Genomic DNA, 54,284 nt, shown 5'->3' with positions numbered 1-54,284 from the left:
GAGATTTGAGGAGAAATCCCATTTAACGCCTGCTTCCACGTTCGTGTATGTGTTCGGGTCGAGAGCGTTATTGCTGCCGTTGATATTGGCGAACTGCTCGCCACTACGGGGCAGGAAACTCTCGGAATAGCTGCCGTACAGAGAGACGTTTTCCATCGGCTTATAGACGACGCCGAAACGCGGAGAGATTTCCTCGTCGGTACGCGAACGGCTTTCGTCTGCAACGACGTTGTAGACGTCGATGTCGAAGCTGTCGAAACGAGCACCGATAATGATGTCTAGTTTCTCGGAGATCTCGATCTCATCTTGAAGATAGACCGAGAATACGGATACGTCTGCTTCGGTGTCGTCATTGATCGAAACGGTGAAATCATTGCTGGTCGGATCGCCGCTTGCATTGACGCCAACGCCACCGCGGATGTTCAACGGACGCTCAATGATGAAGCTCTCATTGTCGTCTGAAGTTTGGTTGAAGAAGGTGTTGTAGCGATCGTTGTTGTTGACAGTGTCAATGAACTCAGCGCCGGCAACTACAGTGTGGCGCAGGCCACCCATCTGGAATTCACCGATCAGGTCACCCGACAGGATCAGATTCTGACGCTGTGTCGTGTCGAGATAGCCATCCAGAGTGACAACATTCGGAGAACCGGCCTGGTCATAACCTGACGCATAGAGGTTCTGGTACATCTTGTCATAATCGCCGTAGAATGCACTCACGCGGCCCTTGAGCGTGTCGGAGATTCGGTGCTGAAGCGTCGCGCGGAAAATGTGCGCCTGGAGCTCCGTCGTGTTGAGTTCCGGATCACCAAACACGATGTCCTGGAATGCCTCGACAGGCTCGCCATTGGTGCCAGTCGGGATGCCGCGATCAATGAAACGTTCATGGTCGACATACTCATAGGACAGATCCAGAGACGTCGCATCGCTCAGCTCGAAATGAGCAGTCGGATTGAGGCCGATCTGGGTGCCGTCGTAAAAGTCGCGGTGATTGTCGAGGCTCTCATACATCGCATTGAGACGGAATGCAGACGTGTCAGTCGAGGAGATGTTCGTGTCCAGTTCGACACCGAATGCGCCAAACGTATCAATCGAGGCACGATAGCCAGTGAACTGCTCGCCGATGATGCCCTTTTTTGTGACACGATTCAGGATACCGCCTGTGCCACCGCGTCCGAACAGAAGCGCGTTCGGTCCACGCAGGATCTCGACCTGCTCGATGTTATAGAGCGGGCGATAGTACTGGACGTCATCACGCACACCATCAATGAAGAAGTCAGCCGTAGAGCGAACACCGCGGAAGACAACGGAATCTCGGTGACCTTCGCCTTGGGAGTTAGAGACACCCGGGATGTAGTTGATAATGTCGCCGATGCTGTCGAAGCCTTGCCGATGGAATTGGTCGGACGTGACGATCGTCAAGCTCTGCGGAACGTCGATGATCGGTGTTGGCGTACGCAGGGCATTGACCTGGTCGTTGTAGAGATACGTCCCCGTCACAACGATCTGGTCAGAAATTTCACCGTCCTGCTGAGCGAACGAAGCCGGAGCGGCCGCGGCGAGAGCGATGGCGCTGACCGCGAGAAGGTTGGTTACACGAAGTTTCATTGATGAGATCCCACTCAATATGTTTCGGCGCCGGTATACGCTCTTAGGAATGATTTTCAAATGCATCTTACCTGCGACAAATTCGCAGTCTAGCCCACTAGAACGGTTTGCGCGGAAACAGCGGCAATTTGGCAACAGGCCCAAAACCCCCGAAGTCATTGAAAAAATAAGCAAAAGAAAAACGGCGACCCACGGGGCCGCCGTTTTTGCATAACGGATTTGCCTCCGCCCTATTTCGGAGGCATGCGGGCGCCGGCGTCCAGACGGACACACTCGGCATTGATGTAGTCGCTGGAGACCATGAAGTTCACCAGGTCCGCATATTCTTCCGGCGTGCCGAAACGCTGCGGGAATTGCAGGTGCGCAGCGAGGTTCACTTTCACTTCCGGCGGCATCTGCTGATAGATCGGTGTTTCAAAGAAGCCCGGCAGGATCGTGTTCACACGAATACCTTCCTTGGCGAGATCGCGGGCCATCGGCAGGGTCATGCCATAGATACCGCCCTTCGAAGCAGAATAGGCGACCTGGCCGATCTGGCCGTCCTGTGCCGCCACCGATGCGGTGTGGATGATGACGCCGCGGCCGGAGCCGTCCAGCGGGTCCAGGCCCATCATGCCTTCAGCCGCCTTGGCTGCACACATGAAGGAACCGATGAGATTGATCGAGATGACGCGGGTGAAGCGGCCCATATCGTGTGCCGATACCTCGCCGGTGGAACCGGAACGGCGCGCGGTCTTTTCCGCTGCACCAATGCCGGCACAATTCACCAAAACACGTTCCTGGCCGTGAGCGGCGCGGGCCTTTTCAAAACCGGCATTGACGCTGTCCTCGTCGGCGACATTGACGTGACAGAACACACCACCGATTTCGCTGGCGACCTGTTCGCCGCGCTCGACGTTCATGTCAAAAATAGCGACTTTCGCGCCCTCGGCCGCCAGGCGGCGTGCCGTACCTTCGCCCAAACCGGAAGCACCGCCGGTCACGATGGCGGCGATGGAAGAGTCAAGTTTCATCGGAATTCATCCCCTCGACGTTGAATTTATCCAAGGGACATAACGCGTCGCCGGCGAAAAGAAAACGCGCGACCTGCGTCCAGGTCGCGCGTGTCGGGAAGAGGACAGACAGACTGGGAAGACTGCCTGTCCGGATGGCCGGTATTGCTCGTGAGCGTGAGCAAAACCAAGTCAGGTCTGTGCATCTCTACGCTTGAGGAAGGCACCGGGATAGGAAAGACCGCCCTCAAAGCGTTTCGACCTGACCATTTAACCACAATTTCATAGCGGGTATATGCGACACGCGGGCGCAGGGGAGAAGTGTCGCAGGCAAAATTTGGTTCGCTTTCCCCGCGCGTAATGTTAGAGGCGCCAAATCACTCGCGGTTTGAGGAGCCCTGACCATGACCTCTCCCACAGCCCTGGCCATTCATGGCGGCGCCGGCGTTCTCGGCGATCATGATTACAAGGATGTGCGTGCCCATCTTTCTGCCCTGGCGCAGCGCGGTCGCAGCATGCTGCATTCCGGCGGCCGGGCAATCGATGTCGTGACTGCCATGGTCGAGGATCTGGAAGCCTCCGGACTTTACGTGGCGGGCAAGGGCTCTTCCCCGAACGCGGCGGGCAGCTATGAGCTGGATGCTGCCATCATGGATGGCGAAAGCCGCGCGGCCGGTTCCGTCGCCACGCTGACCGGCTTTGTCAGCCCGATCCGGGTGGCCCGGGCCGTCATGGAAAAGACACCGCATGTCATGGTCGCCGGCAATGGGGCGGTAAACTTCGCCAGCCTGGGCGCGTTCGAACGCGTCGAGAGCGTGAATGATTATTATGTCCCCGCGGCCGAGCCGGACGATCGTGAGTTTCCCACCGGCACGGTCGGTGCTGTTGCCCTGGACAGCCAGGGACGCCTTGCCGCGGCCACCTCGACGGGCGGAACACTCAACAAGCTTGAAGGCAGGGTCGGCGATTGTCCGATCATCGGGTCGGGCACCTGGGCGGATGACCAGGTCGCCATTTCCTGTACCGGCCAGGGTGAGTTTTTCATGCGACTGGCAGCCGCCAAGGACCTGGCCGCCCGTATCGAGTTCGGCGGCGCCAGTGTCACCGACGCCACCCGCGCCACTGTAGATGCTGTTGGCAAGCTGGGCGGAGAAGGCGGTATCATCGCCGTGGGACGTGACGGCACGGTCGTCGATATTTTCAATTCTCCCGGCATGAAACGCGCGGTCGTCAACACCGCCGGCGAAATTCGTGTCGCGGTCGACTAGGGTTTCTCCATGCGCGGATATTTTGCCGTAGGCGCGGAAGGCATTTCCAAACCGATGAATCTCGGGGCCATCCTGCGCACCGCCCATGCTTTTGGCGCCAGCTTCGCCTTTTCGGTCAATGCCCACCACCGGGTGCGCGAGATCAATGATGCGGACACATCCAAATCCATGGACCACCTGCCCTATTACGGCTGGGACGGGCTGGATGACATGCTGTTGCCGTCCAATTGCCAACTGGTCGGCATTGAATTGACCGATGATGCCGTTGAACTCCCCAGCTTCCGCCATCCCAAATGCGCGGCCTATGTTTTCGGACGCGAGCGGGGATCCCTGACCGCAGAGATGCAGGAACGCTGTGCCCACATCGTGAAAATCCCGACCAAGTTCTGCGTCAATGTCTCGGTGGCCTGCGCCGTGACGCTGTATGATCGCACGGTTTCGATGGGCGGATATCCGGAACGCCCGCTGATGCCCGGCGGTCCGGAACTGAAATCACCGGACAGCTGGAAGAAATTCGGTTCACACCGATAACTTCCCGGCAATCTCCTGACGGTAAATTCCGGTTAACCCTGCCTTGAAACGGCCATTTCGATGCGCTTGTTTCGTGTCTGTTGCGTTTAACCGGAGTGTCGCTGTCCATGCGCCGTCTGCTTGCTGCCGCCCTTCTTTCCCTGACCAGTTTTGCCCCGGCCGCCCTGGCCCAGGCCGATCCGCAATTTCGCGGCGAATATACCGACTGGCGCGTTTTCACACGCCAGACCGATCAGGGCCTGGTCTGCTACGCACTCAGTCGTCCGACCGACAGCGCGCCACGCAATCACGAACACGGCGCGGTCTATTTCATCGTCTCCAGCTGGCAGAACGGCGCGGTGACAGAACAGCCGAATATCCTGGTCGGCTATGATCTGCGCCCCACCAGCCCGCCGGAAGTGCGCATCGGCTCCAGCCGCTATTCCATGTTCACCGACGGCCAGGAAGGCTTCCTCGACCAGCTCGACGACGAACCCCGTGTCATCCGCTCCATGCGGCGCGGCTCGGTCATGCGTGTCCAGGCCACCACGAGCGATGGCGTCTCCGCGGCCTATGAGTTTTCCCTGCGCGGTGTGACGGCAGCCCTGCAGCGCGTGGATGCGCTGTGCTAGATATCATCCCCAAACGAGTGTTCTGAAACCTCACCTTTGCCATAACTTCCGAGCCGCCGGCGGGTTCAAAACCTGTACAGACTTCTTTTCCAACGCGGATGTGAACTCTGAATCTGTGATGGTCGCGAAAAACACAAACCGATCACGGTCTCCTGCATCTGCAAACACGCGTGCAGCATCCATCTTTTTCAACGAAGCGATCATCGACGCGAAGAACGCGTCTCGATATTCACTCCATCCAAACGAGTTCCCGTGTTCATCAAGCTCACTTTCTGATGTCATCTCCCGCATCATTTCTTCGATAGCTGCTAAACTAGTCCGAAGTTCTCCCGGCCGGTCGAGGTTTTCTCCATCCTCCCACTCCACGCACGACCATCGATAGTACGCTCGCCCGCCGAAGGCGCGCATGAAGTTCCCTCGCCGCTCCCAAAGGGAAGCAAATTGCTCCTCGGTCATCGCGGCCGCTCCCATATGATCCAGATCCTCGCTGGCCATCAAAGCAAAAGCGTAGAATTGCTCCCCAGACCGCTCGCGAATAGCGCGAGTGAACACCGCCCCAACATCCGAGCAGACCGCTTCAACGACGCCGCCAAATGCCGGTTCAGGAAAACGGCGGTCTCGATTGTCAATTGGAATCGAATTGAACTTGAACACGCGATTTCCTCGCTGAATTAGCAATCTCGTATCGCACTATGCCAACCGCGCGCCCTCAAGCAAGCTTGGGTGGTGCTACCCCGGCGCCGACACCCAATAAATTATCGATCGTCGCGCCAGGATTAGGAATCCGGCGTATTCTGTGATAGACGCCCCGGCCTGCTGCAGAACCGAAGACGACACTCGATGAACCACGCGCTGAACATTTCCGCCGCCAACCCGAACGCCCCTCGCCTCAATGAGGGTGAGACCGCGCTGCCCACCTCGCTGGCCGGCATGACGCGCGCGCAATTGCGCGAGGCGGCAATCCAGATCGGTGTGGACGAGAAAAAGGCCAAGATGCGCGCGGAGCAGCTTTGGCGCTGGATCTATCATTACGGCGTCCAGTCCTTCGACGATATGACGAATATCTCCAAGGATCTGCGCGCCAAAATGGCGGCCGAGTTCACGCTGACCCGGCCCAGGCTCACCGAGCGCCAGGTCTCTGTCGACGGCACACGCAAATACCTGATCGAACTGTCTCCGGGCGTGGAATGCGAGACGGTCTTCATTCCCGACGTCGCCAAGTCCGGCGCGCTGTGCGTGTCCAGCCAGGTCGGCTGTACGCTCAACTGCACCTTCTGCCACACCGGCACCCAGGCGCTGGTGCGCAATCTGACCGCCGCCGAAATCGCCGCCCAGGTGATGATCGCGCGCGATGACCTTCAGGAATGGCCGACCTCGAACGAGAACCGCAAGATCACCAATATCGTCTTCATGGGCATGGGTGAGCCGCTCTACAACCTCGACAATGTCTCGGATTCCATCGACATCATTTCCGATGGCGAGGGCATGGGCATTGGCCGCCGCCGCACGACCGTGTCGACGTCCGGCGTTGTGCCCAAGATCAAGGAACTGGGCGAGCGCACCGGCACCATGCTGGCGATCTCGCTGCACGCGACCAATGATGATCTGCGCGACGAGCTGGTCCCGCTGAACAAGAAATACCCGCTGGCTGAACTGATGGACGCCATCTGCCAGTATCCGGGCCTCAACAACTCCAAGCGCGTGACCTTTGAATACGTCATGCTCAAGGGTGTGAATGACAGTCTGGCCGAGGCGCGCGAGCTGGTGAAACTGCTCAAGGGCGTGCCCGCCAAGATCAACCTGATCCCGTTCAACCCGTGGCCGGACAGCCCGTATGAATGTTCTGACTGGGACCAGATCGAGGCCTTTGCCGACGTCGTAAATCGCGCCGGTTATGCCAGCCCTATCCGCACCCCGCGCGGCCGCGACATCCTCGCCGCTTGCGGACAATTGCGCTCGGAAAGCCAGAAAGTCCGCGCCAGCGAGCTGCGCAAGCAGCGCCTCGCGGGCGAAGACCAGGGCTGATCGCCCTGCGGGTCATGGACGGGATCGGCGGCTCACGCTAACCCTTCACCATGACCTCTGCCGTTCTCTATCACTGGAAACTCAAGCCCGGCCGTGACGCGGACTTCCGCCTCGCCTGGGAAGAGGGCACGCGCCAGATCCATCAGCTATGTGGATCGCATGGCGCGATCCTGCACCAGGCCGACGACGGGACCTACTGGTCCTATGCCTGCTGGCCGTCGGAACAGGCGCGGCAGATCTGTTTCAACGAGACGGACTGGTTCTCACGAGAGTGTTTCCAGCGCATGCAGGACTGCATCGAGGAGCGCTTCGAGGAAACCCGGCTGGAGCTGACCAATGACCTCCTGCAGGACCGCACGCCAAAAACCGACCCGGTAATCCTGACGACGGCCCGCCTGGTTCTGCGGCCCATGTCGATCCATGACGCCGAAGCACTGCTGCCCGCGCTGACGGACGAAGGCAATATGCGCTTCTGGTCCAGCGCACCGATCACCACGCTGGGCGAGGCGCGCGACTACATCACCTGGAATGTGCACGGCGCGAATATCGAGTGTTTTGCCATCACCGAACAGGCCGACACGGCAAAGGCCCTGGGCTGGATCATCCTCATGGACCGCAAGTCCGGCCAGGCCGAGATCGGTTACATTCTCTGTCCGCAGGCGCAGGGCAAGGGTTATGCCCTGGAAGCTGGCAAAGCACTGGTGCGCCACGCCTTTTCCACGCGAAAAATCCGCCGACTCTACGCCGATATCGACCCGGACAATGCGGGCTCGATCAAGCTGGTAGAGCGTCTGGGTTTCAAGTATGAAGGCCGTCTTCGGGGGGCCTGGAAAACCCATATCGGTGTTCGCGACACACTGATTTACGGCATGCTTTCACAAGACCTGGCTGCGTAGACCGGCAGACCATCCTCACATCGAATTCGCGACATTATTTCGTCGAATCTGCTCTAGACAGGCCGCCAACCGCGCAAGTCAAACAACCGAACTTTCCAGCCCAGCAAGGCTTGGTTAACCTTGTTTCGTTCAAATCGTGCCACCTGAAAACGAGATTCGATTTGACCACCAACACCGGCAACATCTCTGCTTTTGCACCGCTAATACTGATCGGCTTGGCGGTTGTGTGCACGCCGCTGCTGGGCCTCGCCGAACCGCTGCGAGGCGACCAGGTGGCTGCCATTTTCCCACCCGGCTGGTCCGAGCGGGATGTTCTCCTCGCCTCAGCACAGGCCGGACAAAATCTCGTGCGCTTCGGCGCCCTGCCCAATGTCGGCATTGTCGAATTTTCCTCCCAGGCAGACCTTGAGAGCCTACGCGCTGCCGGAGCCTTGCTCCTGCTCGACCCGCAAGTCCTCGGCGGCTGCCTGATCGGTGCCGAAGCCTCGGCACTTCCACCGTCCCAGCTCACTGGAACCGCATCATGACCCGTCTCGATACCCTGCGTGCCCAAGCGCAAAAGGCACTGACCTTCATCTCGATCGGTGTGGCTGTCGCCTACCCACTTATTGCCTTCTTCGTGGCGCCGAGCCGCGTCATTCCCGGGACGTTCCTCCTTGGCCTAGTGGCAGCGATATCCTTCCTGAGCTGGCGCACCGCTTCAAACACAGTCGCATCACGCGCGACAACTGCGGCCGCGATCATGGCCTTCCCGGCCGTGCTCGTTTACATGATGAGCGGTGCCACCTGGCAGCTTGACATGCACATGGTCTTTTTCGCTTGTCTCTCGGCGACGGCCATCATGATTGACTGGCGCGCCATCGTCGCAGCATCTGCGGTTACGGCCGTCCACCACCTCTCCTTGAACTTTGCCCTTCCCTGGGCGGTTTTCCCGGACGGGGCAGATTTCGGCCGAGTTGTCTTCCACGCCGTGGTTGTCGTCGGCCAGGCTGGCGCCCTGATCTGGATGACCTATCAGACCGCGAAGGCTCTCACCGATGCTGATGAAAGCATGAGTGAGGCGACGGAAGCCCAGACCGCAGCTGATGACGCGACCGAAGCTCAGACCAGCCTTCAGGCTGAAGCCGAGAATCGCCGCGCCGCGATCGCCAAGATCGCTGGTGATTTCGAGCAGGCCCTGCGTGTCGTGGTGACCTCCGTTTCCGGTGCGTCCTCCCAGGTCGCCGGCCTCGCGGACCAACTCAATGGCGACGCGCGCGCAACACGTTCCGGCGCGGAAAGCGCATCCACGCAAGCGTCCAACACCAATTCCGACGTCCAGTCCGTAGCGGCTGCCGCACAGGAACTCTCCGCCTCCATCGCCGAGGTGGCACGCATCCTTGAAAACTCGGACGAAGTCTCCGAGCGGGCGGTCACCGAGGCAGAAGGCGCCGGTCGCTCCATCGACGAGCTTCAGTCTGCCGCACGCGAGATCGAGGAGATCATGGAAATGGTCGCCGGAGTCGCTGAACAGACCAATCTGCTCGCACTCAACGCGACTATCGAGGCGGCTCGCGCCGGTGAAGCGGGCAAGGGCTTCGCCGTTGTAGCCTCGGAAGTGAAGGCTCTGGCGGAACAGACCACACGCGCGTCCAACGACATTGCCGGCCGGATCGACGCCATGCGTGGCGCGTCCGGTGGTGCAGCCAGCGCGCTAGGCCGCATTTCCGAAATCATCGACGAGATCCGCTCCGCATCCGGCAGCGTACGTGATGCTTTCTCCCAACAGGACAATGCCACCCGTGAAATCGCCCAGCTTGCCGAACAGGCTGCCAGTGCCACCGCGAATGTCACGCGCGACATGGATGAGGTAAACGAGGCGGCATCCCGAGCCAGTACTGCTGCCGAAGAGTTCGCGGGCGCGTCCTCCGCTCTGAGCGAAAACGCTTCCAAGCTCGATGAGGAACTCGACTCCTTCAAGGCTGCGCTTGACGCCGCCTAGGCCTGGACATCACCAGAATCAAAAAAAGGGGCGGCTCGACGGGCCGCCCCTTTTTCGTGCCCCTATTCCGGCTTGCGGAAAAGATAGACGAACCTGTCCGTATTGCGCCGGATATTTGGCGCGAAGACCGAAATGTCGCGCGGATCTTCCGGGTTGGCGAGCATGTCGCTCTCGGAAACAAACTCGAAGCCGGCCGCCATTACTTCCTGCATGACGACTGCAGATTCGATACGGTGCAGGGTCTGGACCGCATCAAGACCGCTGCCCTCGACCGCATGGTGATCAACAACAAGAAAAACTCCACCCGGTGCCAACGCATTGAAAATCGCCTGGTTCATCGCCGCGCGGTCCGTCCCGTCATATCCAGTGTCATGATAGAAGAGCACCATGAAAACTGCGTCGAGTGGACGGTCAAAACCGGTGCCGAAATCCTCCAGATCATCAGCATGATGCGAGAGGTTGGCGCGACGGCGGGCCATGGCATTCATGGCTTCGTTGGCGTCACCATATTGCTCGGCAACCCAGCTGGGATTAAATGAGTAAACACGCCCCATATCACCGACCGCCGTCGACAGGATGCGGGAATAATAGCCTCCACCCGGGACGATATCCGCGACGCCCCAGCCCCGCTGCACGCCTGCAAAATCCAGAAGCTCCGCCGGATGACGATTAACGTCGAGCACGCGGTCCTCGTCCGGCCTCTGCTCGTCGTCGACCGCCTCCATGATCGTGTCCCAGCGCGTCTGGGGCGCATCGCTGACCACCTGCTGGTCCTCCGCCTGGTCGCTTCCCCCACTGCAGGCTGCCAGCATGAGTGTTGCCGCACTCAACCAATAAACAGGCTTCATTGATTTCCCCATTTGCTCCCTGTCGAATACTTGCAACAGAAATACTTTACGCTTCCAGTCACGAACCCGTGACACCCCCGCGGGTATTTTACCTTTGGTTTGGACTTGAGCGCGATTCTCTTCCCGACCCGATACTGATTCGTACCGGGGGGCCGGGGAGGCCGTACAATGCAAATCATACTTCTGCTCTCGGCGCTTCTGGCGCTCGGAGCGGCTTATCACTACCGTGCGGAGTGCCGGCGCGCTTAAGCGCCGGCCTCCTTTCTTCCCGCTTGCACTTCCGCGAACAGGCGTCATTCTCCTCGCCAGACGAGGAGATCCGCATGTTGCTAAACACATCCACCTGGCCGGAAGTTGAAGCCTATCTGGAACGCTGCAAGGGCATCATCATCCCCATCGGCTCATTCGAACAGCACGGCCCCAATGGCCTGGTGGGAACGGATGCGATCTGTCCCGAAATCATCGCTCATGAAGCCGGCCAGGAATCCGGCTTTCTCGTCGGCCCGACCTTCAATGTCGGCATTGCCCAGCATCACCTGGCCTTTCCGGGTTCGATGACGCTGCGACCCTCGACCATGATCGCGGCCATGAATGACTGGATCGCCTCGCTGGTCCGACACGGCTTTGACCGCATCTATTTCTTCAACGGGCATGGTGGCAACATCACCACGATCAATGCGGCCTTCGCCGAGTACTACGCGAACTATTCGCTCGATGACGCCCCTTGCCCGGTCCGGCTGGCGCAGCAGAACTGGTGGGAATTGCCGGGCGTCATGGCGACCTGCAAGAAGCTCTTCCCGGTCGGCGAAGGGGCGCACGCCACCGCCTCGGAAGTCTCGGTGACGCAATACGCCTATCCCGACGCCATCAAACGGGTAGAGATGGACCCGAAAATCGCACCGAACGGCCGCTTCACCGACGCAGCCGACTACCGGGCAACCTTCCCCGACGGCCGCATCGCCTCTGACCCGTCTCAGGCAACGCCGGAAGCGGGCGCGGAAATCGTCTCGATCGCCAAACAGGCGCTGATTGCCGAGCTCTCCATCTTCTTCGAGACCAAGCTGGAAGCGGCCGCGGAGTAGCAAGCGTGATCCTCTACCTCCTCACTGCCCTCACCCTGACCGTCCAGGACGATGCCTGGGCGCGCCTGCCCGAGCCAGTCACCAACAACGCCGTCGCGGGGGTGGAACTGGACGGTCAGTTGATGGCCTATTCCTTTGCCGGCCTGCACGAAGGCAAGACCTGGCGCGATGTTACAGCGGATGCCTATGCCTGCAATCTCACGGTCCGGACGTGCCGCGAGATCGACGGCCTTCCTGACGGGATTGGCCGCCTCGCATCCGTCGCGGTGACCGTGCGCGGACAGATCTATATTTTCGGCGGCTACACGGTAGCCGAGGATCATTCCGAGCGCTCGACGCCGGAGGTCTGGCGTTTCGACCCGGCCAGCGAGACCTACACCCATATCACCGACATCCCGGTTCCGGTCGATGACACTGTCGCCCTGGTGCACCAGGATCGCTACATCTACCTCGTCAGCGGCTGGCACGACACGGACAATGTCGACCTCGTCCAGGTCTATGACGTCGAGGAAGATCGCTGGTTCGAAGCGACACCTTTTCCTGGCGCACCAGTGTTCGGGCATGCGGGGGCTCTGCTCGGACAGGATTCGCGATTTCAGGCGCAGATGCTGGTTTGCGGCGGCACCGCGGTGTTTCCACCTGAATCCGACGGCGCCCGTCGGTCTTTCCGGGCCATTTCAGACTGCTGGGCCGGCGTCATTGTCGATGCCCCCGAGGTCATTCAGTGGGGCAATGTCGGTGAGCTGCCCGGCGGCTCGTTTTACCGAGGGGCAGCAACAACATTTGAAACGCATTTCGTTTCATTCTGGGCTGGGACAGACAACGCCTTTAACTTCAATGGCATCGGATACAATCAGGCGCCAAGTGAACCACGCGCAGACGCGCAAGGCGGGCTATTCCGGAACGCGTTTGAGGGCTCTTGTCGGGAGTGGACGAACGCAAGCCCAGTCGTATGGCGCGCGCCTCGATGGACAACGATGCCGACGGCCCCAGCGATCATGGACATCCGGGGAATCATCGCCTTTGACCCGCAAAATGCGTTCATCCTCGGTGGCATGATGCAAGGTCAAGTCGTCACGGATGGCGTGACGAAACTGCCGACCCTTGACGATCTTGATACGATTATCATCTCAGGGTGCCACTAACCCCGACACAAAACATTCATTTCACGCGCAAATCGCGAGCCGCTATAGGTCCGCAAGCTGAAAATTCGGAGTGAACCGAAATGAAAATCTGGCTCGTCAGTCCTGTTGTGCTTGCACTCGCCGCGTGTTCGGGCGCAGAGGATTCTGTGCGTCCGACCGAGGTCGAGGATGTTGCAGCGTCCGGTCCCTACACCGCGGAAGCTCCGGCGACGACGGCGGCCTGTTTCCACGAGACGGATCGCGCCGCCCAGCTGCTGGATGGCCAGGCCCTGCTCGAGCGCGGCCCCGCCGCCATCGTGCACATTTCCTATAATCTGGATGGTCGCCAGGCCAATTACGCCTTCAACCTGGTGGAAATGGACCAGGCCCTTGTCGCCCGTACTGAAGCGGCTTCAGCCAGCTTTTTCCGGGCTGCGGGCAATGTGTTCGATATCACCACCGACGCGGTGATCTATGACCGCGAGCGTGACGGATCCTTCTGCACGGTCACCAATGTCGCGGACATCGCCGGGCCGCTTGCCAGCGAGGCGGATGCGATCGCCGAGGCCATCGTTGCGGCCAACTAGGCTAGCGTACGACTATCTCGCCATTGACGACATCAACGGGCACAGCAGTCAATTCATCGCCGGCGGCCGGACCACCTGTGCAGGCTCCGGACTTCACATCGAAACTCGCGCCATGCACGGGGCAGACGATATTCTGTCCCTGGTGAACAAGAACCCGCCCGTTCGGCATGCCCAGCGGAAGGCCCGCATGCGGGCAGAGATTTCGCCAGGCGAAAGCTTCTTCCCCGGAGCGCACAACGAATGTGCCGCCCGGTCCGCCATGCATGACCTGGCCCTTGCCGTCTTCCAGCTCGTCAAGACGTCCGAGAACCGTTCCCGGCGCCGGCGCCGAACTCACAGCGGTACGCCTTCCGGCGGATTGATCACCCAGCGGAAGGGTGCCGCCTCAACGCTCTCGAACACGCCTGCAAGCGCATAGGGGTCATTGGCCAGCCAGGTATCCAGCTCGGCGCGATCCGCCATTTCCACGATCAGCAAAGACCCAGCAGGCTTGTCCGACCCATCCAGCCAGGGGCCTGCGGCTTTCACGCTCTCACCCGCATCACGCAGCCATTGCAAATGGGCTTCACGATTGGCCATGCGCAGATCCAGCGCATTTTCACGGTCACGGGTGTGAACAATGAACAACATCAGGCGGTCTCCAGGGTGAAGGGACGGGCCAGCAGGGCCTCGATAGCCTCCTCGACGCTGACATCGCCCTTGAGAATGGTGTCGACAGCTTCACAGATCGGCATTTCGATACCGTGACGTTTTGCCAGTGCCACAACGGCCGGTGCACTGGCCACACCTTCGGTAACAGCCTTGCGCGATGAGAGAATATCATCGAGATGCACGCCGCGCCCCAGCGCCAGTCCGCAAGACATGTTGCGTGATTGCGGCGAGGAACAGGTCAGCACCAGATCGCCCAGACCACACAGGCCGGACAGGGTCTCGCGCTGCGCTCCGAGCGCCAGGGCGAGACGTGTCATCTCGGCGAACCCGCGAGAGATGAGGGCCGCGTGAGCCGACTTGCCCAGGCCACGTCCCTCGGAAATACCGCAAGCAATCGCCAGCACATTCTTGACCGCGCCACCAATCTCCGCGCCGACAAGGTCATTGGCCAGATAGGGACGGAAACGGGTCGTTCCCAGCGCCTCGACCAGGTCGGCACCGATCGCCTCGTCCGCGCAGGCCAGGGTCACCGCGGTCGGCAGGCCCTTGGCCGTGTCGATGGCGAAACTCGGACCGGACAGTACGGCCGGCACTGCGCCCGGAATGGTCTCGGAGAGCACATCGGTCATCATCGACAGGCTGGATTGCTCGATACCCTTGGCGCAGAGCGCGATCGGGACGCCGGGCTGGGCATAGGGCAGGAAGCTCTCCAGAACGCGGCGCAAATGCTGTGCGGGGGCAACGGCCAGGATGGCGTCGCAGGCGTCCAGCTCCGACATCGCCGTCGTGGCCATGATGGATTTTTCCAGCGCCACATCCGGCAGGTAGATCGTGTTCTCGTGTTTGTTGTTGATCGCGTCGGCAACGTCCTGTTCGAAAGACCAGAGGGTCACTGATCGTCCGGCCGAAGCAGCGGTCTGGGCCAGGGCCGTGCCCCAGGCGCCGGCGCCGATCACACCGATAGACTGATAATTGCTCATGCCTTGGGTCCTTTTCGTCCGGATCCGATCACAGGTGCCAGCTTGGCCGAGCTTTCGTCCAATGGCCAGCGTGCGCGTGCGGGCGCGTTCAGCTCATCCACATCTCCGACAGCGAGATGCTCCAGCCCGGCCAGGGCAATCATGGCTGCATTGTCCGTGCACCAGCGCATCGGCGGCGCCTTGAGTTCAAAGCCGTGATCCGCAGCCGCCTGGTCCAGCGTTGACCGCACCGTCTTGTTGGCCGCCACGCCGCCGGCAACGATAAAAGCGGGAGCCTGCTCGTCCTGAAAACGCTCGCGGAACATGGCCATGGCGCGTGCGGACCGGCTGGCCAGGGATCTTGCGATGGCCTGCTGCACACAGGCCGCAAGGTCAGCCTTGTCCTGCTCGGACGGCGCTTCGAGTCCGTCCCAGATCTGTCGTGCGGCGGTTTTCAAACCGGCAAAGGAGAAGTCACAGCCCGGCTTGCCCTTTAGCGGCGTGGGCAGCGCGAAACGCGTTGCATCACCGGTGGCGGCACTACGCTCCAGAGCGGGTCCGCCGGGAAAACCCAGCCCCATCACCTTGGCTGTCTTGTCGAAGGCTTCACCCGCCGCATCGTCCAGCGTGGACCCGAGACGGCTGTACTTCCCGATCCCCTCGGCGATCAGCAATTGTGTGTGTCCGCCAGAGACCAGCAAGAGCAGGTAGGGAAACGTCACATCTTCCGAGAGACGCGGCGAAAGCGCGTGGCCTTCAAGATGATTGACCGCGATTAACGGCTTGCCGGATCCCAGTGCCAACCCCTTGGCTGTCATCAAGGCCGCCATCACACCACCGATCAGTCCCGGCCCCGCTGTCGCGGCAATGCCGTCAATCTCGTCCAGGGTCAGACCGGCTTCCTTCAGCGCGGCAGCAACCAGACCGTCCATCGCCTCGGCATGGGCCCGCGCGGCAATCTCCGGAACCACGCCGCCATAGGGCGCATGCGCCGCCATCTGACCGAGCACGAGATCGGCCAGAACCTCCGTCTCGCCCGAGGCGGATCGACGCAGGATAGCCGCTGCAGTCTCGTCACAGCTGGATTCCATTCCGAGAACGGTGAGCGCGCGCGCTTGCGCTTCGGGTGAAGTGGGGGATAAGTCCATAATCTGTTCGATAACCTCCTGACCGGAAAGCTGCAACGTGTCTGCACTGTCCTCCCCCCTGCCGATCGCAACCCGCAAATCCCCGCTCGCCCTCGCTCAGGCCCTGGAAGTCCAGGCCTTGCTGGCAGCAGCCCATGGGATCGCAGAGGTCGACAAGGAGGCGGCCTTCCCGATCCTCGGCCTCGTTTCCACTGGCGACAAGATCCAAGATCGCACCCTGCTTGAAGCCGGCGGCAAGGGACTGTTCACCAAGGAAATCGACGAAGCCCAGCTGGAGGGCCGCGCTGCCTTTGCCGTTCACTCGATGAAGGACGTGCCCACGACCCTGCCTGCGGGTCTGGAACTGGGAGCGATCCTGGAACGCGAGGATCCACGCGATGTGCTGATTTCTTCGGGCGGCGAGACCCGGCTGGAAGATCTGCCGGAAGGATGTGTCTTCGGCACCGCCAGCCTGCGACGCCAGTCGCAATTGCTGAACCTGCGCCCGGACATCAAGGTCATTCCCCTGCGCGGCAATGTCGGTACACGCCTTTCCAAACTGGCCGCAGGCGAGGTCCACGCGACCTTCCTGGCCAAGGCCGGCCTCAACCGCCTGGGTCACCAGTTAGAAAACGCCTCTCCGATTGATCCTTCCACAATGCTGCCGGCGGCAGCCCAGGGCGCTGTCGGCGTCACCATCCGCAGCGGTGACGACAATGCCCGCGCCTTGCTGGAACCGCTGCACCACGCACCCACAGCACTCGCCATCACGGCCGAGCGCGGCTTCCTGGCAGAGCTGGACGGCTCCTGTCGCACACCGATTGCCGCCCACGTTAATAAGGTATCAATGGACTTCACCGCGGAAGTTTTGACTCCTGACGGTCAGATGAAGTGGCGTGAGTCGAGATCCGTGGACATGTCGGGATTGTCTTTGTCAGACGCCGATCAGCTTGGTCGGGAATTGGGATCGATCGTAAAATCAGCAGCAGGCGAGCACCTTTCCAGGGTGTTCCTCGCCACATGACGGTGATCGTCACCCGAGGCTGGCCGGGCGCGGAACAGACTGCGACCGGACTGCGAGCCATGGGCATCGATCCGATCATCTGTCCTGTGCTGGACGTGAATTTCCGCGCCACGATTGATGTCGACCTGAGCGGCGTGCAGGCCCTGGCTTTCACCAGCGCCAATGGCGTTCGCGCCTGGGGGCCACGCCGCCCCGAGCGCGACATACCGGTTTTTTGCGTGGGCAACAGCACCGCCCGTGTCGCCCGGGATATCGGCTTTACCAAGGTCTATTCGGCCAATGGCGATGTGAAGAAACTGGGCGCGCTCCTCAAGCGCAAGCTCAAGCCGAAAAAGGGCTCCATCCTGCATGTGCGCGGCATTCATGCCGCTGGCAATCTGGCCGGTGACCTGCGCGAGGCCGGTTTCACCGCTCGCGAGTCCATCGGCTATGGCACTGTACCCGTCGATGCGCTGAGCGAAGAGGCGATCGCCGCCATCGTCTCCGGCTCTCCTGTCCAGGTGCTGGTACATTCCGGTCGTGGCGCCAAGACCTTCCTCGACCTGGCCCGCCGCTTCGGCCTGCACCACTGGCTGGGCACGGTCAGCGTCTATGGCATGTCCCGAAATGCGCTGAAACCGCTGGAAAACGCCGGTTTCGCCGACCTCATCCCGGCTTCCAGTCCCACAGAAGAGGACTTGTTAGAGACCCTGCGACAACCCATGGATCTGGCATCCCTGAGCAACGCGTCCTAGGGTATTCGGGTCTCAACCCGAATCACGGCCCGTCATGTCCGACTCCAGTATCGATCCGGAACCGCTCGACGCAGAGTTCGAGCCCGCTGACAGCTCCGAGGAATTGCCGCCTGATACCCAGGCCGCATCCCGCATGGGCGCCAGCCTCATCACCTTTGCCCTCGCCAGTCTGACCGGTGGTGCGCTGGGCTTTGCCGCGGTGCAGTTCTTCCCGGGCCAGGGCGACAGCACCGATCCCGGGGCCAGCGAACGCGCCACGATGACCCAGTCCATGACCGGACTGGAAACTCGCCTGGCCGCGATGGAAGCAGAAGACCCGGCCGCTGACGCGCGCACCGCTGCGCAGTCGGCTGTCGCTTCGCTGGAAAACCGCATCAGCGAGCTGGAAGCCCGCCCGCAAGCAACGGGCGATGGAAACACGGCCGATCTCTCCGGCATCGAAAGCCGCCTGACCTCACTGGAAGCCCGTCCGGTCCCGACCGGAGATGGCGAAGTCGCTGCCTTCGACCCGTCCGGCCTGATCGCCCGCATCGAGGCCCTGGAAGCCGGACAGGCAGAGCTGGGTCAATCAACACAAACCGCGCTGGACCAGGCGAATCTCGCCAGCCAGACGGCGATCGATCCGTCACTTCTGCAAAACCTGGCCAACCGCATCACAGCGCTGGAAAACGCGCCGGCCGCACAGCCAGCAACTGATCACACGGCACAGATCCAGGCCCTCAACAACCGTATCGCTACCCTGGAAACCGAGCTGGCGGACGCACGCTCAGCAGTCGCCGCCGCCCAGACCACCGCCGACGGCGCCCTGGCCGCCGCGGAACGGGAGCCGGAGGTCGACACAGAGGCCGAACGCATTCTCGCCGCACGCGCGATCGCCCTAACAGCCCTCCGGGATGCCGCAGCCACCGGGGGGGCGTTCGAGGCCGAGCGCGCGGCCATTGCCCGCCTTTGGCGCGGCAATGCCGATTTGGCCGCGCTGGCAAGTTACTCTCGTGCCGGCGCACCGACACTCGATGACCTGCGCACGACCTACCCAGGCCAAGAGATCCGTGCCGCTGCTGGCAGCGGCCAGCGGCTTTGGGGCTTGCTCCAGGTTCAGCGTGTTGATGCAGACAGCGCGGACCGCGATCCGCTGGCGGTGACATCACTAGCCGAGGCCGCTCTCAATGACCGCGAGTTGGCCGATGCTGTCACGCTGACCGAACAACTCGAAGGTGACGCTCTTGAAGCTGCCCGGGAATGGCTGTTGGGTGCACGCGCCCGTCTTGAAACTGATGCCCGTCTTGAAACGGTTCGCCAGAACCTGGCCGAGACCGCCGCGGAACTGGGGACTGATCCGTCATGATACGACTGATACTTGCTGTCGCTGCCGCCATCCTCGCCGCCGCTGCCGGCGCGTTTTTCGCGCTCAATCCGGGCACTGCGACTTTCGAATTCCTAGGTTGGCGTGCCGAGCTGCCCTTTGTGGTCGCCGCTGGCGGACTGATCCTGTTTGCCTTCCTGTTCCTTGTCCTCTGGTGGGGCATCTATCTAGCCTGGACATCGCCTGACAAAATGAAAGCCTTCCTCTCCCGTCGTCGGCGCGAGCAGGGCTATGACGCGCTTGAAAAAGCCCTCATCGCCTCCGCAGCCGGGGATGGCGAAGCCGCCGTGCGTCAGGCCGCGCGCGCTGACGCACTGCTCGAACGTCCGGCCCTGTCGCGCCTCCTGGCCGCGCGTGCCGCTGAGGCTGCCGGCAATCTGGAAGGCGCTGAAGCCCACTACGAAGCCCTGCTGGAAGACAAGCGCACCCAGGTCGTCGCCCATCGCGGCCTGGCCCAGCTGGCGCATGAACGCGGTGACCAGCAGACGACCGAGGAACATGCCAAGGACGCCTTCGCCAAGGCCAAGGGCGCACGCTGGGCCTTCGAGGCCCTGCTGGACAGCCAGATTGCCCAGGGGCGCTGGGAGGCAGCGCTGGACACGCTGAATGAAGGCGAACGCCGCAAGCAATTGCCGCTGGACCAGATCCAGCGCCGGCGCGCCGTCATCATGACTGCTGCCGCCATGAGCCTGGAAGAGGAACAAGCTGACCGCGCGCGCGACCTCGCCGAGGCGGCCACGAAGGCAGCGCCCGGTTTCGCACCGGCCGCAACGCTGGCCTCCCGGCTCCTCGCCCAGAGCCGTCGACACAAGAAGGCCTCTGACGTTCTCGAAACAGCCTGGCAGGCCGCCCCCCACCCGGTCCTGGCCCGCTCCTACAAGGATTTGCGCAAGTCCGACACGCCGACCAAACGCCTGGAACGCCTGAAGGCTCTGGTCGAGCTGGCGCCGGAACACCGCGAAAGCCAGCTGCTGAAGGCCCAGATCGCGCTGGATGAAGGCGAGAGCGCTGTCGCCGAGCGCATTCTCCTGCCGCTGCTGGAAGAGACCACGCCCAGCGCCCGCGTCTGTGCCATGGTCGCCCGGCTTTACCGCCTGCAGGACCGCGACGAGGATGCCCGCCGCTGGATGACCCGTGCCGCCAATGCCTCGGTGGAAGCCGACTGGACGGATATGGACGAGGAAGGCCGCCCCTTCCCCTACACGTCCGACGACTGGAAGCGCATGGTCTATGTCTATGGCGATGAAGCTCGCCTGATCCATCCGCGCCACGAACGTTATGAAGGCGCGGCCGACGCGGTTCCGGAAACCGCGCTGCTGGAAGCTCCGCGCCCGAAACCGGTCACAGGTGGTGTCACACAAGGCACGGGGACGGCGTTCTACGACGCCCCGCGCCAGCCCGATGATCCGGGTGTGGGCGAGGCTGAGAGCGAAGGTCCTGATGATGAGGGCCGTGCCGCATGAGCCGCCTGTTGATTGCGATCACCGGCGGGTCGGCCTCCGGTAAGTCCCGCCTGTCCACCGCGCTGGCTGAACATTTCAACCAGCACGACGCCCAGATCCTGGCCGAGGATGATTATTATATCGACGCTGGCGACATTCCCGGCTTTGACGAACGCGCGTTCAATTTCGACGAACCGGCGGCCAAGGATCACGGCCTGCTGGCCGCACATCTGGGCGCGCTGAAACAGGGCGCGTCTGTCGATATCCCGCAATACGACTTTGCCACCCATCGCCGTCGTCCGCAGAACCAGACCTTTGCACCGGGCCGCATCCTGATCGTCGAAGGCATGCACATCCTGGCGAGCGACCAGCTGCGCAGCCGGTTCGATTTCTCGGTCTATGTCTCCGCAGGCGATGACATTCGCCTGGACCGCCGCATCACCCGTGATGTAGCCGAACGCTCGCGCACCGAGGAGTTCGCACGCTTCCAGTTCGAAACACATGTCCGCCCCATGCACGACCTGCATGTCGAACCGCAAAAACCCCATGCAGACATGGTCATCCGCAATACGGGCGAGCTGAGTTTCGGTGAAATGGTCGACATGGTCTGCGCGCGACTGCCAGCGCTCTGACAGCCTTCCGGATCAGTGGTTGATTTGCCGGGATGAGCGGTGCTGACAGGCCGGTCGATCAGGTATCTAATCGCATCATGCGTGCTCAGACCCAAATGGCGCCAGCCACCCGCCCATCCCTGATCGGTCACCTGTCCCGGATCCCCAACCGGGTCTGGGTTTCCATTCTTGTTGTCATGCTGATTGGCCTGGGCGAACCGCTCTACGCCAAGGCGCGTTAAGCGGCGCGGGAAGACCTCGACTTCATCACCGTGACCCTGGCCGGATGGGGCGAGGTGATGATGGGCTTCTATTTTGCCGTCATGATCGTCGCCATGCACGAGAGCTGGCGCGCCTTCTGGCTGAAACGCTGGCCGTATGGAACCCATGACGCCACTCGCCAGATCGTGATCTTTGCCGGCTCGGTCGTGTACGGCGCGCTTGGCTCGGCCGCCTTCGTCGCCTTCTTCGGCCTTGTGGTTTATAATTTCGGCTTCAACCTGTCCTTTGCCATCGACCAGACCTTTACCGCCATCCTGATCCCGATCGCGATCTCGGGCATTTCGGAGAGTTTCGGTTTCCGCTCGGCCTATACCGACGAGCGGCTTGCCCGCGAAGAAGCCGGACGCGCTGCCGCGGAAGCGCGTTATGACGCCCTGAAAAACCGTCTCGCCCCGCACTTCCTCTTCAACAGCCTGGGCGCCCTCGCCCAGACCGCAGTGGAACGGCCGCAAGCGGTGGAGCGCTTTGTCCGCTCCCTTTCGGATATCTATCGTTATGTCCTGCAGACCGAAGGCCGGGAGCGCGCCAGCCTGAAAGAGGACTGGAAAGCGGCGTCTGCCTTCCTCAAGGTCTAGGCCCAGCGCCGACCGGACACGTTCAATCTGAGCGTCGAGATTGCTGACGAGGTAATGGATCGCGAACTCATTCCCATGAGCCTTCTCACCCTGGTCGAGAACGCGCTCAAACATAATGTCGCGACCCGCAATGCGCCGCTGGACATCCGTATCAGCGCCGATGAAAGCGGTATCACCATCACTAACCCGGTGAGACCTGTATTGAGCGTGGAATCAAGCGGGATCGGGCGGAGCAATCTCAGCTCCCGGTTCGGGCTCGCCGGTGCCGGCACGGTCGTTGTGAGCAACACGGATGACGTGTTCACCGTGACCCTGCCCTGGCTGCCGGAGCGCGCCGCATGAATATCCTCATCGTCGAGGACGAATACCCCGCTGCCGAACGCCTGATGAGACGCCTGCAAAACGTGCGACCGGATCACACCGTACTGGGCGTGGTCGAAGGCGTCGCCGAGGCCGATGCCTGGTTTCGCGACAATCCTCCGCCTGACCTCGTGTTTTTCGACATCCGCCTTGCCGATGGCACCTGTTTCGACCTGTTTGAAATCCGCGAGATTCCCTGCCCGGCAATTTTCTGCACGGCGCATGACGAATACGCGCTCGAAGCCTTCCGTTCCAACGGCATCGCCTATCTGCTCAAACCCGTCGACGAGACCGATCTCGCCGCAGCTTTCGACAAGCTCGACCGCCTGCGCGGTCCCTCCGCAGAGGAACAGAAACAGGCCGTCCGCAAGGCCGGGCTGGGTGATAGCTACAAGACACGCCTGCTGATCTCGACCGGCAATCGCCTGCGTCCCGTTCCGATCAGGGAAATCGCCTGTTTCCAGGCCCGCGACAAGGGCGTCCTTGCGCATCTCAATTCCGGTGAGAGCTATTTTGTCGACTTCACCCTCAACGAGCTGGAAGACGCGCTCGACCCCCAGGATTTTTTCCGCATCAGCCGCGCTCTCCTGCCCAATATCGCCGCCATCGACCAGGCCGACCGCAGCGGCGGCCACTGGCAGGTCCGCCTGAAAACCCTCGACGGAGAACACACCGTGAGCCGCCAGCGCGTCAGCGATTTCAAGCGCTGGTTCTCACGCTGAACTAGGGCTTGCGAAGTCACGCTTTCACGGTTAGTTTCCGCCGCCTCGCGACCGGAAACGTGCGCGAGACATGGGTGGTAGGCCGCTTTAGCTCAGCTGGTAGAGCAACGCATTCGTAATGCGTAGGTCGCGTGTTCAAGTCACGCAAGCGGCACCATTCTTCTTTCCTTGCTCCCGCTGCGCCCGAACCCGAGTTTGAACCTGTCGCCGGTGTTGGGTTCGCGCTCACATGAAGCGCGCTCAGGGCTGTTGGCGAGGCGTATTGGGCGGATAGCGGCCTTGCTCCCGATACGCCCGAACCGGACCCGTCTTAGGTCGGGGCCAGGCCGTATTTCATGCTGATCAGGATTATGCTCGTGACCTGCGTGATCGTGTGCATGATGACGTTGAGCAGCAATACGACTGCCGCGATCAGGGCGGAGCGCACCAGCCGACTCGTGGGACCGGATCCGGCCCTGGCTCCACGGTGAACGGTTAAAGCGTCGACCAGGAAGGCGATCAACCCGACCATGGCACCGAAGATAATCGCCCATTCGGCTGGCATGCCGACAAGCTTTGCCCCGGGCATGATAATCAACATCAGCGAGGCACTCGGCACCATCATCGCGAAACCATAACGCACCCGCAGACTAAAAGTCGTTTCGCCTCCCCACAGATTGAACAAGGGCAGGATCAACAGGAAGGTGAGCAATTGAACGATCGGGAAGGCGGTGAAGATCCAAACGGTGGCCTCCTCGCCGATAGCCTGGAAGGTCAGTTCGGGAGGCAAGGCCAGCCCGGCATCCTGAAACCCGTCGGCATACGCCAGAACGATTGGGGAATCAGCGCTGAGTGAAATCACCTGCAACAGGGATGACAGGGCGATCAGCGACAACCAGAGACGCACTGACGGTGTGTACTGGTCCTGCCAGTCTGTCTGCTCGGCGGCTTCGAAGTAACGCGCGGGTTGTGCCCACAGTGCCGCGATCGACCGAAGGCCACGAATGTTCAGGCTGAACAAGTCCCCGGCCAGATCATCAAAGTCGACGCTTTTGCTCATTTCGCTCGCCCCCTCCCCGGATGCGTTCTCCGAGTGGTAAGCCATGCCGTCACTTTGGTCCATCAACACACCATCGCGATCCTCGGCAAATCAGCCTAGAGAGTTGAACCGGGCTCGCGCCTTCCTAGGTATGGCGTCGAAAGCAATGGGGATCTGTCGTGAACGATACCACCTATACACCGCCGAAAGTCTGGACCTGGGACGCTGAGAGCGGTGGCAATTTTGCCAATATCAACCGCCCAATCGCCGGCTCCACGCACGAAAAAGCGTTGCCGGTCGGCGAGCATCCGTTCCAGCTCTACTCGCTGGCCACGCCCAATGGCGTGAAAGTCACCATCCTGTTCGAGGAATTGCTCGAACAGGGCATCACCGAAGCGGAATACGATGCCTGGCTGATCCGGATCACCGAGGGCGACCAGTTCTCCAGTGGTTTTGTCGGCGTCAACCCGAACTCCAAGATCCCGGCCCTGGTCGACCGCTCGGGCGAGACCGAGGTGAACATCTTCGAGTCCGGCTCCATGCTGGTGCACCTGGCCGAGAAATTCGGCAAATTCCTGCCGGCCTCCGGCCCGGAGCGCACGGAAGTCATGAACTGGCTGTTCTGGCAGATGGGATCCGCGCCTTTTCTCGGCGGCGGATTCGGGCATTTCTATGCCTATGCACCGGAAAAATTCGAGTATCCGATCAACCGCTACGCCATGGAAGTCAAACGCCAGCTCGATGTGCTCGACCGCACCCTGGCGAACCGGAAATTCATCGCGGGTGACGAATACTCCATCGCCGACATGGCCATCTGGCCCTGGTATGGCGCCCTGGTGCGCGGCGTGCTCTACAGCGCTGCCGAATTCCTCTCGGTCGACGAATACAAGAACGTCAAACGATGGGCCGACGAGGTCGCGGCACGTCCGGCCGTCAAGCGCGGTATCCGGGTCAACAAGTCCTGGGGCGATGAGGACACGCAAATGCACGAACGACACAGCGCCGCTGATTTCGACTAGCAGCGCATTCGGAACCAGGCGCAGTTCACAAATTAGAAAGGCCGGACAGCAGGAGCTGCCCGGCCTTTTAACCTCTGAGGAACGCTCTTAGCCGAACCACTCCATCAGCGCGCGGAAACGGCTTGCATCGGCGCCTTCGGCACCTTCCGCAGCCGCCGACAGCGAGCTCAACAGATCATCGCCAGCAGAGCCGGCATTGACGGCGCTGCGCACGGTATCGGCCATGGCATCAGTCATGGCACCGGAACGGGTCAGCTGGTCGACATAGGCAAGCGCCACAACCGGTTCGTCAGGCCATTCGAAACGCATCTGTGTCTGCGTATTGGCTTCGTCGAAACGGATGAGATTGGCCGCGGCCAGCTCGTTCTCGGAGATGTATTCACTCGGCAGGAGACGGAAGATGTCCAGGCCGCGCACGATCTCCGGCGCATAGACCAGCCCATTGTGCCAGTAGGCTGCCCAGTTGCCGCCCAGGAAGAGCTGTTCAGAATCCAGCGGACCTCGATCGAAGAAGGCGATCTCGAACGGGTTGTTGCTGTCGGTGAAGTCAATCACCGAGATACCGCCTGAATACCAGCCCTGGACGATGATATCGCGTCCAGGGACCGGAACCAGGGAACCATTGTGGGCGACACAGTTCTCGACCGCGGACTGGGTGTTCGGGATCTTGAAGATCGCCCGCCCTTCCAGACCGTTTTCGGTGATGTCGGCGATGATATTGGCGCCCCAGGTTTCCGGGTCCTCGGCACGGCAACGTGCACCGAGACCGCCGCCCCACTCGTCGGTGAAGAGGATCTTGTTGGCGTCGTTGTTGAAGATCGCCGCATGCCAATAGGCCATGTTCGGATCGGACATCTCGCTGATACGCGCCGGATTGGCCGGATCGGAAATGTCGAGCAGGATGCCGTTGCCGCTACACGCACCAGCCGCCAGGCCCATTTCCGGGTAGACATTGATGTCGTGACACTGGTTGGTGACCGAGGTCTCCTGGGCTTCCTCTTCCAGCTGGCCACCCCGCCACAGGCCGGCAATCTCGCCGGTTTCGTGATCGGCAAAGATGCGCGGACGATTGACGATGGCCGCGTCTTCCGGCGTTGCCAGCGGGACACGGATCACGTCGATGGAGTAAAGCGCGGTATCCGGATTCTGCTCCGGCTCACCGCCGGAACACATTTCCAGTTCGCTGGACGGACGCACGGACGAGGTTCCGGAGTTGTAGATATAGATCACGCTCGGATCATTGAGATCGGGCACAACAGTATGCGTATGCGAACCGCGGCACGTCTGGACGGCAGCGACCTGGCGCACATTGTTCATGTCGGAAATGTCAAAGATCTGCACGCCGCGGAAACGCTCCGCACTGCTTTCACCCTCGACACCACCGGAACCACAATCAAGGCGGCCACGATTGTCCTCGACAGAACGGAAGACCAGGTTTCCGTGCACACTCACATCGCCCTGGCCACCCGGGCAGACAACAGACAGGACATGCTCTACCGAGCTGTCATCCTGCGTCTCGAAAACGTTGAAACCATGCCAGTTGCCCATGATCACACGATCACCGGAGAAGGCCAGGTCGGTATTCGCAAACGAGATCGGGCTCGGCGGACGCTCGACTTCCTCGCCATTCTGCATCGCCTGCATCAGGGCCATTTCAACAGCGGGCGCCCACATCGCATTGTCCGGAGCAAAGGCTTCCGGCGTGCGCTCCGCATGGACGAGCTCAACATTCCAGCTGACTTCCTCGGCGTCATAGAGCCCCGGTGCCAGGCCTTCGCGGCTCGGCGGCGGATTGCTGGCAACTTCACTGCCATCATTGGCTGCAGGCGGGCTGCAGGCCGTGGCCAGCATCGCCAATGCGAGGATGGATATTCCGGTCTTGATCTGGGTCATTGTCTCCCCCTAACCCTGTCGCGCCAGCATGTTCTGCATGCGCAAGATTTCAGTTGATTGGTCAGCGACAACCGCTGACAGGAATTCGGATAATTCCGGGTCTTCACCGGCTCCGGGTTGGCTGAGCAGCTCGTTGACCATGTCGATGGCACCCTGGTGGTGCAGGATCATTCCGGTGAGATAGAGATAGTCGAACTCGGCCCCGCTGGATGCAGCCAGCGCGTCCATCTGCACTGGTGACAGCATGCCAGGCATTATCGGAACATTCGGGTCCATCTGGTGATTCATGTGGTGACCGTGATGCCCTTGCATCTCGGTGCTTTCGCCTCGCCGCGTTAACCAGGTCCGCATCATCGCGATTTCGGATTCCTGGGTCAGGGCGATGCGTTCCGCCATCAGCCGAACGCCTTCATTACGGCTTCGCCCCTCGACCAACGCTCCCATATCCACAGCCTGGCCATGGTGCACAATCATGTGCTGCATGAACCTCGCGTCTGCCTCAATATAGCTGCTCTGACCGAGTTCCAAGGATTGCTCGCGGGTGAGCGCTCGTGAATTTTCACCGGGAGCGCCCGGTTGGACAATCGGCGCCTGCTGGGCGAATGCGGGTTGGCCCACACTGACCGACAGAGCGGTTGCGGCAAGCATGCCTAGGCCGATCGCGCGGCTTCGAACGAGTTTAATCTGCATCATTCTCCCCAACTGGTATCCGTCCCGAGCCAGTCAAGGCGGATAGTCGGGCAGAGCATTGACCAATGCGGAGGAATTGGCAATTCGGAGAATGAGGCTATGCGGAAAGGCCCACCAACTGGATCAGTGTTCGCCCGGCTTCATCTGGGACTGCATGTAGCGCTCCTCGCCAATCTTCTCGATCAGGCCTAGCTGGGTTTCCAGGAAATCGATGTGATCTTCCTCGGAGGCCAGGATGTCCGTGAACAGCTTGCGCGTGACGTAATCACCGGCTTCCTCGCAATAAGCGATAGCTTCCTTGTAGTAGGGATGCGCGCGCTGCTCGATCTTGAGGTCGCATTCCAGGCATTCCTTTACGCTCTCGCCGATGTAGATCTTGGCCAGATCCTGCACGTTCGGCAGGCCCTCGAGAAACAGGATGCGCTCGATCAGCTGATCTGCGTGTTTCATCTCGTCGATGGATTCTTCGTACTCGACCTCGGCGATCTTGGCGAAGCCCCAGTCCTTGAACATACGGGCATGCAGAAAGTACTGGTTTACGGCCGCGAGCTCGAGCTTGAGCGCACCATTGAGGTATTCGATGATCTTGGAATCGCCCTGCATGAACTCTCTCCCTGCTGTCTTAAACAAAAAACTAGGCGAAGTTCGCGGAAAGCCAAGAACAATGTTTGCGCCTGATAAGCGCTTTCAAATCAACGCGCAACTTGAGAATCGTTTGCGCGGATCTCGGTCGAGGAAATCATATCTCTCACATCCGGGAGACAACGACCGCATTGCGGGCGCGCGTCCAGCTGCTTGAAGACACAGGCCGCCGAGCTGACACCCGGGTCCTGGGCCGCTTGCTTGAGCTGGCTGTCTTTCAGAGCGTTGCAGATACACACATACATACGGAAGACCGATTTGTTTCGACCCTCCGTATGTGGTGCTAATGCGAGTGATTGTCAACTGCATAAGCTATGAGAATGCAGGGTGGCTAGCTGCCCCGCATGATATCGCCGAGAGGACCGAGCACAGAACCTTCACCCTGACCAGAGCCCGCAACCGGGACATTCGCCAGAATACGACCGGCAAGACGGGAGAACGGCATGGACTGGAGCCAGACTTTGCCAGGCCCTTTGAGATGCGCAAAGAACACGCCCTCGCCGCCGAAGATCATCGACTTGATATTGCCTGCCCGCTCGATCTCGAAATCGACGGAGCTGGTATAGGCCACCACGCAACCAGTATCGACATGAATCTCCTCTCCGGCCGCCAGCTCCTTTTCAACCAGAGTTCCGCCTGCGTGAACGAAGCACCAGCCATCCCCTTCAAGACGCTGCATGATGAAGCCTTCTCCACCAAACAGGCCGGTCATGATGCGTTTTTGGAGCGCGATCCCGACAGACACCCCCTTGGCCGCCGCGAGGAAACTGTCCTTCTGACAGATCAGCTCACCGCCAACATCGGGCAAATGTACCGGGATGATCGTGCCTGGATAGGGGGCCGCGAAGGCCACGTGAGATTTACCCTGCCCCTCATGCGTAAAGATCGTCATGAACAGGCTTTCGCCAGTCAGGATTCGTTTACCCGCGCCAGCGAGTGCGCCGAGGAACCCTTGATGTTTGTTGGAACCATCGCCGAAAATCGCATCCATGGAGATGCTCGGCGACTTGTACATCATCGATCCTGCTTCAGCGATGACACTTTCGTTCGGGTCCAGTTCGATTTCGACGAACTGGATGTCCTCACCGCAAATCTTGTAGTCGACTTCATGGGCAGTATTCATGGCGCTCCTCCGCATGCTTCCGTCAGGTTGCATGCCAGAGCCCGTCTGCCTTGTATAGGCGAATAACGCCTAGATGGTCTGGATATCCGACGCTTCCGCCGCCTCGCGGATGAGATGCGCAAGATGCACCGGGGCTTCACCCTTTTTTTCCGTGCGGAAACTCTCATTCTTGTCCAGGCTGGCGACGTCATCCGGCAGATGAGCCTTGTCCACGGACATGGAGCCGGACAGCACCAGCAAAGGTGTCTCGCCAATACAGTCGCGGGCCGTTTCCAGCGTATCGATCGGATGGACTGAATCAGGAAGGCGGAGATCGAGCAGGACGAGATCAAACTCCTCCTTGGCCAGTTTGCGCTTGGCGTCCTTCAGCGTGCCCGCGACCTCGAATGCGATGTCGAAATCACCCGCTTCACAGACAGCATGTTGAACAAGCATTGCATCAGCAAAGTCGTCTTCTACATGCAGCACTCTAAGCGACTGATTGGACACGATCATTTCCTTCCATCTCATATCATATGAGTGTTGCGTTACCGAACCGTTTACGCCCGATTTACTCTCTACGCAATCAGTAATTGTAGTGCGCTCAGATGCCCAATCTGAGCGATGCTGCCCGCACTGTATTCTGGAGCAGCATAGCGATTGTCATCGGACCGATTCCGCCCGGCACAGGCGTGATCCAGCCCGCATGACCGACGATCTCGTCAAAGGCCGCGTCACCTACGAGGCGCGTCTTGCCCTCACCGCGTTCCGGCGCATCGATGCGATTAATTCCGACATCGAGAACACAGGCCCCCGGCTTGACCCAGTCACCGCGCACCATTTCCGGACGACCGACCGCCGGCACCAGGATATCTGCCGTACGACACAGCGCTGGCAGGTCCTTGGTCCGCGAATGCGCAATCGTGACCGTAGCGTTCTTTTCGAGGAACAGAAGTGCTGCAGGCTTGCCAACCAGGATGGATCGCCCGACGACGACAACAGACTTGCCGGAAAGATCTCCCAGCACCTTCTCTGCGAGATAGACGCAGCCAGCTGGCGTACAGGGGCGTAGCCCGGGCTTGCCCAGAACCAGGCGCCCCGCGCTGGCTTCGGTTAGTCCATCCACATCCTTGTCCGGATCGATGGTCTCGATAACGGCATTGGCGTCCATATGATCAGGCAAGGGCAACTGCACCAGAATGCCATCCACCTCCGGATCCGCATTCAATCCGCGCACGATCTCGACAACTTCGGCCTGGGTCACATCAGCGGGTCTGCGCACTTCTACCGAGCGCAGCCCGGCGGCCTCGGTCCGGCGGACCTTGTTGCGCACATAGACCTGGCTGGCCGGATCTTCGCCAATCAGCACAACCGCCAGACAAGGCGGACGCCCGAGCTTTTTCGCCAGCTCTTCACCGTCGGCCTTAGCTTCAAGGTCCAGAGCCTCGCCAATGGCCTTTCCGTCGATCAGTTCAGCGCTCATGCGTCAACGTCTCCAATTTAGCCCGGGTGCGATCCAGCCGATCGGCCGGACCTGTCACTCGAAGCGTCTTGATGCGGGCTGCTGCCCCCCGGATGATGTGTATATCCCGTTTTGGACAACCCGCCCATGTGGCGAAAAGGGCAATCACAGCCTTATTGGCCCTGCCGTTGTCTGGTACCGCCCGCACCCGTAGGACCAAATTCAGCTGCCCGTCCGCAGTAGCGACCACCCCGTTGACACTGTCACTTGAGGCGGCCGGTTTTACGCGGACAGAGACATCCAGTCCTGTCGCATCTCGGACGAACAATTATCAGAAGAGCCGAACGAGCTCGGCAAGCACATACCCTTGCACGAAACCAATGAGCAGCACGAGGACGATAGGGGAAAAGTCCAAACCGCCAAGGGTGGGCAAGACGGAACGGATCGGCCGAAGGAGTGGCTCTGTCACGGCGTGGGTGATGCGGTAGATGGTCGACACGAACTGATTGTGCGTGTTGATCACATTAAAATTGATCAACCAGCTCATGACTATGCCGATAATCACGATCCACACCAGGATGCTTAATGCGGGATGGATGAGATAGATGATCAAACCGTCAATTGGGGACATGGCTTAGCTTTCCGTTTTACCCAGCGCCAGAGGCTTTCTAACGCGCACTGGCTGATCCCGTCCAGCAGGACACTGATCAATCTCCTCGACGTTCTGCCCTGAACCTCCTTCCCGTCGCTGTGCTCTTCCGAGCGCCCTGAACATAAGGTGCGATAATGCAACCCATTGTTTGCATAAGATATTCAGCAGATGGAGCCGGGCGCAGCTTGTATGCTGTCCGCCGCGGACTAAGCTGCTCCGCTTTGGGTGATAATTTGGGGTTGCACATGAATTGGAGTTCCGAACTTCGGGCCTTTCGTTCTCGCACGGGACTGAAACAGGAAGCACTCGCGGACCTGCTCAAGATTTCGCAGGCTTATGTCTCGCGCCTGGAAGCCGGTCGCACCGAACCCAAGCCGGGTCTGGAAAACCGGATCCGCGCCCTGATGTCGGACCGCTCCCATCGCGACGTGCTGGACTTCGTCTTGTCCAGCGTCCGTGTCAGCCCGCAGATCAGCTGCGTTATCCAGCCGACTGAAGACAATGTGCGTTATGTCGCCCTGTCCAATGGCTTCCGCGATCACCCTCAATTCGCCGGCGCCCAGGAAGGCCTGGAAGTCCGTCGGGAGGCTTCACCAGACGGGCATCGCCTCGTTCGCGAAATCCTTGCCTGTGGTGCATTCTCCGGCCAGGTCCGCTCGGTAGACGCCGTGTGGAAGGCAACGATAGATGGACAGACCTATTGCTGGCGCTCGGTGAACACGCCGGTCCGGGCCAGCGATGGTGTCTGGTATCTGCTATGCGCCATGACACAGCTGAGCGAAGACGAGCACGACGAGCGAATGGCCCAGCGCGACACGCAACTCGTCATAAACGCGATTCAATAAGCCTGGGCGCGAAAAACGCTTCCTTTACGTCTGCGTGCTAGACCGTGGACATGTCCAGTTTCGTGTCCAAGATCGCGCGTTTCAGCCTGCTTGCAGGTTGTGTCATTGCCCTGTCCGGTGCGCCGGCAGCCCATGCGGCTGCGCCGCCGCCCTCCGAAGGGGCATCATCCTCTGACAGTGATGGCCGTCACAGGAATCTGACATCGTCCTCGACTTACATGCCCCTGCCTCCGCTGATGGCGGCTGTGCAATCGAATTTCCGATCGCAGGGCCTGTTGCAGATCGAAGCCGGGCTCGAGATTGACGACCCGCGTCTGCGTCGCCGGGTCGAACGGTATATGCCGCGCCTGCGCAATGCCTATGTTTCCGCGCTGACGCTGTATACGGGCTCGTATTATCGGTTCGGCGAGGTTCCCGATGCCGACCGCATCGCTGACCTGCTCCAGGAAGCCACGAACATGACCCTTGGCCAGGAAGGCGCGGACGTCCTCCTGGGCATGATCATCATCCATTCTGACTAGGTCGCCCTAGGCGATCTCGTCCATGAAGCCGGCGAGGGTCAGATCAAGCTCGGTGACGCCGCCTGCATCATGCGTGGCCAGCGTCACATCGACCTTGTTCCAGACATTGAACCATTCAGGATGGTGGTTCATCTGCTCGGCCTTGACCGCGACGCGGCTCATGAACCCCCAGGCCTCGTTGAAATCGGAAAACTCAAAGACCTTGCGGATCGCATCCCGCCCCTCAACGACCGACCAGCTGGAGAGTTTTGCGACAACAGCTTCTGCGCCAAGCTTTTTCATATCCACCTCTTATTCCGCCGGCATGGTCATCGGTTCGATGCCCAGCGTCTTGAACAGGTCGAAATCCTCGTGTTTTTCCGGGTTCGGCGTGGTCAGGAGTTCCTCGCCAACGAAGATGGAATTGGCGCCGGCCAGGAAACACAGCGCCTGGGTTTCGCGGCTCATGCCCTCGCGCCCCGCCGACAGGCGCACCATGGATTTCGGCATCATGATCCGCGCCGTGGCGATCGTGCGAACGAAATCGATCCCGTCCAGCGGCTTGCTGTCACCCAGCGGCGTATTCTCGACAGCCACCAGGTGATTGATCGGAACACTTTCCGGGTGCGGATCCATATTGGCCAGCTCGGCGATCAGGCCGATACGCGCCGTTTCCGGTTCGCCCATGCCAATGATACCGCCCGTGCAGACATGAATGCCGGCGCCACGAACACGATCCAGCGTATCGAGGCGGTCCTGGTAGGTGCGCGTCGAGATCACCCGGCCATAATCTTCCGGCGCGGTGTCGATGTTGTGATTGTAATAATCCAGCCCGGCGTCACGCAGTTTTTTCGCCTGTTCGTCTTCCAGCATGCCCAGCGTGACACAGGTTTCCATGCCCAGCGCCTTGACGCCGGAAATCATCTCGCAGATCGCATCTTCATCGCGGGACTTCAGCTCGCGCCAGGCGGCACCCATACAGAACCGGGTCGCGCCGCCGTCCTTGGCTTTCTGCGCTGCGTCCAGAACCTCGTCGACAGGCATCAACTTGGAGGCTTTCAGCCCAGTATCGAAATGAGCGGACTGGTTGCAGTAGCCACAATCCTCGGCACAGCCGCCGGTCTTGATCGACAGGAGCTGGCTGGTCTGGACCTGGTTGGCCGGATGGCATTTTCTGTGCACAGATTGCGCCGCAAAGATGAGGTCGTTAAACGGCGCGCGATAGATTTCGGCAGCCTCCTCGCGGGTCCAATCGGTACGCGGGGTCAGCAGACGGTCGATATCATTGAGCAACTGGGTCATGGAAAGCCTGTCCTGAAGAATGTCAGCGGAACCTAAGAATACTTCGGCCCGGCGTCCAGATATGGGACTGCGATGGGCGGGTCGTGTCATGTTTTTGACCACAACGGCGCTGATCACCGATTTGGCGCTGCAGCCTAGCTACGCGACGCCCGCCAGTGTTCTGGGCAGCGACAAGGTTGAACATATCGCCGCCTTTCTCACGCTGGCCATGCTGTCACGATTGGCCTGGCCAACCCTCAGCCGATGGCTTCTGGGTGGTCTGCTGGCGCTTTACGGGCTGGGCATCGAATTCGTGCAATCGATGGATTTTGTCGGTCGCACAGCATCCGTTGCGGATTTTGTCGCTGACGTGGTCGGCATTGCACTCGGCTTCCTGGCCATTCGCCTCCTGGCCCCGCGCAAATAAAAAGCCCCGCCGGTCAGGCGGGGCTTTTCATGTCTCTCGTCGCCGAGATTATTCAGGCTTGTTCTCACCTTCGGCGTCGTCGCCACCTTCGGCTTCAGCCGCCGGTGCGTCATCAACGTGAGCGCTGGCGTCATAATCAACATCCAGGCCACCCGCGACGATCTTGCCATCATGTTCCTTGGTGATCTTGAAGACCATGCCGGACAGGAAGATCAGGGCGATCAGGTTCGGAGCTGCCATCGCCGCGTTGGCAATACCGCCCAGACGCCAGATCACGTCGACCTGCTGGAAAGAACCAACAAAGACCATGGCAACCCAGACCAGGCGGAACGGGACAACAAGCCCCTCGCCACCCAGGAAGGCGATCGCACGCTCACCATAATAGGACCAGCCCAGAATGGTGGTGAAGGCAAAGAAGGCCAGGATAATGGCGATATACCAGTCACCGAACGGGAAGGCCGCCTGGTAGGAGGCCTGCGTGACCTGGATGCCCTCGAGGCCAGCCAGCCATGCATAGCCGATCGTTTCACCCGCCTCGTTGTAAACAAAGTCGCCAGTAACCGTCAGGATGACCAGGGCCGTCATCGTACAGATAACCATGGTGTCCAGGAAGGTACCGACCATGGCGATCTTGCCCTGCTGAACCGGGTCTTTCGTCTGCGCGGCAGCGTGCGCGATCGGGGCAGAACCCTGACCGGCCTCGTTGGAGAAGAGACCACGCTCAACACCGAAACGAATACCTGCAGAGAGAGAGGCTCCCAGGAAACCGCCCGCCGCGGCAGCCGGCTCGAACAGGCCACCAAAGATCAGACCGAATGCAGCCGGGATCTCATTGGCGTTCATGACCAGCGTCACGATGGCAACGATGACATAGGTGATCGCCATCAGCGGAACGACGCGCCCCGCGACCGTACCGATGGATTTAATACCACCGAGAATGACGATGAAGGTCAGACCCGCGATCACAGCACCAACAATCATCTTGGAGGTGATGCTGTTGGGATCGAGGATGTCCGCATTACCAAGCGCACCCACGATACCATTCGTCAGCGAGTTGGACTGGATCATGTTGCCGGTCGCAACAGCGGAGAAAAGCGTACCGGCTGCGAACAGCACGGCCAGCCACATCCACCATTTTCCGAGACCGTTCTTGATGTAATACATCGGGCCGCCGGCGACGGAGGACTTGCCGTCCTTCGGGTGCTCGCGATAGCGAACAGCCAGCATGGATTCCGAATAGGCCGACGCCATACCGACCATGGCGGTAACCCACATCCAAAAGATCGCGGCCGGACCACCCAGCGTGATCGCGGTGGCGACACCAGCCAGGTTACCCGTGCCGACCTGTCCCGACAGGGCCGTTGCAAGGGCCTGGAACGGAGAGATCGCGCCGTCTTCTTTCTTGTCGGAGCTTGCGAACAGCGAGCGGAAAGCGCGCGGCAGCTGGCGGATCGGCATGAAGCGCAGACCAACCATGAGATAAAGGCCGGTACCAAGCAGAAGAATGGTAATCGGGCCGACCGGCAGAATCGTCTGATCGCCCCAGTTACCCCCCCAGAGGAAGTCACTGAACGTCTCGATGCCGCCCACAATTGTTTCGTACATGGAACTCGTCCCCTCCCAGGACACAATTTCACTTGGCGCGCACCATAGGAAGTCAGGGCGCACGCTAAAAGCGTTTTGTGCGTTTTCGTGACAGTTCAGGTGGATCGCACGGACAAACTTCGCGCGAGAGGGGAGACAGGTCAAATAGTACGAACCGGAATATATGACCGTATTGTAACTGCGAGGATGAAAACCGGTTCGGTCCGGCACCCTACAGCTGTGGCGACCTTAGCTCGGAGGGGATCCTTCATGTTCAAAAAAGTATTGCTGGCCTGCACGGCCAGCCTCGCGCTGGCGTCGGCCGGCTTCGCCCAGACTAACATTTCTGCCGACGAACGCGCTGCGGCTTTGCGTGAAATAGCGGAACTGATTGGCGATGAATATTTCGACGCAACGCGCGCAGCAGCGATTGAAAGCCAGCTCAAAGAACTGGTCAGCTCCGGTGCGTTCGACGATTTTGATGACGCGGAAAGCCTGTCCTCCCATCTCACCCAGCTCCTGCTGGAAGAAGATCGCCACTTCTCCGTCAACTATCGCGGCATGGAAGCGGTTCGCGAAGCGATCGCTGCGGCGGAAGCCGCGGAAGCCCGCCGTGCCAATCGCGATAATGAGCCCCAGCGCGCGCCGCGCGACCGCTTTGCCGGCCTGCGCCAGCAGAATTTCGGCTTTGACAGCGTGGAAATCCTCGATGGCAATATCGGTTACATCAAGATAGACATGTTCGCTCCGATCGAGGGCGGAATGGACACGGCCAACGCCGCGCTCGGCTTTGTTGCCGGCACCAATGCGATCATTTTCGACCTGCGTGAGAACCGCGGCGGAGCGCCTTCAATGGTGCAATACCTGATCAGTCACTTCCTGGAAGATGGCGGCGATACGCTGATCAACACCTTCGTTTCCCGTGACCTGGACTACCCGAACCAGATGTGGTCGATCCCGCACCACCCGATGGGACACCGCCCGGATGTTCCGGTCATCGTGTTGACCAGCGGTGCAACGGGTTCGGCAGACGAGGCCTTCCCCTACCACCTGCAGGCCCTGGAGCGCGGTACAATCATCGGTGAAAGCACCTATGGTGCCGGCAATCCGGGCGGCACCTGGCTGACGGATCGGGGCTATGAGATTTTCATCTCCACCGGCTCTGCACGCAATCCGATCACCGGCACCAACTGGGAAGGTACCGGTGTGACGCCGGATATCGAGGTCGCATCAGACCATGCGCTCAACCAGGCCCTGCTGTCTCTATACCCCCAGCTCATCGAGGATACGGAGGACGACAACGCCCGCCGCTCACTGGAGTGGGGACAGGAAATGCTCGAGGCGGAGATGGAGCCGATCGAAATCAGCGCCTCGGATCTGGAAGCCTATGTCGGCACTTTCGGCATCCGCTCGACCCGCATGGACGATGGTCAGCTGATTTATCAGCGTGATGGCAATCCGCCGATCCAATTGATCGCGCTGGGTGATGACCGGTTTGCTTTCCCGGGAGACAACATGGCGCGCCTGGTGTTCGAACGAGATCGTCGCGGCCGGGTCATCTCGCTGGATCTGCACATGATCCGTGGCCGGGTCATGGCCAACCCGCGAACAGACTAACGCAGTTCGATCGCGATCACGCCCCACAGCCAGTCATCATCCGACATGTCCGCAAGTGCCGGATCTGACTGGCGGGGCCAGACCAGCATGGCGGGTCCGAAGCCACCCATTGGCAAGGGCTCGCCATTCATCTGCGTGGCCAGGATCACATCATGCGCCTGGATCCGCCCCAGCGCGATCTCGCGCTGGTAACCATCCAACGCTGTGACCACAGCCAGCTCACCTGAGGGCACTCCCAGCGCAATCACATCACGAAGCAGCGGCCCCCGAAACTCCCGTATCTCGCTGCCCGCCGGAAAATCTGTACGCACGATATGCTGAGGCAAACGCGCCAGCTGGGCGGCCGAAACAGCGAACCCCTCGCCTACTTCCAGACCAAACGAGTTGAAAAGCGGCTCTGTCAGGGGATCCAACGGCCCCCGATTGCTCTCTTGGATATCGCCGTAAAGGGTCAGCAAGGCCCCGGTCTCTGCCGCAGGCTCGGATGAACATGCCGCGAACAAGCCCACCATCGACACAACAAGTCCGGCCACAAACCTGCGCATGACGCCCCCTAGAAATATGTGCCGGCATAGGTGATCAGCTGACCACCCGTACCCAGTTTGAAACGAGCCAGACCCGCGCTCTTCACCGTCTCTACGCCGCCGAGGTCGAGCCGTTTCACGCCGCGCTGCTTGAGAACGTCCAGCGCCTGCCAGAGCAAAAGGTTGTGAGCGCCCAGCTTGCGGCCTTCCTCGCTGTTCCAGCCGATATGATAAGTCGCGGCACAGCCATGGATCAGGAACAGCATGGCCGCAGCCTTCTGTTTGCCAAGATCACCACGCAGGATGAGCAGGCTGTCGCGATCCCCCTTGGCCTTGACGAATTCGGGTACCAGAGCTGCCGGGGTAGCGGTGTAGCCGCGGTCCTTGCGCTGCCCCTCTTCGGTCTCTAGCAGCCAGATATATTGCGCTGGCTTGGTCCCGTTCTGCTGGACTTTCAGCGCTGACTTCTCAGCGGCGACCAGTCGATTGCGCCATTTGCCGTCAAACCCGGCCCGTAAATCCGCCAGCGATTGGGTGAGGTCCAGCATCACCGTGGAATAACCCGAGACGACAAGCCGCGCGCCACCGGGCGGATCCACATCATCCGGTGTCTGGAGGGTCACGCGCGGCCAGCCAAGGCCCAGCGCCGATTTCAGGGCCCGATGCACCTGCCTGCGCTGCTCGGTGGAGACCTCTCGCAGCCAGACCGGCCCGCGCGAACACAGGCCGACATTGACCATCATGCCAATCTTGCGGGTCGTGAACTGGGCGAGTGCGAGCTGGCCGGCATCATCCTCGATGACCACGCGCACGACGTTCGCACCAACGGACGCCAACGCGTCTCCATAGCTCCAGTCCTGTTGCAGGGAGGCCGGTGTTTCCGCCAAGGCCTTATCCCACTGGTCACGGGAGATGTCGGTGGAGATCTGCATCGATTGGTTAACCAGAATCACTGCCTGATCCCACTATCCACGCCTCGCCATGGAGCACAATGCATGTTCAGCCGTCGCCCCGAAGCCGTGATGGGTCATCGCATCGCGCCGCCGCGCCTGACCCCGATGGCCGTCATCCTGCTGATCCTCTATGTCGGGGTTCCGGTGCTCCTGTTCACCGGCCTTCTTGACCTGGCCATGCAGCTCATGTTCGGCGTCTGCACCGGGCTGTGGTGCCTCGCCGGCTAGTCCTCGGCGTCTTTCAGGCGTTCGCGCACAGCACCGGCCAGGCTGCGACTGACGGGGATTTCCAGTCTCTGCCCGAGGAATAGTGAATACCGGCTGCTCGGCCGCACCTGCAGGCGAGTCGCATGGTCCATATTGACGATGTGAGAGCGGTGCACCCGCATGAAGCTTGGCGCCAGCTGCTCCATCAGCTTGTTGAATGCGCCACGCGTGAGTTGCCGCTGGCCATCCTCCATCTCGAACTCGGCATAGTTTCCGGCGGCATGAATCGCGACGACCTCCGCGAGGATAAAGGCCTTCTCGCCACTCTCCGTCTGGAGACAGGTTGTCACAGCAACCGGTGCAGTTTCGGTAGCCGTACCGGGTTGGAAAACACCAACGAATTCAACCATCAGAACGAGACCGAGGACCAGAAACACCGTATTGTCGAGGAATGCCCAGGGAGACCAGATCGCGATTATTGCTGTCGCCAGTAGCACTGCCATCACCGGATCGATCAGCGCCGAACGCAGTCCGGCTCGTACAATCATTTCACCGGCGATGAACAAGGCAATCAGCGCCAGGCCGATAAGGGTGACCGTATCCGGGTTTATCCCGAGCACCATCCCGACCAGCACCAGCATGCCAGCACTCCCCAGCATCGCGGCAGGCACCCGCCAGCCAGCCTCCCTGCGTTGCGCGATCCACCAGGTCAGCACTGCCGAGAGCGTGCCCAGGCTGAGCACAAACATGCGCGGCAGGTGGAATACGTAGGGGTAGTTGATGATCGCCCGGCTGATCTCGGCGGAAAGGGCAAGCGCCAACGACACCGCCGCGACCAGCATCCAGCCCGTGTGCCAACGCACGCCATTGCGCATCAGCTCGTGAGCAAAGCCCAGCACAATCAGGATCAAAAGACCAATCAGGGAAATACCCGCCCAGTAATATCCCGCCTGGCGGGCGTCGGGACGCAGTTCCGGGGTCAGGGCGAAATCCTGCAACAGGCGATGCCCGTGCAACCCTGCCTTCGAGGATGAGACCAGGATCATCAACTCATTAGTGCCCGCCCTTGCCGAACTCAGATCGTGGGAGGAATCGATGAGCGCCTCGCCCTCAAGTCCGTCAATCGCGGCGTCGCCTTTCGACCCAACCCGGCGCCCGTTGAGATAGACAGTCGCCGCAAACGGTCCGGACAGGCGCAAATCGGGACCGCGGCCTGATGGACCTGGAGAGCCAGGCTCCTGCAACACCACAAACCCGGTATCGTGTCTATTCCATCGCCAAGGCCATGACGGCGACAGCGGCCATGCGGTTAGTGGAGTTGGAGAGACTTGATCTCGACACGCGGGTCGAAACCTATCTGTCGGACTTGCCGGACCACGTGCACGGAATCACCGCGCGCCAGCTGATGGGCCACCGCAGCGGCATCCGGCATTATCGACAGGGTGAATGGATCAGCGTCAGCCATCGCGACTGTGCGAGCCCGACCGACGCCCTGGAAGACTTCATCAACGACCCCCTCGACAACGAGCCCGGAACGGCGATGGCCTATTCCACATTTGGCTATGTCTTGCTCAGCGCGGTCATCGAGGCTGCCTATGGCCAGCTCTATGAGAAAGCCATACAAGACCTGGTTTTCACACCGGCGGGGATGACGGCCACCGCGATCGAAGGCCGCGAGGTCAGCGGTTTTGATACGGCCACCTTCTATGTCGCGCCCGATCCGAATGATCCGGAGGACGACTGGTTCGCGACCGTCGATTGGGACCCGTCCATCAATGCAAGCCGCAAGTTCGGGGGTGGTGGATTCTTGTAGACATCTGAAGACCTGGTCCGGTTTGGCTGGGCGCTCAGTACTGGTCGGCTCGTGTCCGCGGGCAGCACGGCCTTTCTCACCGATGTTTATGATGACGGGCTCAACCAGGGTCCGGCGTATGGCCATGGCTTTTTCGACGGGCGAAGCTGGATGGAGAGCATAGCGCGTTGGGCTGAAAATGAGGGCGGTCGCGAGAACACACCTTATCTGCCGGAAACGCCGATCTGGTTCCATGGTGGAACCGCCGCCGGCGGGCATGCCTTACTCTTCGTCTATCCCGAATACGACCTCGTCGCGAGTTTCGCTGCCACCAACAGGCTGGGCGGAAATGTCGTCATGCTTGACCTGCATGAGATCGCTCTGCTCTTCGCACCCGCGGGATAGCCCGCCACAAACGGAAAACGACCCGCGCCGGGGAGGACGCGGGTCGCTTGCCCATTGCCAAGGGGGGAGCAATGTCAGTTGAGCTGGAAATTCAGCTGTGTCTGGTGCCCTTCGGTCTGGACGTCAGCTTCACTGAAACGCCAGGAAGCCACAGCTCTTAGTGCTGCGCGATCAAACACGCCTGCGGGCTCGGCTTCGGCCACAGTGGCGTCGACCACATCGCCGGACGGGTCAATCGAATAGGCGATGATCACATAACCCTCGACGCCCCTGCGCTCCGCTGCTCGCGGGTAGTCCGGCGCGCTGACCCGCACCGCTTCCCGCTCTGGCTGTTCCTGCACCGCGAACGCAGCAGGTGCTGCAAACGCCGCTAGGGCCAGTGACAATCCTAAAACTCGCTTGTGAAACTCCGCACGCATCATCTCCTCCCGTCGGGACTTTGTTTGTTATGGGAGCAGGCTAGCAAACCCAGCTTTCAACGCGGTTAGTTCTGTCGTTCGAATTTTATCGAAACAAATTTATAACGCATTTTCATAATCTTATGCCGAATATAGAAATTCGACAGCGACGAATATCACAAGCCAACAGGGATCATCGCGAGGATTTCGAACTCGATCAGACTGCTGATGACTGTGACCACTGCAGGTGACGGCGAGCGCCAAGCGGCATTCGCGCGCCCGGCATATGACATACAACTGAAAAGAAAATGGCGCACCCAAGAGGATTCGAACCTCTGACCTCTGCCTTCGGAGGGCAGCGCTCTATCCAGCTGAGCTATGGGTGCGTGTGGCTGCAGCCATAACGCATGCCGCAGGTCGGTGCAATCGTCGGGGGCCGCTGTTGTTGCAGCCCCCGTCTGGCCCTGATCAGCCTACCAGGCCTTCATCGCCGAGACCGTCGGCATCATCCATGTCGCCGCTTGATCGTCGTCCGCCCAGATCGTCCGGGTCAGCATCATCATCCCTGCGTCTTCGCCCCTGTTTCTGGGAAAGTCCTGTGAGGCCTATCCCCCAGTCCTTGTCGAAGCCGTCGACACCGCGATTGCGGAAACGGACCTTGGGTCCGGGCCGCATCAGCCAGCTGTAGACGATGATGGAAGCGATGGCGGAGATGAATATGAGGATTCCGGCAAAGCCTGCTCCGGTCGACCCCTGGGGCTGCATGTAAATGCCGAAAAACCAGGTCAATGACACAAAGAGCGGTGCTGCCACCAGGAGTGAAAAGAATCTCTTGAACGTCCTACCCATCGCGATTTCCTCCCTTGCTCGTCATACATCTCGGACGAGCAGAAGATTGCGCTGAAACTGTGCCGGAAATCGGGCACAAGTAACGGGACTGATCAGCCCATATTCCCGCCCGGATTGCTATTGCACGCAAGCGAGTTGCGAAGGAGAATGGATGGCTCGGCACGAGGTCAGCCATGAATGCCTTCTGGAAACTAAATCGGACCGGTGCACGCCTGATGTCCATATTCACGGGAGTCGTTGCCTCGCTATTGATCCTCGGTCGCACGTGGGAGCAAGAGCCGGGCTTCGCGGGCATCATTGCTTGGCAGATCGCCATGTGCATTACGTTGTGGATGACCGCCGACTGGATGGAGCGCAAAATCAAGCCACCAAAAACTGAGGCGCACTCGAACGATCAGGCCTCTTCTCGATTATAGGTGAGCGCCAGGAAGACATCTTCCAGGTCGGGCTCTTCTGTGCGCAGGTCATCAATGCGGCCGCCAGACGCACGGAATTTCTCGATCATCTCGGCAACCGATTGCTGGCCTCGTCGATAGGAAATGGCCAGCGCCCCGTCATCGCGGATCTCGGCGTCGAATTCGGCCAGCTCCGCCGGCACGGCTGACAAGGCCTCGGCGGGCTCGATAACAAGTGTCTTCCTGTCCATGCGCTGGAGCAATTGCTCCTTGGGCTCACAGGCCACGACCTGGCCCTGGTCAACAATGGCGATCTCGTCGCAAAGCTCCTGGGCCTCTTCCAGGTAATGCGTGGTCAACACGATGGTCGTGCCACGCGCATGCAGTTCCCGCACATAATCCCAGAGCTGGCGGCGCAGCTCGATATCGACACCCGCAGTGGGCTCGTCCAGCACCAGCACCGGCGGGGCGTGAACCATGGCCTTGGCGACGAGCAGTCGCCGCTTCATGCCACCGGAAAGCTGTCGAACATAGGCATTGCGTTTGTCGGAGAGGCCGACGGCCTCGAGCAATTCCTCGGTGCGGCGCTCTGCTTTCGGCACGCCGTAGAAGCCCGCCATCAGTTCCAGCGTCTCATAGGGCGTGAAAAACACGTCCATGTTGATTTCCTGGGGAACAACGCCGATCGCTGCACGCGCTGCACGGCTGTCCTGATCGATATCGATGTCCCAGGTCCGTGCCGTGCCCGAGGATTTTTTGACCAGGCCGGCAAAGATATTGATGAAGGTGGACTTGCCCGCGCCATTCGGGCCGAGCAGGCCGAAGATGGATCCGCGGCGCACTTTCAGGTCGACACCCTTGAGCGCTTCCTTGGGGGGCGCCTTCTTGGTTCCGCCATAGGTCTTTTTCAGATCAATCGCCTCTATGGCGTATTCGGGCAGGCTGGAAGTGTCGGACATGTCGGCTCGGAATTGACGAGGATGGGTCAAGCGCCATAGTTAGGCATCGATTTTCGTCCTGTCCATGAGGGCCTGTGCATGGCTGATGCTGCCAAATCCATTCCACCGTCCGAAATCATCGCGACCGAAGACCACCGTATCGCCTGTGATGGCGGCGGCGGCGCCCTCGGCCATCCCAAGGTTTTCCTGGAGATGGGCGAAAGTGATTTTGTCGAGTGTCCCTATTGCGACCGCCGCTTTGTGCGCGCCGGTTCCTCCGAGGACCCGAGCGCGTAACACACGCGTCTTTTTAATCTCACTGAAACGCGGGGAGGCGCTTCGTGGGAAGTACAGCGCAACGCATTGGTCTGTTCACGGGTCTCGCTCTGGCGATCGGCCTGCAATTGCTGCCACGCCCGGAAGGACTGACGGCTGAGGCCTGGCTGCTCGCCTCGCTGGGCCTCATGATGGCGTGTTGGTGGGCGACAGAAGCCTTGCCCATCGCAGCGACTGCGCTGGTTCCCATCGCGCTCTTCCCATTGTTTGGCATTACCTCCACAGGCGCAGCCACCGCGCCCTATGCCAGCCCGATTGTCATGTTGTTGCTGGGCGGGTTCATCGTCGCCCTGGCCATCGAGAAGTGGAACCTCCACTCACGTATCGCACTCAACGTCGTGCGAACCTTCGGCAGCAGCCCGGTGGGTCTGGTCGGCGGCTTCATGGTTGCTTCAGCCCTCCTGTCCATGTGGATCTCCAACACGGCGACGACGCTGATGATGATCCCGATCGCCCTCAAGGTGGCGCAGGAAGTTCAGGAGGAGGGCACCTCCTCTCCTGCCTTCGCGACAGCACTGGCGCTGGGCGTGGCCTATGCAGCGTCGATCGGCGGCATGGCGACCCCGGTCGGAACGCCGACCAATCTGATCGGGATCGGCTATCTGGAGAACGAGTTCGGCCGCACCATTGATTTCGCGCAGTGGATGATGTTCGGCATTCCCACCGTCGCCCTGGTTATCCCGGCTGCCTGGTTCATTCTCACCCGCTTCGTCTTCAAACTCGGCGGCGGTGGGTCCAGCTCGGCCGCACGTGAACACCTGGAAGCGGAGCTGGCCAAGCTGGGCAAGATGACCGCACCCGAAATTCGCGTCGCCGCCCTGTTCGGCACGGTCGCCATCCTGTGGATGGGACGTTCCCTGCCCGGCGGAATTGGCTGGAACCCCCTGTTAGCCTCAATCAGCGAGAGCCTCTCCCTTCCGGTCAGCATCCAGCTGGGCAATACCCAGATCGCCGCAATGGGCGCCCTCGCCGCCTTCCTTATCCCGGCCGGTGGCGAAAAGGGTAAGGGCAAGGCTCTGATGGACTGGCAAGGCGTCGCACGCCTGCCCTGGAATGTGATCATCCTGTTTGGTGGCGGCTTGTCGCTGGCAGCCGCGCTGTCTGCAACAGGATTGGCCGCCTGGCTCGGCAACCAGATGGGCTTCCTGGAAGCCTGGCCAACACCACTTCTGGTCCTGGCCATGGTCGCGGTTGTCGTATTCCTGACCGAGCTGACGTCGAATGTGGCCACCACGACGGCCTTCTTGCCTGTGCTGGGTATGCTGGCCGTCAATGCCGGCATCCCGCCCGAGCACCTGGTCGTGCCAGTCGCCATTGCTGCCTCGACCGCCTTCATGCTGCCCGTCGCGACAGCTCCCAATGCAATTGTCTATGCGTCGGGTGCAGTGACCCAGGGTCAGATGATCAAGGCCGGCTTCCGCATCAATCTGGCAGCAATCCTGATCATCACGGCGATTGGCGTGGTCCTGGGTCCGATGCTGTTCCCGGCGAGCTAGAGCACCCGTTCCACGCTGAACGGAGACAGATCCACAGTGGGCGTCCGCTCCAGAACGAGATCCGCCGCGATCTCGCCGATGGCCGGAACGAATTTGTAGCCATGCCCGGAACATGGCGAGAGCACGACAAGATCATTGTCGTCGGGCATGCACCCCATGATGAAACGATCGCCCGGCGCCAGCGTGAAGCGACACTCGGCTGCCTCCAGCGGAGTCTGGTCTAACCCCGGCAGGCAATCTGACAGGCCCGCGGCCAGCAGAGACAGATCCTCTGCGTCCACGCCACGGGGAGCGATATGGCCGGCACCGCGCTCTCGGCGATGATTATACAGTCCCGCCTTCAGGCCCTGGTCGCGATGCGGCGGAAAGACATAGAAGCGTTCGGCCGTATCGGTCTCCAGCTGGAAGATGGGCAGACGTTCATAGGCGGGGCCGTCCGCGCGATACCAGGCGATGACCTGGCGCTCCGGCACCAGGACGGGCCTGAGAGCCGGAACCAGCTCACCGCACCACGCACCGGCCGCAATAATCAGTTTGCGGCACGTTGTCTCTTCATCGCCTGTAACGAGACGGAAGCCGCCGGCAACACGCTGCCAGCCAGACACCGGCGTTTCACCGCGCAAATCCGCTCCAAGCCGGCCTGCCTCTACGCGCATCCAGGCCGTGGCATCATCACTGTCGAGCAGACCGGCATCGGCGTTGTAGACGGCACGAGCACGCCCGTTCAGCTCCAGCGCCGGAAAACGCTGTTCGATCGCCAGGCCTTCGAGCACCTCGTATTCCTTGCCGCTGGCCTCGGCCGCAGCAAGCGCGTCCTGGAAGATACCGTCCTCGCGCACGGAAATGTCCAGCCCGCCGGTCTTGCGGAAGAAAGCCTGGCCGAACTCCCGTTCGAGACGGTCCCAACCGGCATAAGCCTCTTCCACCAGCGCGTCATAGATATTGCCCTCGGAATACACGGACCGAATGATCCGCGTCTTGCCGTGCGACGAGCCCAGCGCATGTCCGAGCGGGTGCTGGTCAACGCCCAGAACCGTGGCCCCTCGCAAGCTCAATGACCACGCCGCCGCGCTGCCCATGGCCCCCAGACCGATTATGCCTATATCGACCTTCATCACACGGAGTTTTGCCGCGAATTCGCCGACGCTCAAGATCACGTCTGCTGAATCGGTAGGAGTCTTCGGCTTGCTGCGTGACCATGCCTGTGCTATCGCACGCCCGAACCGAATAAGCGTGCGGTGCAACACAATACGCTTGGTTCGATAACTTGTTGAAATTGATGTGCTTTCGTCGATCAGACGATTTCAAGGCACTCATCCGGATAGAGAGCGACGTCACGGTGAACACCGGCGAAGACGCCAATACAGCAAACGCTGCGGGCCGCTATGCGACCGCGCTGTTTGAGCTGGCCAAGACCTCCGGCGCTGCGGAAGCGGTCGAAGCTGACCTGTCAGCTTTCCGTGCAGCCCTGGGCGAGTCGTCCGAATTGGCAGAGGTTCTTGCCTCTCCCCTGTACTCTGCAGAAGAGAAGGCAGGCGTGCTGTCCGCTATGGCGGGCAAGGCCAAATTCCATGAATTGACAAAGAACGCATTCGGCGTCGCGGCTGACAATGGCCGCGCCGGCGAGCTGGGCGCGATGGCTTCGGCCTACGCTGCACTGGCCGCTGCGGACCGTGGCGTTCTGTCAGCTGATGTGGCGACTGCCGCAGCGCTGACCAAGAAGCAGACCGAAGCCCTCCAGGCTTCGCTGAAAAGCGCTCTCGGGCGCGACGTAGAAGTTCGCACTGAAGTGCGTCCTGAATTACTCGGCGGACTGATCGTTAAGGTCGGTTCCCGCATGTTCGACAGCTCCCTCCGCACCAAGCTGGACGGGATGAAGAATGCGATGAAAGAGGCGTAGGTCCATGGACATCCGGGCAGCAGAAATCTCTGCGATCCTCAAGGATCAGATCAAGAATTACGGTGCCGAAGCTCAGGTTTCGGACGTCGGTAGCGTACTTTCCGTCGGTGACGGTATTGCACGCGTCTACGGCCTCGATGAGGTTAAGGCTGGTGAGCTCGTTGAGTTCCCGGGCGGCATCAAGGGCATGGCCCTGAACCTTGAGCGCGACAATGTCGGTTGCGTTATCTTCGGTGATGACCGTGGCATTAAAGAGGGCGACACCGTCAAGCGTCTCGGCTCCATCGTCGACACGTCTGTTGGCAAGGGCCTGCTGGGCCGCGTCTGTGACGGTCTCGGCGAGCCGATCGACGGCAAGGGTCCGCTGACGGATGTTGCCGAACGTCGCCGTGTTGACGTGAAAGCGCCGGGCATTATCCCGCGTAAATCCGTACATGAGCCGATGGCGACGGGCATCAAGGCCATCGACGCCATGATCCCGGTCGGCCGTGGCCAGCGCGAGCTGATCATTGGTGACCGTCAGACCGGCAAGACCGCGATCGCGATCGACACCATCCTGAACCAGAAAGCCATCAACCAGGGCGATGACGAGAGCGCCAAGCTCTACTGTATCTACGTCGCTGTTGGTCAGAAGCGTTCCACGGTCGCCCAGATCGTGAAGACGCTCGAGGAAAACGGCGCGATGGATTACACCATCGTTGTTGCTGCTACGGCGTCCGACCCGGCTCCGATGCAGTTCCTGGCTCCGTTCACCGCATCTGCGATGGGCGAATACTTCCGTGACAACGGCATGCACGCGCTGATCGTTTATGATGATCTGTCCAAGCAGGCTGTTGCTTACCGCCAGATGTCCCTGCTGCTGCGCCGCCCGCCGGGCCGCGAAGCCTATCCGGGTGACGTCTTCTACCTGCACTCCCGCCTGCTCGAGCGTGCTGCCAAGCTGAACGAAGACAATGGTTCCGGTTCCATGACGGCCCTGCCGATCATCGAAACCCAGGCCAACGACGTTTCCGCCTACATCCCGACCAACGTGATCTCCATCACCGACGGTCAGATCTTCCTGGAAACCGACCTGTTCTACCAGGGCATCCGCCCGGCCGTGAACGTCGGTCTGTCCGTATCCCGCGTTGGTTCCTCCGCCCAGACGAAGGCCATGAAGCAGGTTGCAGGCTCCATGAAGGGTGAGCTGGCCCAGTACCGCGAGATGGCGGCCTTTGCCCAGTTCGGTTCCGACCTCGACGCCGCAACCCAGCAGCTGCTGAACCGCGGTCAGCGCCTGACCGAGCTGCTCAAGCAGCCGCAGTTCTCGCCGCTGGCCATGGAAGAGCAAGTTTGTGTGATCTACGCGGGTACGCGTGGTTATCTCGACAAGCTGCCGGTTTCCGACGTGCTGCGTTACGAAGGCGACCTGCTGCGTCACCTGCACGCTGACCATGCTGACCTTCTCACCGCGATCCGCACCGAGAAGAAGCTGTCTGACGACAGCGAAGGCAAGCTGAAGGGCGTTCTGGACACGTTCACGAAGAACTTCGTCGCGTAACTGGACAGAACGACTGCTAGGAGAGCCTTATGGCGAGCCTTAAGGACCTGAAAACACGGATCGACAGCGTTAAATCAACGCAGAAGATCACCAAGGCGATGCAGATGGTCGCTGCCGCAAAACTGCGCCGTGCGCAGGAAGCGGCAGAGTCTGCGCGTCCCTACGCCGAGCGTATGGGCAGCGTAATGGCCAATCTCTCGACCACTATGTCCGGCACTCCGGGAGCCTCACCGCTCCTGGTGGGCACGGGCGCGGACGACACCCGTTTGCTCGTCGTCATGACCGCCGATCGCGGTCTGTGCGGCGGCTTCAACACCAATATCGTCAAGAAAGCCCGCGAGCGTGTTCAAGCGCTCAAGGCTGAAGGCAAGTCGATCAAGATCATGTGCGTGGGCAAGAAGGGCGCTGAGCAACTCAAGCGTCTGTTCGGCCCCTACATCGTCGACTCGATCGAACTGTCTGGCGAGAAGACCATCACCGGTTCCACCGCGATCATGATCGGCGACAAGATCCGCCACATGTTCGAGGCCGGTGAGTTCGATACCTGCGAGCTGATCTCGTCGGAATTCGTCTCGGTCATCTCCCAGAAGCCGCGCGCGAAAGTCTTGATCCCGGCCAAGGATGCCATCGACGAAGGCGTCGAGCGTCCGGACCTGGCTGGTGCCGTCTATGACGCAGAGCCGGACGAGGAGAGCATCCTCAACGTCCTGCTGCCGCGTTATGTCGACACCGTCATTCTCTCGTCCCTGCTTGAGAATGTTGCCGGCGAAATGGGATCGAAAATGGCCGCCATGGATAACGCAACGCGTAATGCTGGCGAGCTGATCGACAAGCTGAACATTATCTACAACCGTACACGTCAGGCGCAGATCACCACGGAGTTGACCGAAATCATCTCCGGCGCCGAGGCTCTCTAGTCGAGAGGAATTCGAAATGAGCACTCTTAAAGGCCGCGTCGCCCAGATTACCGGCGCTGTTGTGGACGTTGAATTCGAAGGCGGTCTGCCGGACATCCTCAACGCCCTTGAAACCACCAATGATGGCAAGAAGCTTGTTCTCGAGGTCTCTCAGCACCTCGGTGAGAACACGGTCCGTACCATCGCCATGGACGCCACTGAAGGTCTCCAGCGTGGTACCGAAGTAACCGACACCGGCGAGCCGATCATGGTTCCGGTTGGCCCGGGTACGCTCGGCCGCATCATGAACGTCACCGGCGAAGCGATCGACGAAGCCGGCGATGTTGCCCACACCCAGAAAGCTCCGATCCACCGCGCTGCCCCGTCCTTTGACGAACAGGCAACGGAAGCTGAAATCCTGCCGACGGGCATCAAGGTCGTTGACCTGCTCTGCCCGTACGCAAAGGGCGGCAAGATCGGCCTGTTCGGCGGCGCCGGCGTTGGCAAGACGGTTCTCATCCAGGAACTGATCAACAACATCGCCAAGCTGTTCGGTGGTTACTCTGTCTTCGCCGGTGTTGGTGAGCGTACCCGTGAGGGTAACGACCTGTACTGGGAGATGATCGAGTCCGGCGTGAACAAGGACCCGCAAGAAAACGACGGCAACACCGAAGGTTCCCGTTGCGCCCTGGTCTTCGGCCAGATGAACGAGCCGCCGGGAGCGCGTGCACGTGTGGCGCTGTCCGGTCTGGCACAGGCGGAATACTTCCGCGATGAAGAGGGCAAGGACGTGCTCTTCTTCGTCGACAACATCTTCCGCTTCACCCAGGCGGGCTCCGAGGTTTCGGCCCTGCTCGGCCGCATCCCGTCTGCCGTGGGTTATCAGCCGACACTGGCCACCGACATGGGTGCCCTGCAGGAGCGTATTACCTCCACGACCAAGGGTTCCATCACCTCGGTTCAGGCCGTTTACGTTCCGGCGGATGACCTGACTGACCCGGCTCCGGCCACGACCTTCGCCCACCTCGACGCCACGACGGTTCTGAACCGTGCGATCTCGGAAAAGGGTATCTACCCGGCCGTTGACCCGCTTGACTCCACGTCTCGTATCCTCGAGCCGCGCATCGTCGGTGAAGAGCACTACAACACCGCGCGTCAGGTTCAGGAAATCCTGCAGCGATACAAAGCTCTCCAGGACATCATCGCGATCCTTGGCATGGACGAGCTGTCCGAGGAAGACAAACTGACCGTTGCGCGTGCGCGTAAGGTTGAGCGCTTCCTGTCCCAGCCGTTCGACGTGGCTGAAGTTTTCACCGGCTTCCCGGGCATCCAGGTGCCGGTTGCTGACACCGTGAAGGGCTTCCAGGCCATCTGTAACGGTGAATACGATCACCTGCCGGAGCAGGCGTTCTACATGGTCGGTACGATCGAGGACGCTATCAAGAAGGCAGAGAAAATGGCGGCAGAGGCTGCGTAAGCAGTCTCCGTCTCCCTTGAGCGGAGGAAGCCAAGATGGCTGACAAACTCCATTTCGATCTCGTCTCTCCGGAGCGCCGCCTGTTTGCCGGTGACGTCGACCAGGTTGTCGTTCCGGGCGAAGAGGGCGATTTCGGCGTTCTGCCGGAGCACGCCCCCTTCATGTCCGTGATCCGCCCCGGTGCGATCACCGTCATGAACGGAAATGAGACCGAGAAGACCTTCATCCACGGCGGTTTCGCCGAGGTGACGCCGGCTGGCCTAACCATCCTGGCAGAGGAAGCCATTCCGCTGTCCGAGATCGACGCCGACAAGCTGGCTCAGGATCTGGCCGATGCCCGCGAGGACATCTCCGCTGCCAAATCCGATGAAGAGCGCGAGCACGCTGAAGCTCTGGTGGTCAAGTTCGAAGCCATGCAGGCTGCACTGGCTGCCTAGGCCGGCGAACAGATCGCAAAAGAAAAGCCGCTCCTTTCGGGGCGGCTTTTTCTATTCGGCAAAGGCCTGTCTGATTGGTCGCCGCATCATCCACAAGGGATAGAGCAGACAAACCTCAACGCCGATAAAGATGTACCCGATGGCGAAGTCATAGGTCGTCTCGAAGGCGAGATTGATAAACAGGCAGGAATGCACAATCACAATCAGCGCCTGCAGCGGCAAAGCCTGGAGGCTGCGGCGCAGAACCTGGATCAGCAGGGTCGCCCGCAGCACCGTCAGTAATAGCGTCAGCAGCATCGGGGCCGGGCCGATCGTCAGATAGGCCGCGCTGATATTCACCCCCATGAACTCACCAAGCTTGGCTCCAAGGAACTGGGCGATGATCAGGCCGCTCCGAACAGCGGAATGTACAGCCAGCAAAAGTGCGCCGAGCACAGCCAGCAGAAAAGTGTTCGCGAAGACGCGATCCCGTTCGGACAAACCTTGATGCCTCTGATTGTGCGCGAGTCCCGTTTCGGCGACTCGTCGCTGGGAAACCCCGGTTTCGCCAGTGGCGCGTTCTACATTGCTGCATTGCAATATAAAGTTATGGTTTATGCATATCGGATCGCGAGTGCCTTGCAGAAATGCAAATGTAGCAATGCGTCGTTCCGGCGTGACGCAATCGTCATCTGCATGAACCCTCCCGGAGAGCACACGCCTTCCACCCTGCTCACGCTCGGGCCTGGAGGGACCTATCGGAATGTTCATAGCCACCGCACTCGCCATTACGCTGGCGCAGGCGTCCGCGCCCCATTGCGACCAGGTCGACACCGCACGCCTGAGCGCAGCCATTCAGCCCTTTGCCGAAGCCGATGCCTTTCGAGGAAATGTTCGCATTGAATGCCACGGCGAGGTGATATTCGAACAGAGTTACGGGCTCGCCGTTGAAGACTGGCAGATCACCAACACTGCTGACACCCACTACATGCTGGGGTCAATTTCCAAAGCCTATAATGCCGCACTGATCCTGCGCCTTACAGAGCTGAGCAGACTGGATCTGGGCGTGCCAATCGGCACCTATCTCGACGCGTTCGGAACAAGCGGCATCACTCTGCGCCATCTGATCGCGCACGGCGCCGGCCTTCCCGGCATTTTCACCCAGACACAATCGCTTGCAGATTTTGCGGGGCGCGGTGTCTCACGAGAGGCCCGGAACGCTGCATTCGCGGACTATGTGGCGTGTCTCGACCTGACCAGCGAGCCTGGCGAGCGATACGCCTACTCAAATGTCGGTGCCATGTTGAGTGCGGTCGTTGTCGAACAGGTCTTGGGCACAACGTATGACGCAGCCCTGCACACCTACCTTCTTGAACCATCAGGTCTGGAACAGACCGGCCTGGTTGATGAAACCCCGCCCCCGGCGACGCCTCGCCAATGGCTATGCCCCGGGCCGGGATGGCGTCGTCAATGCGCCTCACGTGCAATGGCAACACCGCCTGGCGATCGGCAATGTCCATGCCAGCGCAGCCGACACCATCGCCTTCGCCGATGCCCTGTTTGCCGGCAACATCATCGCCTCGGAAACAATCCAGCGCGAAATCGCGCAATCGTCGGAAGGCTATCCCTT

At 60.6% G+C, this 54,284-nt stretch carries 65 protein-coding genes, 2 tRNA genes and 1 pseudogene (2 of these 68 cut by a window edge); 38 read left to right on the top strand and 30 right to left on the bottom strand.

Features of this window, described 5'->3' with window-relative positions; translation table 11 throughout:
- Together JJ889_RS02490 and JJ889_RS02485 are read right to left on the bottom strand one after the other, a co-directional pair.
- Positions 1-1,605 carry the 5' portion of a TonB-dependent siderophore receptor gene (locus JJ889_RS02490; RefSeq protein WP_291891233.1) on the bottom strand. It extends 513 nt beyond the left edge of the window, so 1,605 of the gene's 2,118 nt are visible here — the first part of the coding sequence; it begins with the start codon at positions 1,603-1,605; its stop codon lies off the left edge, out of view.
- Between the two features lie 230 nt (positions 1,606-1,835).
- Positions 1,836-2,618 (bottom strand): SDR family NAD(P)-dependent oxidoreductase, encoded by a 783-nt coding sequence (locus JJ889_RS02485; protein ID WP_291891231.1) that lies wholly within the window; start codon positions 2,616-2,618, stop codon positions 1,836-1,838.
- Positions 2,619-3,001: 383 nt separating this feature from the next.
- On the opposite strand from JJ889_RS02485, the gene JJ889_RS02480 reads away from it, so the two are divergent.
- The 3 genes from JJ889_RS02480 (at position 3,002) to JJ889_RS02470 (ending at position 5,007) form a co-directional block, all read left to right on the top strand.
- The gene (locus JJ889_RS02480; RefSeq protein ID WP_291891230.1) at positions 3,002-3,865 is read left to right on the top strand and encodes an isoaspartyl peptidase/L-asparaginase family protein; all 864 of its coding nucleotides are present in this window, start codon (positions 3,002-3,004) and stop codon (positions 3,863-3,865) included.
- 9 nt (positions 3,866-3,874) lie between these two features.
- Positions 3,875-4,396: a TrmH family RNA methyltransferase gene (locus JJ889_RS02475; RefSeq protein ID WP_291891228.1), complete on the top strand. Its 522-nt coding sequence runs from the start codon at positions 3,875-3,877 to the stop codon at positions 4,394-4,396.
- A gap of 107 nt (positions 4,397-4,503) precedes the next feature.
- Positions 4,504-5,007 carry a hypothetical protein gene (locus JJ889_RS02470; protein WP_291891226.1) on the top strand — a complete coding sequence of 168 codons (504 nt, stop codon included), beginning with the start codon at positions 4,504-4,506 and terminating at the stop codon, positions 5,005-5,007.
- A gap of 30 nt (positions 5,008-5,037) precedes the next feature.
- On the opposite strand, the gene JJ889_RS02465 is transcribed toward JJ889_RS02470, so the two are convergent.
- Positions 5,038-5,661 carry a DUF4303 domain-containing protein gene (locus JJ889_RS02465; protein WP_291891224.1) on the bottom strand — a complete coding sequence of 208 codons (624 nt, stop codon included), beginning with the start codon at positions 5,659-5,661 and terminating at the stop codon, positions 5,038-5,040.
- A gap of 186 nt (positions 5,662-5,847) precedes the next feature.
- Between JJ889_RS02465 and rlmN the strand changes: the two genes are divergently transcribed.
- The 4 genes from rlmN (at position 5,848) to JJ889_RS02445 (ending at position 9,909) form a co-directional block, all read left to right on the top strand.
- Positions 5,848-7,032 (top strand): 23S rRNA (adenine(2503)-C(2))-methyltransferase RlmN, encoded by a 1,185-nt coding sequence (gene rlmN, locus JJ889_RS02460; protein ID WP_291891222.1) that lies wholly within the window; start codon positions 5,848-5,850, stop codon positions 7,030-7,032.
- Positions 7,033-7,082: 50 nt separating this feature from the next.
- Positions 7,083-7,928, top strand: a complete 846-nt coding sequence (locus JJ889_RS02455) for a GNAT family N-acetyltransferase (protein ID WP_291891220.1) — start codon at positions 7,083-7,085, stop codon at positions 7,926-7,928.
- 161 nt (positions 7,929-8,089) lie between these two features.
- On the top strand, positions 8,090-8,455 hold the full coding sequence (locus tag JJ889_RS02450) for a hypothetical protein (RefSeq protein WP_291891218.1): 366 nt from the start codon (positions 8,090-8,092) through the stop codon (positions 8,453-8,455).
- Positions 8,452-9,909, top strand: coding sequence for a methyl-accepting chemotaxis protein (locus JJ889_RS02445; RefSeq protein ID WP_291891216.1), 1,458 nt, complete (start codon positions 8,452-8,454; stop codon positions 9,907-9,909). Before JJ889_RS02450 ends, JJ889_RS02445 begins: the two co-directional genes overlap by 4 nt.
- Before the next feature lie 62 nt (positions 9,910-9,971).
- On the opposite strand, the gene JJ889_RS02440 is transcribed toward JJ889_RS02445, so the two are convergent.
- A complete protein-coding gene (locus tag JJ889_RS02440) occupies positions 9,972-10,757 on the bottom strand; it encodes a hypothetical protein (protein WP_291891214.1) in 786 nt (261 codons plus the stop codon).
- A 323-nt stretch (positions 10,758-11,080) separates the two neighbouring features.
- Here JJ889_RS02440 and JJ889_RS02435 point away from each other — a divergent pair, with 323 nt between their 5' ends.
- From JJ889_RS02435 to JJ889_RS02425, 3 genes are all read left to right on the top strand, one after another.
- Positions 11,081-11,839, top strand: a complete 759-nt coding sequence (locus JJ889_RS02435; RefSeq protein ID WP_291891212.1) for a creatininase family protein — start codon at positions 11,081-11,083, stop codon at positions 11,837-11,839.
- A gap of 5 nt (positions 11,840-11,844) precedes the next feature.
- Positions 11,845-12,984 (top strand): kelch repeat-containing protein, encoded by a 1,140-nt coding sequence (locus JJ889_RS02430; RefSeq protein ID WP_291891210.1) that lies wholly within the window; start codon positions 11,845-11,847, stop codon positions 12,982-12,984.
- Between the two features lie 80 nt (positions 12,985-13,064).
- On the top strand, positions 13,065-13,550 hold the full coding sequence (locus tag JJ889_RS02425) for a hypothetical protein (protein ID WP_291891208.1): 486 nt from the start codon (positions 13,065-13,067) through the stop codon (positions 13,548-13,550).
- A 1-nt stretch (position 13,551) separates the two neighbouring features.
- Here the strand turns inward: JJ889_RS02425 and JJ889_RS02420 are convergent, their stop codons facing one another.
- Genes JJ889_RS02420 through tsaD form a run of 4 tightly spaced genes read right to left on the bottom strand, consistent with a single transcriptional unit; the run spans position 13,552 to position 16,308 of the window.
- Positions 13,552-13,887, bottom strand: a complete 336-nt coding sequence (locus JJ889_RS02420; RefSeq protein WP_291891207.1) for a Rieske (2Fe-2S) protein — start codon at positions 13,885-13,887, stop codon at positions 13,552-13,554.
- Positions 13,884-14,180, bottom strand: coding sequence for a YciI family protein (locus JJ889_RS02415; protein ID WP_291891205.1), 297 nt, complete (start codon positions 14,178-14,180; stop codon positions 13,884-13,886). Before JJ889_RS02415 ends, JJ889_RS02420 begins: the two co-directional genes overlap by 4 nt.
- Positions 14,180-15,181, bottom strand: coding sequence for an NAD(P)H-dependent glycerol-3-phosphate dehydrogenase (locus JJ889_RS02410; protein WP_291891203.1), 1,002 nt, complete (start codon positions 15,179-15,181; stop codon positions 14,180-14,182). Before JJ889_RS02410 ends, JJ889_RS02415 begins: the two co-directional genes overlap by 1 nt.
- Positions 15,178-16,308: a tRNA (adenosine(37)-N6)-threonylcarbamoyltransferase complex transferase subunit TsaD gene (gene tsaD / locus JJ889_RS02405; protein ID WP_291891201.1), complete on the bottom strand. Its 1,131-nt coding sequence runs from the start codon at positions 16,306-16,308 to the stop codon at positions 15,178-15,180. Before tsaD ends, JJ889_RS02410 begins: the two co-directional genes overlap by 4 nt.
- A 37-nt stretch (positions 16,309-16,345) precedes the next feature.
- On the opposite strand from tsaD, the gene hemC reads away from it, so the two are divergent.
- From hemC to JJ889_RS02355, 10 genes are all read left to right on the top strand, one after another.
- Positions 16,346-17,311: a hydroxymethylbilane synthase gene (hemC, locus tag JJ889_RS02400; protein ID WP_291891199.1), complete on the top strand. Its 966-nt coding sequence runs from the start codon at positions 16,346-16,348 to the stop codon at positions 17,309-17,311.
- The gene (locus JJ889_RS02395; RefSeq protein ID WP_291891197.1) at positions 17,308-18,045 is read left to right on the top strand and encodes a uroporphyrinogen-III synthase; all 738 of its coding nucleotides are present in this window, start codon (positions 17,308-17,310) and stop codon (positions 18,043-18,045) included. Before hemC ends, JJ889_RS02395 begins: the two co-directional genes overlap by 4 nt.
- 34 nt (positions 18,046-18,079) lie before the next feature.
- Entirely contained in the window at positions 18,080-19,390 is a 1,311-nt protein-coding gene (locus tag JJ889_RS02390; RefSeq protein WP_291891195.1) for a hypothetical protein, read from the top strand.
- Positions 19,387-20,871 carry a heme biosynthesis HemY N-terminal domain-containing protein gene (locus tag JJ889_RS02385; protein ID WP_291891192.1) on the top strand — a complete coding sequence of 495 codons (1,485 nt, stop codon included), beginning with the start codon at positions 19,387-19,389 and terminating at the stop codon, positions 20,869-20,871. The genes JJ889_RS02390 and JJ889_RS02385 overlap by 4 nt, the downstream gene beginning before the upstream one ends.
- Positions 20,868-21,482 (top strand): uridine kinase, encoded by a 615-nt coding sequence (gene udk / locus JJ889_RS02380; RefSeq protein ID WP_291891190.1) that lies wholly within the window; start codon positions 20,868-20,870, stop codon positions 21,480-21,482. The genes JJ889_RS02385 and udk overlap by 4 nt, the downstream gene beginning before the upstream one ends.
- Positions 21,483-21,577: 95 nt before the next feature.
- On the top strand, positions 21,578-21,703 hold the full coding sequence (locus JJ889_RS02375) for a hypothetical protein (protein WP_291891188.1): 126 nt from the start codon (positions 21,578-21,580) through the stop codon (positions 21,701-21,703).
- Between the two features lie 57 nt (positions 21,704-21,760).
- Positions 21,761-22,318 (top strand): histidine kinase, encoded by a 558-nt coding sequence (locus tag JJ889_RS02370; RefSeq protein ID WP_291891186.1) that lies wholly within the window; start codon positions 21,761-21,763, stop codon positions 22,316-22,318.
- 54 nt (positions 22,319-22,372) lie between these two features.
- Positions 22,373-22,660 carry a hypothetical protein gene (locus JJ889_RS02365; protein WP_291891184.1) on the top strand — a complete coding sequence of 96 codons (288 nt, stop codon included), beginning with the start codon at positions 22,373-22,375 and terminating at the stop codon, positions 22,658-22,660.
- Positions 22,657-23,400, top strand: a complete 744-nt coding sequence (locus JJ889_RS02360; protein ID WP_291891183.1) for a LytTR family DNA-binding domain-containing protein — start codon at positions 22,657-22,659, stop codon at positions 23,398-23,400. The genes JJ889_RS02365 and JJ889_RS02360 overlap by 4 nt, the downstream gene beginning before the upstream one ends.
- Positions 23,401-23,481: 81 nt before the next feature.
- Positions 23,482-23,557: transfer RNA gene (locus JJ889_RS02355), tRNA-Thr, on the top strand.
- 153 nt (positions 23,558-23,710) lie between these two features.
- Here JJ889_RS02355 and JJ889_RS02350 read toward each other — a convergent pair.
- The gene (locus JJ889_RS02350; protein WP_291891181.1) at positions 23,711-24,439 is read right to left on the bottom strand and encodes a hypothetical protein; all 729 of its coding nucleotides are present in this window, start codon (positions 24,437-24,439) and stop codon (positions 23,711-23,713) included.
- 158 nt (positions 24,440-24,597) lie between these two features.
- Between JJ889_RS02350 and yghU the strand changes: the two genes are divergently transcribed.
- A complete protein-coding gene (yghU, locus tag JJ889_RS02345; protein ID WP_291891179.1) occupies positions 24,598-25,437 on the top strand; it encodes a glutathione-dependent disulfide-bond oxidoreductase in 840 nt (279 codons plus the stop codon).
- An 87-nt stretch (positions 25,438-25,524) separates the two neighbouring features.
- On the opposite strand, the gene JJ889_RS02340 is transcribed toward yghU, so the two are convergent.
- From JJ889_RS02340 to JJ889_RS02310, 9 genes are all read right to left on the bottom strand, one after another.
- On the bottom strand, positions 25,525-27,330 hold the full coding sequence (locus JJ889_RS02340) for a hypothetical protein (RefSeq protein ID WP_291891177.1): 1,806 nt from the start codon (positions 27,328-27,330) through the stop codon (positions 25,525-25,527).
- Between the two features lie 9 nt (positions 27,331-27,339).
- Positions 27,340-28,020 (bottom strand): DUF305 domain-containing protein, encoded by a 681-nt coding sequence (locus JJ889_RS02335; protein ID WP_291891175.1) that lies wholly within the window; start codon positions 28,018-28,020, stop codon positions 27,340-27,342.
- Between the two features lie 123 nt (positions 28,021-28,143).
- A complete protein-coding gene (gene bfr, locus JJ889_RS02330) occupies positions 28,144-28,623 on the bottom strand; it encodes a bacterioferritin (protein WP_291891173.1) in 480 nt (159 codons plus the stop codon).
- Between the two features lie 89 nt (positions 28,624-28,712).
- Complete coding sequence (locus tag JJ889_RS15895) at positions 28,713-28,907, bottom strand: (2Fe-2S)-binding protein (protein ID WP_366940027.1); 195 nt, start codon at positions 28,905-28,907, stop codon at positions 28,713-28,715.
- 86 nt (positions 28,908-28,993) lie between these two features.
- On the bottom strand, positions 28,994-29,785 hold the full coding sequence (locus tag JJ889_RS02325) for a TIGR00266 family protein (RefSeq protein WP_291891171.1): 792 nt from the start codon (positions 29,783-29,785) through the stop codon (positions 28,994-28,996).
- A 69-nt stretch (positions 29,786-29,854) separates the two neighbouring features.
- Positions 29,855-30,274 carry a response regulator gene (locus JJ889_RS02320; protein WP_291891169.1) on the bottom strand — a complete coding sequence of 140 codons (420 nt, stop codon included), beginning with the start codon at positions 30,272-30,274 and terminating at the stop codon, positions 29,855-29,857.
- Positions 30,275-30,368: 94 nt separating this feature from the next.
- Positions 30,369-31,247: a bifunctional methylenetetrahydrofolate dehydrogenase/methenyltetrahydrofolate cyclohydrolase FolD gene (gene folD, locus JJ889_RS02315; protein ID WP_291891167.1), complete on the bottom strand. Its 879-nt coding sequence runs from the start codon at positions 31,245-31,247 to the stop codon at positions 30,369-30,371.
- On the bottom strand, positions 31,237-31,554 hold the full coding sequence (locus JJ889_RS15890) for a DUF167 family protein (RefSeq protein WP_366940026.1): 318 nt from the start codon (positions 31,552-31,554) through the stop codon (positions 31,237-31,239). Before JJ889_RS15890 ends, folD begins: the two co-directional genes overlap by 11 nt.
- Before the next feature lie 3 nt (positions 31,555-31,557).
- Positions 31,558-31,857 carry a YggT family protein gene (locus JJ889_RS02310; protein ID WP_291891165.1) on the bottom strand — a complete coding sequence of 100 codons (300 nt, stop codon included), beginning with the start codon at positions 31,855-31,857 and terminating at the stop codon, positions 31,558-31,560.
- 266 nt (positions 31,858-32,123) lie between these two features.
- Between JJ889_RS02310 and JJ889_RS02305 the strand changes: the two genes are divergently transcribed.
- Positions 32,124-32,723, top strand: coding sequence for a helix-turn-helix transcriptional regulator (locus JJ889_RS02305; protein WP_291891163.1), 600 nt, complete (start codon positions 32,124-32,126; stop codon positions 32,721-32,723).
- Between the two features lie 50 nt (positions 32,724-32,773).
- Positions 32,774-33,244 (top strand): hypothetical protein, encoded by a 471-nt coding sequence (locus JJ889_RS02300; protein ID WP_291891161.1) that lies wholly within the window; start codon positions 32,774-32,776, stop codon positions 33,242-33,244.
- A 6-nt stretch (positions 33,245-33,250) separates the two neighbouring features.
- Here the strand turns inward: JJ889_RS02300 and JJ889_RS02295 are convergent, their stop codons facing one another.
- A complete protein-coding gene (locus JJ889_RS02295) occupies positions 33,251-33,526 on the bottom strand; it encodes a 4a-hydroxytetrahydrobiopterin dehydratase (protein ID WP_291891159.1) in 276 nt (91 codons plus the stop codon).
- Positions 33,527-33,535: 9 nt separating this feature from the next.
- A complete protein-coding gene (bioB, locus tag JJ889_RS02290; RefSeq protein ID WP_291891157.1) occupies positions 33,536-34,525 on the bottom strand; it encodes a biotin synthase BioB in 990 nt (329 codons plus the stop codon).
- Positions 34,526-34,613: 88 nt separating this feature from the next.
- On the opposite strand from bioB, the gene JJ889_RS02285 reads away from it, so the two are divergent.
- The gene (locus JJ889_RS02285) at positions 34,614-34,931 is read left to right on the top strand and encodes a VanZ family protein (protein WP_291891155.1); all 318 of its coding nucleotides are present in this window, start codon (positions 34,614-34,616) and stop codon (positions 34,929-34,931) included.
- A 48-nt stretch (positions 34,932-34,979) separates the two neighbouring features.
- On the opposite strand, the gene JJ889_RS02280 is transcribed toward JJ889_RS02285, so the two are convergent.
- A complete protein-coding gene (locus JJ889_RS02280) occupies positions 34,980-36,536 on the bottom strand; it encodes a sodium:alanine symporter family protein (protein ID WP_291891153.1) in 1,557 nt (518 codons plus the stop codon).
- A gap of 249 nt (positions 36,537-36,785) precedes the next feature.
- On the opposite strand from JJ889_RS02280, the gene JJ889_RS02275 reads away from it, so the two are divergent.
- Positions 36,786-38,132, top strand: coding sequence for a S41 family peptidase (locus JJ889_RS02275; RefSeq protein WP_291891151.1), 1,347 nt, complete (start codon positions 36,786-36,788; stop codon positions 38,130-38,132).
- Here JJ889_RS02275 and JJ889_RS02270 read toward each other — a convergent pair.
- Both JJ889_RS02270 and JJ889_RS02265 read right to left on the bottom strand, forming a co-directional pair.
- Positions 38,129-38,677, bottom strand: a complete 549-nt coding sequence (locus tag JJ889_RS02270; protein WP_291891149.1) for a molybdopterin-dependent oxidoreductase — start codon at positions 38,675-38,677, stop codon at positions 38,129-38,131. The genes JJ889_RS02275 and JJ889_RS02270 overlap by 4 nt on opposite strands.
- 8 nt (positions 38,678-38,685) lie before the next feature.
- On the bottom strand, positions 38,686-39,609 hold the full coding sequence (locus JJ889_RS02265) for a GNAT family N-acetyltransferase (protein WP_291891147.1): 924 nt from the start codon (positions 39,607-39,609) through the stop codon (positions 38,686-38,688).
- Between the two features lie 42 nt (positions 39,610-39,651).
- On the opposite strand from JJ889_RS02265, the gene JJ889_RS02260 reads away from it, so the two are divergent.
- Positions 39,652-39,837 (top strand): hypothetical protein, encoded by a 186-nt coding sequence (locus JJ889_RS02260; protein ID WP_291891145.1) that lies wholly within the window; start codon positions 39,652-39,654, stop codon positions 39,835-39,837.
- Here JJ889_RS02260 and JJ889_RS02255 read toward each other — a convergent pair.
- The gene (locus JJ889_RS02255) at positions 39,834-41,015 is read right to left on the bottom strand and encodes a LytTR family transcriptional regulator DNA-binding domain-containing protein (protein ID WP_291891144.1); all 1,182 of its coding nucleotides are present in this window, start codon (positions 41,013-41,015) and stop codon (positions 39,834-39,836) included. The two genes, JJ889_RS02260 and JJ889_RS02255, sit on opposite strands and share 4 nt — an antisense overlap.
- A gap of 17 nt (positions 41,016-41,032) precedes the next feature.
- On the opposite strand from JJ889_RS02255, the gene JJ889_RS02250 reads away from it, so the two are divergent.
- A complete protein-coding gene (locus tag JJ889_RS02250; protein ID WP_291891143.1) occupies positions 41,033-41,629 on the top strand; it encodes a serine hydrolase in 597 nt (198 codons plus the stop codon).
- 51 nt (positions 41,630-41,680) lie between these two features.
- The gene (locus JJ889_RS02245) at positions 41,681-42,013 is read left to right on the top strand and encodes a hypothetical protein (protein ID WP_291891142.1); all 333 of its coding nucleotides are present in this window, start codon (positions 41,681-41,683) and stop codon (positions 42,011-42,013) included.
- 74 nt (positions 42,014-42,087) lie between these two features.
- Here the strand turns inward: JJ889_RS02245 and JJ889_RS02240 are convergent, their stop codons facing one another.
- The 3 genes from JJ889_RS02240 to JJ889_RS02230 form a co-directional block, all read right to left on the bottom strand.
- Positions 42,088-42,432, bottom strand: coding sequence for an energy transducer TonB (locus tag JJ889_RS02240; RefSeq protein ID WP_291891141.1), 345 nt, complete (start codon positions 42,430-42,432; stop codon positions 42,088-42,090).
- A 288-nt stretch (positions 42,433-42,720) separates the two neighbouring features.
- A tRNA-Arg gene (locus tag JJ889_RS02235) sits at positions 42,721-42,797 on the bottom strand.
- 82 nt (positions 42,798-42,879) lie between these two features.
- Positions 42,880-43,260 (bottom strand): hypothetical protein, encoded by a 381-nt coding sequence (locus tag JJ889_RS02230; protein ID WP_291891140.1) that lies wholly within the window; start codon positions 43,258-43,260, stop codon positions 42,880-42,882.
- Positions 43,261-43,433: 173 nt separating this feature from the next.
- Between JJ889_RS02230 and JJ889_RS02225 the strand changes: the two genes are divergently transcribed.
- Positions 43,434-43,676, top strand: coding sequence for a hypothetical protein (locus tag JJ889_RS02225; RefSeq protein WP_291891139.1), 243 nt, complete (start codon positions 43,434-43,436; stop codon positions 43,674-43,676).
- On the opposite strand, the gene JJ889_RS02220 is transcribed toward JJ889_RS02225, so the two are convergent.
- Positions 43,655-44,614 carry an ABC transporter ATP-binding protein gene (locus JJ889_RS02220; RefSeq protein ID WP_291891138.1) on the bottom strand — a complete coding sequence of 320 codons (960 nt, stop codon included), beginning with the start codon at positions 44,612-44,614 and terminating at the stop codon, positions 43,655-43,657. The two genes, JJ889_RS02225 and JJ889_RS02220, sit on opposite strands and share 22 nt — an antisense overlap.
- 78 nt (positions 44,615-44,692) lie before the next feature.
- On the opposite strand from JJ889_RS02220, the gene JJ889_RS02215 reads away from it, so the two are divergent.
- Both JJ889_RS02215 and JJ889_RS02210 read left to right on the top strand, forming a co-directional pair.
- Complete coding sequence (locus JJ889_RS02215) at positions 44,693-44,890, top strand: zinc-finger domain-containing protein (protein WP_291891137.1); 198 nt, start codon at positions 44,693-44,695, stop codon at positions 44,888-44,890.
- A 44-nt stretch (positions 44,891-44,934) separates the two neighbouring features.
- Positions 44,935-46,425, top strand: a complete 1,491-nt coding sequence (locus JJ889_RS02210) for an SLC13 family permease (protein ID WP_291891136.1) — start codon at positions 44,935-44,937, stop codon at positions 46,423-46,425.
- Here JJ889_RS02210 and solA read toward each other — a convergent pair.
- Complete coding sequence (gene solA / locus JJ889_RS02205; RefSeq protein ID WP_291891135.1) at positions 46,422-47,576, bottom strand: N-methyl-L-tryptophan oxidase; 1,155 nt, start codon at positions 47,574-47,576, stop codon at positions 46,422-46,424. The genes JJ889_RS02210 and solA overlap by 4 nt on opposite strands.
- Positions 47,577-47,704: 128 nt before the next feature.
- Here solA and JJ889_RS02200 point away from each other — a divergent pair, with 128 nt between their 5' ends.
- The 5 genes from JJ889_RS02200 to JJ889_RS02180 are packed head-to-tail and all read left to right on the top strand — an operon-like array spanning position 47,705 to position 52,675.
- On the top strand, positions 47,705-48,325 hold the full coding sequence (locus JJ889_RS02200) for a F0F1 ATP synthase subunit delta (RefSeq protein ID WP_291893143.1): 621 nt from the start codon (positions 47,705-47,707) through the stop codon (positions 48,323-48,325).
- 4 nt (positions 48,326-48,329) lie between these two features.
- The gene (gene atpA, locus JJ889_RS02195; RefSeq protein WP_291891134.1) at positions 48,330-49,865 is read left to right on the top strand and encodes a F0F1 ATP synthase subunit alpha; all 1,536 of its coding nucleotides are present in this window, start codon (positions 48,330-48,332) and stop codon (positions 49,863-49,865) included.
- 29 nt (positions 49,866-49,894) lie between these two features.
- Positions 49,895-50,782, top strand: coding sequence for a F0F1 ATP synthase subunit gamma (locus JJ889_RS02190; RefSeq protein WP_291891133.1), 888 nt, complete (start codon positions 49,895-49,897; stop codon positions 50,780-50,782).
- 16 nt (positions 50,783-50,798) lie between these two features.
- On the top strand, positions 50,799-52,238 hold the full coding sequence (gene atpD / locus JJ889_RS02185) for a F0F1 ATP synthase subunit beta (RefSeq protein WP_291891132.1): 1,440 nt from the start codon (positions 50,799-50,801) through the stop codon (positions 52,236-52,238).
- A 35-nt stretch (positions 52,239-52,273) separates the two neighbouring features.
- Positions 52,274-52,675, top strand: coding sequence for a F0F1 ATP synthase subunit epsilon (locus JJ889_RS02180; RefSeq protein ID WP_291891131.1), 402 nt, complete (start codon positions 52,274-52,276; stop codon positions 52,673-52,675).
- Positions 52,676-52,726: 51 nt separating this feature from the next.
- Here JJ889_RS02180 and JJ889_RS02175 read toward each other — a convergent pair whose 3' ends face one another.
- Positions 52,727-53,509 carry a hypothetical protein gene (locus tag JJ889_RS02175; protein WP_291891130.1) on the bottom strand — a complete coding sequence of 261 codons (783 nt, stop codon included), beginning with the start codon at positions 53,507-53,509 and terminating at the stop codon, positions 52,727-52,729.
- Between JJ889_RS02175 and JJ889_RS15885 the strand changes: the two are divergent.
- Positions 53,418-54,035, top strand: a pseudogene (locus JJ889_RS15885) (serine hydrolase domain-containing protein); the annotation flags it as partial. The gene JJ889_RS02175 and the pseudogene JJ889_RS15885 overlap by 92 nt on opposite strands.
- Before the next feature lie 25 nt (positions 54,036-54,060).
- A protein-coding gene (locus JJ889_RS02170; RefSeq protein WP_291891129.1) for a hypothetical protein crosses the window boundary here: on the top strand, positions 54,061-54,284 show its start. The gene runs 535 nt beyond the window's last position; only the first 224 of its 759 coding nucleotides appear in the window; it begins with the start codon at positions 54,061-54,063; its stop codon lies off the right edge, out of view.

Origin of the sequence: Maricaulis sp., assembly GCF_017643475.1 — a bacterium.
GTDB lineage: Bacteria > Pseudomonadota > Alphaproteobacteria > Caulobacterales > Maricaulaceae > Maricaulis.
The sequence above is the reverse complement of the archived record's forward strand: the minus strand, read 5'-3'. Positions and strand labels throughout refer to the sequence as shown.

Excerpts from the sequence above, each read along its gene's own strand:
- JJ889_RS02485 (WP_291891231.1), bottom strand. The coding sequence starts at position 2,618 with ATGAAACTTGACTCTTCCATCGCCGCCATCGTGACCGGCGGTGCTTCC.
- JJ889_RS02480 (WP_291891230.1), top strand. The coding sequence starts at position 3,002 with ATGACCTCTCCCACAGCCCTGGCCATTCATGGCGGCGCCGGCGTTCTC.
- JJ889_RS02475 (WP_291891228.1), top strand. The coding sequence starts at position 3,875 with ATGCGCGGATATTTTGCCGTAGGCGCGGAAGGCATTTCCAAACCGATG.
- JJ889_RS02470 (WP_291891226.1), top strand. The coding sequence starts at position 4,504 with ATGCGCCGTCTGCTTGCTGCCGCCCTTCTTTCCCTGACCAGTTTTGCC.
- rlmN (WP_291891222.1), top strand. The coding sequence starts at position 5,848 with ATGAACCACGCGCTGAACATTTCCGCCGCCAACCCGAACGCCCCTCGC.
- JJ889_RS02455 (WP_291891220.1), top strand. The coding sequence starts at position 7,083 with ATGACCTCTGCCGTTCTCTATCACTGGAAACTCAAGCCCGGCCGTGAC.
- JJ889_RS02445 (WP_291891216.1), top strand. The coding sequence starts at position 8,452 with ATGACCCGTCTCGATACCCTGCGTGCCCAAGCGCAAAAGGCACTGACC.
- JJ889_RS02440 (WP_291891214.1), bottom strand. The coding sequence starts at position 10,757 with ATGAAGCCTGTTTATTGGTTGAGTGCGGCAACACTCATGCTGGCAGCC.
- JJ889_RS02435 (WP_291891212.1), top strand. The coding sequence starts at position 11,081 with ATGTTGCTAAACACATCCACCTGGCCGGAAGTTGAAGCCTATCTGGAA.
- JJ889_RS02425 (WP_291891208.1), top strand. The coding sequence starts at position 13,065 with ATGAAAATCTGGCTCGTCAGTCCTGTTGTGCTTGCACTCGCCGCGTGT.
- JJ889_RS02415 (WP_291891205.1), bottom strand. The coding sequence starts at position 14,180 with ATGTTGTTCATTGTTCACACCCGTGACCGTGAAAATGCGCTGGATCTG.
- JJ889_RS02410 (WP_291891203.1), bottom strand. The coding sequence starts at position 15,181 with ATGAGCAATTATCAGTCTATCGGTGTGATCGGCGCCGGCGCCTGGGGC.
- tsaD (WP_291891201.1), bottom strand. The coding sequence starts at position 16,308 with ATGGACTTATCCCCCACTTCACCCGAAGCGCAAGCGCGCGCGCTCACC.
- JJ889_RS02395 (WP_291891197.1), top strand. The coding sequence starts at position 17,308 with ATGACGGTGATCGTCACCCGAGGCTGGCCGGGCGCGGAACAGACTGCG.
- JJ889_RS02390 (WP_291891195.1), top strand. The coding sequence starts at position 18,080 with ATGTCCGACTCCAGTATCGATCCGGAACCGCTCGACGCAGAGTTCGAG.
- JJ889_RS02385 (WP_291891192.1), top strand. The coding sequence starts at position 19,387 with ATGATACGACTGATACTTGCTGTCGCTGCCGCCATCCTCGCCGCCGCT.
- udk (WP_291891190.1), top strand. The coding sequence starts at position 20,868 with ATGAGCCGCCTGTTGATTGCGATCACCGGCGGGTCGGCCTCCGGTAAG.
- JJ889_RS02375 (WP_291891188.1), top strand. The coding sequence starts at position 21,578 with ATGGCGCCAGCCACCCGCCCATCCCTGATCGGTCACCTGTCCCGGATC.
- JJ889_RS02370 (WP_291891186.1), top strand. The coding sequence starts at position 21,761 with ATGATGGGCTTCTATTTTGCCGTCATGATCGTCGCCATGCACGAGAGC.
- JJ889_RS02365 (WP_291891184.1), top strand. The coding sequence starts at position 22,373 with ATGGATCGCGAACTCATTCCCATGAGCCTTCTCACCCTGGTCGAGAAC.
- JJ889_RS02360 (WP_291891183.1), top strand. The coding sequence starts at position 22,657 with ATGAATATCCTCATCGTCGAGGACGAATACCCCGCTGCCGAACGCCTG.
- JJ889_RS02350 (WP_291891181.1), bottom strand. The coding sequence starts at position 24,439 with ATGAGCAAAAGCGTCGACTTTGATGATCTGGCCGGGGACTTGTTCAGC.
- JJ889_RS02340 (WP_291891177.1), bottom strand. The coding sequence starts at position 27,330 with ATGACCCAGATCAAGACCGGAATATCCATCCTCGCATTGGCGATGCTG.
- JJ889_RS02335 (WP_291891175.1), bottom strand. The coding sequence starts at position 28,020 with ATGCAGATTAAACTCGTTCGAAGCCGCGCGATCGGCCTAGGCATGCTT.
- bfr (WP_291891173.1), bottom strand. The coding sequence starts at position 28,623 with ATGCAGGGCGATTCCAAGATCATCGAATACCTCAATGGTGCGCTCAAG.
- JJ889_RS15895 (WP_366940027.1), bottom strand. The coding sequence starts at position 28,907 with ATGTATGTGTGTATCTGCAACGCTCTGAAAGACAGCCAGCTCAAGCAA.
- JJ889_RS02325 (WP_291891171.1), bottom strand. The coding sequence starts at position 29,785 with ATGAATACTGCCCATGAAGTCGACTACAAGATTTGCGGTGAGGACATC.
- folD (WP_291891167.1), bottom strand. The coding sequence starts at position 31,247 with ATGAGCGCTGAACTGATCGACGGAAAGGCCATTGGCGAGGCTCTGGAC.
- JJ889_RS02310 (WP_291891165.1), bottom strand. The coding sequence starts at position 31,857 with ATGTCCCCAATTGACGGTTTGATCATCTATCTCATCCATCCCGCATTA.
- JJ889_RS02305 (WP_291891163.1), top strand. The coding sequence starts at position 32,124 with ATGAATTGGAGTTCCGAACTTCGGGCCTTTCGTTCTCGCACGGGACTG.
- JJ889_RS02300 (WP_291891161.1), top strand. The coding sequence starts at position 32,774 with ATGTCCAGTTTCGTGTCCAAGATCGCGCGTTTCAGCCTGCTTGCAGGT.
- JJ889_RS02295 (WP_291891159.1), bottom strand. The coding sequence starts at position 33,526 with ATGAAAAAGCTTGGCGCAGAAGCTGTTGTCGCAAAACTCTCCAGCTGG.
- bioB (WP_291891157.1), bottom strand. The coding sequence starts at position 34,525 with ATGACCCAGTTGCTCAATGATATCGACCGTCTGCTGACCCCGCGTACC.
- JJ889_RS02285 (WP_291891155.1), top strand. The coding sequence starts at position 34,614 with ATGTTTTTGACCACAACGGCGCTGATCACCGATTTGGCGCTGCAGCCT.
- JJ889_RS02280 (WP_291891153.1), bottom strand. The coding sequence starts at position 36,536 with ATGTACGAAACAATTGTGGGCGGCATCGAGACGTTCAGTGACTTCCTC.
- JJ889_RS02275 (WP_291891151.1), top strand. The coding sequence starts at position 36,786 with ATGTTCAAAAAAGTATTGCTGGCCTGCACGGCCAGCCTCGCGCTGGCG.
- JJ889_RS02270 (WP_291891149.1), bottom strand. The coding sequence starts at position 38,677 with ATGCGCAGGTTTGTGGCCGGACTTGTTGTGTCGATGGTGGGCTTGTTC.
- JJ889_RS02260 (WP_291891145.1), top strand. The coding sequence starts at position 39,652 with ATGTTCAGCCGTCGCCCCGAAGCCGTGATGGGTCATCGCATCGCGCCG.
- JJ889_RS02250 (WP_291891143.1), top strand. The coding sequence starts at position 41,033 with ATGGACCTGGAGAGCCAGGCTCCTGCAACACCACAAACCCGGTATCGT.
- JJ889_RS02240 (WP_291891141.1), bottom strand. The coding sequence starts at position 42,432 with ATGCGTGCGGAGTTTCACAAGCGAGTTTTAGGATTGTCACTGGCCCTA.
- JJ889_RS02230 (WP_291891140.1), bottom strand. The coding sequence starts at position 43,260 with ATGGGTAGGACGTTCAAGAGATTCTTTTCACTCCTGGTGGCAGCACCG.
- JJ889_RS02225 (WP_291891139.1), top strand. The coding sequence starts at position 43,434 with ATGAATGCCTTCTGGAAACTAAATCGGACCGGTGCACGCCTGATGTCC.
- JJ889_RS02220 (WP_291891138.1), bottom strand. The coding sequence starts at position 44,614 with ATGTCCGACACTTCCAGCCTGCCCGAATACGCCATAGAGGCGATTGAT.
- JJ889_RS02215 (WP_291891137.1), top strand. The coding sequence starts at position 44,693 with ATGGCTGATGCTGCCAAATCCATTCCACCGTCCGAAATCATCGCGACC.
- JJ889_RS02200 (WP_291893143.1), top strand. The coding sequence starts at position 47,705 with ATGTGCTTTCGTCGATCAGACGATTTCAAGGCACTCATCCGGATAGAG.
- atpA (WP_291891134.1), top strand. The coding sequence starts at position 48,330 with ATGGACATCCGGGCAGCAGAAATCTCTGCGATCCTCAAGGATCAGATC.
- JJ889_RS02190 (WP_291891133.1), top strand. The coding sequence starts at position 49,895 with ATGGCGAGCCTTAAGGACCTGAAAACACGGATCGACAGCGTTAAATCA.
- atpD (WP_291891132.1), top strand. The coding sequence starts at position 50,799 with ATGAGCACTCTTAAAGGCCGCGTCGCCCAGATTACCGGCGCTGTTGTG.
- JJ889_RS02180 (WP_291891131.1), top strand. The coding sequence starts at position 52,274 with ATGGCTGACAAACTCCATTTCGATCTCGTCTCTCCGGAGCGCCGCCTG.
- JJ889_RS02175 (WP_291891130.1), bottom strand. The coding sequence starts at position 53,509 with ATGGCTGCGCTCAGGCGTGCGGTGTCGACCTGGTCGCAATGGGGCGCG.